Origin of the sequence: Vibrio sp. Vb1755, assembly GCF_033338635.1 — a bacterium.
GTDB classification, from domain to species: Bacteria; Pseudomonadota; Gammaproteobacteria; order Enterobacterales; family Vibrionaceae; genus Vibrio; species Vibrio alginolyticus.
Window position 1 is genome coordinate 1 of record NZ_JAWOTA010000026.1, and the last position, 56,856, is coordinate 56,856.

The window sequence follows — 56,856 nt, forward strand, 5'->3', positions numbered from 1 at the left end:
TTGCAATACGCGATTCAACCAAGTCCAGACGGCTTAGCTCAAGCCTTCATCATTGGTGAAGAATTCATTGGCGATGACTCAGTATGTTTGGTACTGGGTGACAACATCTTTTATGGGCAAGGGTTCACTCCTATTCTTCAGCAAGCTGCGATGAAGAGCCGTGGTGCGACGGTATTCGGTTATCAGGTTAAAGATCCAGAGCGATTTGGCGTTGTAGAATTTGATGCCAATATGCAGGCGATTTCGATTGAAGAAAAACCAGTAAAGCCTAAATCCAATTATGCTGTCACTGGGCTGTATTTTTATGATAACCGAGTCGTCGAATTGGCAAAAAAAGTCAAACCTTCATCTCGTGGTGAGTTAGAGATTTCGACGCTAAACCAAATGTACCTTGAGCAAGGTGACCTGAATGTTCAATTACTAGGGCGCGGCTTTGCTTGGTTAGATACTGGAACACATGAAAGCCTGCATGAAGCCTCTTCGTTTGTTCAAACCATTGAAAATGTTCAAGGTCTTAAAGTTGCCTGTTTAGAAGAGATTGCGTGGCGCAATGGGTGGTTATCTACTTCTCAAGTTATCCAATTTGCTCAACCAATGTTAAAAAATGACTATGGACAATACTTAAATAAAATTATTTGTGATGATTGCTCATCAAGCTAAATAGAGATTACCCAAAACGAGTCCAAGCTTCAGGTATTGTTATGTGTAAAAAAATAGTATTACATGCGATGACTAAAAAAGGGTATGAAGTTGCTACCCTTTTATTTGAAAAATATCGAGAAATTGTTGATTTCCTTGTTATAGGAAAAGATAAAAATATTAAAGATGATTATAGTGAAAATTTGAGACAATTAGCTATCAACAACGGTGTTCAGTATTATTATCATAATGACACTTACACAATACCTCAAGAATCCTATGTGTTAGCAGTGTCATGGCGCTGGATGATTAGAAGTATCGAAGATAGCAAGTTAATTGTTTTCCATGACTCTATTTTACCTCGATATAGAGGCTTTGCTCCGCTAGTGAATAGTTTAATTAATGGTGAGCATGAAATTGGTGTTACAGCTCTATTTGGTTCAGATGAGTATGATAAAGGTGATATTATTGCACAAGCTGCTTCATTTATTGACTATCCAATGAAATTATCTGATGCAATTGAAGTGAATAACCTCAATTATATAAAACTGGCAGATTTGATATTTAATAGTTTACATTCCGGAAGAGAAATAAAATCCTCACAACAAGATGAGTCATTAGCGACATATTCAATATGGCGAGACGAATCTGATTATGAGATCGATTGGAATCAAAGTTCTACATACATTAAACGATTTATTGATTCTGTAGGGTACCCATATTCTGGAGCTATTACTAATGTTGATGAGAATAAAGTGGTGGTCTTGGATGCTGAAGTAGTACAGGATGTGGTTTGTGAGCATAGGCATGTTGGTAAAGTGATATTTGTTGAAAATGGCTGCCCCGTTGTAATTTGTGGTAAAGGCTTGTTGAAAATCACCAAAGCAGTAGTGAAGGAAGAAAACCAAGCTCGAGATTTCTTGCCGATCAATAAATTTAGAATGAAATTCTATTGATTGTAACCCCAGAGAGATAGATTAATGATTCCATTTAATAAGCCCCCAGTTGTAGGTAAAGAGCTTAGCTTTATTGAGCAAGCTATCCAAGGAAGTAAACTCTCGGGAGATGGGCCACTTTCTGAACGATGCGAGAGTTGGTTTGAAAACAGAGCGAGCTGTATTAAGACTTTGTTAACGCCTTCATGTACCCATGCGCTTGAACTCGCCGCTTTACTGATCGATATTCAGCCTGGTGATGAAGTGATTATGCCAAGCTACACTTTTGTTAGCACTGCGAATGCATTTGTACTGCGTGGTGCAAAAGTGGTGTTTGTTGATATTCGTCCAGATACGATGAACATTGATGAAACCAAAATTGAGGCTGCAATCACTGAAAAAACGGTTGCTATTGTACCTGTACATTATGCTGGTGTTGCTTGTGAGATGGACACGATCATGAGTATTGCAGAGAAGTATAAACTCATTGTTATTGAAGATGCAGCTCAAGGTGTGATGTCTACTTACAAAGGAAAAGCGTTGGGGGCAATTGGCCATCTAGGTGCATATAGTTTTCATGAGACGAAAAATTATACGTCCGGTGGTGAAGGTGGACTACTTCTTATTAATGACCAATCTTTTGTTGAGCGTGCAGAAATTGTCAGAGAGAAGGGGACGAACCGAAGCTTGTTCTTCCGTGGCATGGTAGACAAATATACTTGGGTTGATCTTGGTAGTAGTTTGCTTCCAAGTGAGATACAAGCAGCATATCTTTGGGGACAGCTTGAAGAAGCTGAAGGGATTAACCAAAGACGGCTACAAATTTGGCGAAAATATCTAGATGAGCTTACGCCTCTTGCCGCAAAACACAATATAGAAGTGCCAACTGTTCCTTTTGAATGTCAGCACAATGCGCATATGTTCTACTTGAAACTGGAAAATCTGGAATTGAGAAGCCAGTTTATTGAAATGCTTCGTGAAGAGGGCGTAATTTCTGCGTTTCACTATATTCCATTGCATAGCTCACCAGCTGGCCAACAGTTTGGTCGGTTTGTCGGCAGTGATAGATATACGACACAAGAAAGTGAGCGCTTGGTAAGGCTACCACTGTACTTCAATATGAGTGATAGTGAGCAGTCGTATGTTATTAATGCTATAAAAAATGTGTTAGGGCGTATGGAATTGTAAAAATGCGAAGCAGCGAGATTAAACATATTTTTTTAGTGTCTAGCACAGACTACTTTTCCCCTCTGTTTATTGATGCCTTAATAGAGAAAGCTAGCGTTAATCACGAGACGTTAGGTGTCGTCGTTTTCGGGTGTGATGATATTGAATCTCAGTACCCTAAGAAAATTGATGGAGTCACTTACTTTTCTTACGAGAAGGCGAATAACTCCATTTTTTTGAACGCTTCAACGATAACTTATTTCTCTCTGAGTGCTCTTAACTCTGCTCAAATTCGAGAGGTTCTCGAGCTTAGTCCACAAATGAAAAGCAAGTGCTATATGTTTATCACGGATGATGAGGTTGACAGATGGCTTTGGTGCAAAGATAAACATGGACGCTTAGTTGAAGATGTTAAGCTTAATATTACAGAGAATGATCTTTGGGTTTTAAGTCAACAAGAGCAGTTTATTGCTTTAAATAGTGCATTCCGTGAGAAGTTGAACCAAGTATTAGAAAGGTGTGATTTTTGTCTTGTTGATTCTAGTGTTGTCTTCGACACATTACCCACTAAATCTGCTGAGACTCTGGCGATTTCTGTTTATGCAGACGAAAAAAATAAGAAAAAAAGTATCCTTTTAGGTACTAAACCTAATGCATTTAAATATCAAGACATTAAAGCGATGTTGCGTGCATTCATAGCAGCTGGAGCGCATAGAGAATACAAGTTTGTTGTGATGTGGCCTGTAAAGCAGTGGCGAAAACGTCTTCTTTTAGATCTTTATTTAACCTATTTGCAAAAGATAAAGAAGCAAATAGTCGATGTGTCTGTCATAACTTCACTTCCCCCACTAGCTTACACGGCTGTTGTGATGTCGTGCACCCATCTTGTGCTTCAACCCAGAGGTGGGGCTAGTACCGCCCGTCAACTGATGAAGTGGGGGCAAGGTAAGGTTTATGTGGCGAAAGGAAGTCACAATGAACTGTTTTTTAAAGATGCACAAAATGTTGAACTCTGTAGTTTTTCTACATTTGATGAACTAGCGAGCAGTTTAGGTAAATATATTGATATTAGCGCTAATGCCTCTAAAATAAATGCAGAAGAGCGGCGCTCGCTTAAAGAACTATCTAAACTGTATATTTAGAGCATCAATACAGCTAATTATACAGCTGAGATATGAGAGATATTGTTTGTCGGTAATTGGTATTATGAGGTCGTTCTACAAAGTAATCTCTAAGTTTTATTTTAGATGAGACTACTTTGGAGCGCTACATTCTTGATTCTCAAGAACTACGATAACACTCAAGTTTGTTATTTACTTATGTCATATAATGCCTTGTAACAACGCATTATATGACATAATATTTTTAATATTTTTTCTTTTTTTCTTTTTTCCACTGTGTAAGGAAATCGTGTAGATCCAGTGCAAGTAAATCAACCTGTATATTGTCATTGACTTCTTTTAGGTTTAGTACGGAGGTTGAGTTCAAAGTATAAAGGTGAACGTTCTTATCATTCGGGGAAATAATAACTTCAGCTGGTATGAACTTATCTATAACTAAACAAGAAAAGTGCTCAGTATAATCTGTACATTCACGAGGGTGTGGCTTTATTACTGTAATGTTATATTTCTCATAAATTTCTTTGTACAGCTCTATTTTTCCATCTTCCGTTACTAGATCGCTGATAGGTTGAGTAAATAAGATGTTTTTTCCACTAAGAGATTCGAAGTTATGTGTTAGTATCATTTTTAAACCAAAACTTCTTGTGTAGTCCAACATTTCAACTACATCGAATGCTTTTGCTTTGTTTTGTAATTGAGAGTCCACAAGCTCTGGCTTAGATAAGTAAACACTGGTTATTTTATTACTATAGCCTAAAGGAGAAATAACTCTGCCTTTTAAAGCGCGTTTTACTCTTTTTTTGAATGATATTGGGCCATTATAGTTTCCGGCGCCATCTTCTAGTACTGAACCGTGAGATAAATCAAATAGAAATGCATAAGTGAGATGGTCATGACCAAAGAATTTTTTATTTTTAACTAGAGTCGTGATGTCATATTTTAGAACTCCAAATTTGTAAAGCAATGAGTCCCAATTTTTATTAAGTTTAGTGTTTATAATAACTACATTGTCTAATTTACTATTCGCTAACAGGCCTTGGAAATCTACATGACTAATGAACAGTGTATTATGGCTGCCTTTATTAATATATAAGTATAAAAAAAGTGCAAAAATTGAGTTTACGTAACATACGTTCTCATAATTAGATTGAATCCTCTTATATGTAATAATGCTTTTCACTATTTTTTCTCAAAGATTACTGTTACTATTTTATTTACAATGTTTTTATAATTAGTGATAAATCTTTCACTGTCTGATTTTTTAGAATTTACACTAGATGAAAACTGTTTCTCTATCAATGTGTGAATTTCATTTTTTTCTTTAATGACATCACAGAACGAATGTTTTTTAAGAATATTAACGATTTCTGTAAAGTTGTAATAACTAGGTCCCGTGATTACAGGAACTCCCAGTGCTGCGGGTTCTAATACATTGTGCCCTCCAACCTTATCTCCAACTAGGCTACCGCCCATAAAGCAGATATCCGCTGCGCCTATCAAAGTTAGCATCTCACCCATAGTATCACCGAGATATACTTGAGTATTTATCTCGACTGCATGCGTTGAAGTACGACGCACAGTGTTAAAGCCTTGCTGTTGGCAAAGCGTAAACACATCATCAAATCGTTCTGGATGGCGAGGAACTAAAATAAGTAATGCATTTGGATGAGATTTTAAAACTTGCCTATGTGCATCTAATACCTGTTCGTCCTCGCCTTTGTGGGTGCTAGCTGCAATCCAAATCGGACGATCGTTTCCAAGTTGGGCTCGAAGCTGCTGTCCTTGCTGTTTCACTTGCTCTGATATTTGAATATCGAACTTAATCGAGCCAGTAACGGATAGTTTCTTTTTCTCAACGCCTAAGCGTTCGAAGCGCTCTGCATCTGAATCCGTTTGGCAGAGTACTTGAGTTAGGCATGGATGAAGCTGGTTAAAAAGCCGCTGTATTTTGGCGTAGTTCTGACACGATTTTTCAGATAGGCGCGCATTCACGACAGTTATAGGGATACCCGCTTTGTGAACATTGTGAAGCGTGTTTGGCCACAGCTCAGTCTCAATGATCAACATCTGTTTTGGCTGCACTGCTTTAAGAAAACCTTTGATAGCGAACCCAAAGTCAATTGGCATATAGCGGTGTTCAATTAAATCACCCAACTTAGCAATCTGTTCAGCTCCCGTACTTGTTGTTGTTGTAACTAGAATAGATTGTTCGGGGTTTTGTTCCTTAAGGGCTTTAATTAAAGGTGTTGCTGCTATGCTTTCACCAACAGATACGGCATGTATCCAAATAGGTTTGTCGTTGCTTTTTAGCTTGGGAGTGATACCAAAGTGCTCTTTCCAGCGAGAGCCGAACTTAGGCTTATTTGGTTTGCTCTTGTACAAACCAAATAAAAGTAGCGGTGACGCTAGGGCGAGTAGTAAGGTATAAACAATACGAACTAACATGAGCTTATCGTAATGGCGTCAAATTTTTGGATGCTATCTAGCACTTGCTTAGGCGAAAGTTCTGTCAAGCACTTGAGGTGTTTGTATTGACATTCACGCTGGAAACAAGGGCGACAATCAATATCGGTATGAACAATCTCCACTTTTTCTGCGAGTGGGGGGGTGTACTTCGGTGAAGTTGAGCCATACACGGCAACAACATTACAACCAACCGCAGCTGCCACATGCATTAAGCCTGAGTCATTCGCGACAACAGTCTTACATGCAGCAAGTAAGTCGACTGCTTCAATTAAGCTGGTTTGGCCTGCCAGAACATGAATGTGCTCATGGAATTGCGTCGGAACAAGTGCGCGAATATTGTTACAAGTCTCCAAGTCCTTTTGAGAACCAAACAACCAGATTTGATGCCCAGATCGAGCCATTTGCGTCGCAACTTCAGCGTAGTGTGTTTCGGGCCATTTTTTGGCGGGACCAAACTCTGCTCCTGGGCACAGTCCGATAATTGGTTGGTCTTGGGCTAAGTTGAACTTTTTGATCGTGGCTTGTTGCTCTGCCGCGTTGATTGCAAGGCGTGGGCGAGGCAAGGTTTCAAGCCCGCCGAGAGAGTTAGAATCCACCATTTCTGCTTTTGGATAAGCTAACGCTACATAGCGCTCTACCATGTACTGAAAAGACTTCATGTTAGGGCGTAAGTCGTTCAATAAACCATAGCGCATTTCTCCCTTCCAGCCAGTACGAAGAGGAATGTTGGCAAACCATGGGATCAGTGCTGATTTCGCTGACTTAGGCAATATATAGGCGTGGTCATATTGCTTTTCACGTATCGATTTACCAATTTCCCTGCGGCCTAATAAGTTAAACTCACCATGACCGATAGGCATTTCAATCGCTTGGTGGATTTCTGGCATACGCTCAAGAATCGGTTTACACCATCCTGGAGCGATAACGTCAATTTGGCTATCTGGATGGCGTTGCTTTAATACGATATATAACGATTGCGACATTACCATATCGCCGACCCACGCAGGGCCAATAATTAAAATCTTTTTCATTTATTTACTTGCCAATCAGTATCATATCTAGGCTTGAAGATATTGTAATAGTTATTGCCGTCTTCTTGAGAGTGCAGCAACTGTAGTACCCACATATATTGTTCGGGTTTATCACCGACAAAATATTCAATGGCTTCATTACAGGTACGAGCGTCTTGCTCTTCGCCTTTATCCAGCTCAAACGCTGGTAAAATCTCAATGTCAAACGTACCATCTTCAGTGTTCATCGACGCAAATAGAGGCAGTACTTTTGAGCGTGATAGTTTCGCAATTTTGCCTAAACCAGGTAGCGTTGCTTTACGTGTTGCAAAAAAATCTACAAACACACTATGCTCTGGGCCGTGATCTTGGTCGGGTAGATAATACCCTACATAGCCATCTCGAATAGACTTCAGAAAAGGCTTAATGCCACCTGAGCGTTCATAAACACGACCACCATATTGAACTCTTTGCTTGTGCATCAGCCAGTCAGCAACATCATTCTTTTGTTTCTTCGCCATTGCAGAAACCGGCATTCCCATTGAAGCGAGCAAGATAGCAGGCACATCAATAGCCCAAGAGTGGGGAACCATTAAAATTACATTTTCGTTGCTATCAATGTGCTGTCGTAAAATGTCTAGGCCGCGAATTTGGCAACGGTTCTGAAGCCATTTTGGTGAGCGTAAACTTAGTAACCCGAAGCGAAAAAAGAACATGGCCGCTGTGTAGAGTGTTTTTTCTATCAAAGCTTCACGTTCTTGGAATGATTTTTCCGGAAAACACAGCTCAAAGTTAACCCTCGCTCGATGAGCTGGACCTTTGTGGGATTTAGACAGTTTTTTGGCTATGGTTTTCGCCAACCACTTTTGTAAACCCAGTGGCATTAATGATAACGGTAAAAATAAGATAACACCTAACCACGTGCCCCAGTACTTAGGCGACAGAAAGTGGCGCTTAAACTCAGGGTTATATGCTTTAGGGTCGAAGTCATCACGTTTTATGGTCATGGCGTGTCTAGTTACCTATTCGTGTGCGGGCGAAGTGGTTTAAATGAGAAAAAGATAGTTAGGAATGATACAGGCTATTGCACTTGAGTAAAGGTGGCAGGTTATGGTTCTACCACCTTGTGGCGCTTAACTGTTTTGGATAGTCAAGTATTCGGCAACGCCTTCTGCAACTGTCTTGAATTCAACATCACAACCTGCGGTGCGCAGTTTGGTCAGATCCGCTTGTGTGAATTCTTGGTAAGCGCCTTTTAGGTGCTCAGGGAATGGGATGGTTTCAATTTGGCCTTTGCCATGATACTTGATAACTGCTTTTGCTACCTCTTCAAAAGATTCAGCACGGCCAGTACCACAGTTAAAAATACCTGATACGCCGTTTTCTAAGAACCACAGGTTTACTTTACATACATCACCAACGTAAACGAAGTCGCGTTTGAATGATTCGCTGCCCGCGAACAATTTAGGATTTTCACCTGCGTTAAGTTGGTTGTTTAGATGGAACGCAACTGATGCCATGCTACCTTTGTGGTCTTCACGTGGGCCATATACGTTGAAGTAGCGGAAGCCGGTGATTTGAGAAAGGGTCTCACCATGCTCTTCAGCGTCTTGCCATAGGCGACGAACGTAGTTATCAAACTGCTGTTTCGAGTAACCGTATACATTCAGTGCGCCTTCGTATTCGCGTTCTTCAACGAAAGTCTCTGTATCACCGTAAGTGGCTGCGGAAGAAGCGTATAGGAATGGAATCTCGCGATCTAAACAGTAATGCAGCAGCTCTTTAGAGTACTCGTAATTGTTTAGCATCATGTACTTACCATCCCACTCAGTCGTTGCAGAGCAAGCACCTTCGTGGAAAATTGCCTCAATCGGACCAAAATCATCGCCCGCCATAATTTGGGTCAGAAAGTCGTCACGATCCATGTAATCTGTGATGTCCAGATCAACTAAGTTCTTAAACTTTTTGCCATTTTTTAGGTTGTCGACAACCAGGATATCGTTAATACCAGCTTCGTTTAGTGCTTTAACAATGTTGCTGCCGATCATGCCAGCGCCACCAGTTACGATGATCATAGAACTTCCACCATAGATTAAAATTTTCTCAGGAATTCTAGCAAGAAACGAAAAGTAGCGCTATTGGAAGCAGGAAGATAGGTTTGAGTCTTCTATGACTCAGTATCTAGATATGAAAAAGGGAGCCGCAGCTCCCTTGATTACTTTATTATTCCACATCCGAACGGTTAGGCCTTTGATACCAAGGATTTCGCTCGTCGGTCAACTCAATCAAGCTGTATTTACGTCCGAGTTTCTGTCCTCCGTCACGAGTAAGAGGCTGCCAACTAAAGTTCGCACGATTGTTGCTTGGCTTAACGGTCATGATGTCAAATGGAATCGACAAGTAGAAACCTTTGGTAAAGCTACCTTCACCAAATTCATCCGCAGACAGGTCTGTAAATGACGCAAAGGCACCAGCAATTACGCCACTCTTGAACTGCTTAGAAACATTGATTTGTGTACCAACATCACCAGCTAGGAACTGACCAACATCGACTTGGATCATCAAATCTTGTAGGAATTCCCATTGAGGGTAGTAGTAACCAGATACAAAACCAGTGAAGCCTTTATCAATAACTTGGAACGGACGTCCATATTCTGGCACGTTTTGCCATTTCTCATCGTAAACACCGAAGTAACTTTGTGGATCACGTTGAGAAATTACGTTGACGTCAGCGCCAATCGCCCAGTTAGCTCCTTGTGGACGGTAAAGAAACTCGGTACCGACTCCAGCAAACATGCTCTCCAGATAACCCGCGTAGAATTGTTGATCCATGGTATCGGAATACTCTTGGAACCAAGTCAACTGTAGGTTTGACATGGTCACAGCGTGTTCATTTTGGTAAGCACGGAACATGGTGCGAACCCGGGGAACGGTAGTACCATCGGGTGGAGTGACATAATTAAACTTATCGTAGTTGTTATACCAATCCCAGTATAACGAACCGCCAATTTCAAGATTGTCCGTCAGCCAGTATGAGGCATTACCGCTTAGCCCTACACTAAAGAGATAGAAGTCTTCTGCGTTACCTAGAGTTTGAACAAGTTTAGGTGCAAAGCCCCAATCAAAACGCTCAAAACCATCATAGACAGATTCTCCACTTGGCTTATTGCTAGCTTTTTCGGTTGCGTCTTCTATTTTGGGATTGATGTAATTAACTTGGGCAAAGTCGCGATATTTCTCCTTGGAAATAATCGTTTGTTCGCCGACTAAGCCTCGGCTACGTTCGTTGATAGCATAGGTATCAATATCGTCAGGCATTTCATTATGAAGTACAGCCGCCGCTTTTTCATGTGCCTCTGTACGGTCACGATATTTCTTCTGTTCACCAACGACAGTTACGGTGTTGTCATCAACATAAATGCGTGTGTTTTGGTAACCCGCAATTTTGTCTAAATCTTCCGTTACACGTTCCCAGTCAACATCAGACAGTTCTTCTGGTTGGTTATCTTCGACTTCTGGTGTAGGCTCATCTCGCCAGAATGATGGCATGTCATTGAAGTTAGTGTTGAGCGTTAAACCTGCGACCAAAGTGTCTCCGCGTTCATAACTTAAACGAAAATCGGCCATTCCTAGACGGTAGAGCACACCAAAGTTCCATGGTGTGTGTGGTGTCATGTCGATACCGCCTTGAACAACAGGAAAGTCTTCGCTGTAGTCATTACTGTCATACTCTATTTTAAAGCGTAGCGGTGCATGTAAAGTCTGATATTCAATACCCCCAAAGAGGGCTGCCGGGCCTTTGAAAAAACGGTCAGTGTTTGTTGTGCCACCTGTTAGTTGATAATCACCTGGACGAGAACAAAATCGATCAGAGATTTTACATGCTGGATTGGTAATGTTTCCTCTAGTACCTAAAGAGCCCCAACCTATACCGATCGTAAAATCAAATGTCCCTAAACTTCTGTTGGCGTACTGTTTGGTTGCTGCAAAATACTCAGAGTCAAAAAGGCCAGTACCTGCAAAATCTCTAACACCAAAGGACACTTCAGGTACATATTGACTTTCTTCTAGAAGCCTAAATTTAAAATCAATACCTTTATCTGTGTATTCGTTATCCCCACAAAATCGTGGATCAGTACAGTATGGAAGTCCATCGACAATTGTATATCTAATAGTCGCTTCAGCCCAGGGCATTACCTGTACCGTAGCATTGTAAAAGAGGTACTCATCACTCCCTGTAACAGAAAAGTTGAATTCCCCTTCAGGGGCCATACGTCCGGTTGGCATTTGCATTAAACCAACGCCACCGAAGTCTGTTTGGGATGGTCGTAAAGGAGGAGCCTCAAACGGCATCTCTTGAGCCCAAACCAATGCTGGGCCCATTAAATAAAGGGTTAAGCTTTTTCTAATTGGCATCATTACGGTCTCTTTGTAGCATTTGGTATCAGTTGAGTGAGTAGGAGGATAATATCTTGATCCATTTCAGACCGTTCAAGATCACCAAAAGGTACATATACCAAGGTCAGAGGTGGTAAGTAATATTGTGTTGTTAACCAGGCTCCGTGATGCGGCTTAACTACATGACCATCTGGGTAGATCAACACTGGTGGTGTTGATAACGTACCAATGTTACTTTTCAAATTCTCTATTTGCCTCTGCAAAGGGATGCCTGCCTGCTCCGTAATGGAATACACGCTATTTACGTTTCCCAGGAAGTACACTTTTTCTTCGCGCAGAGGGCTTGCGAGCACGTAATTGCCGCGCAACAGTGGGTTGTCGAATTTATTTAGTCGAACTTTATCAACATCGATCGCAGACAGTAAGCGTGGTGCAAAGCTTTGCTTCTGAATGAATTTGTAGAATGGATGTGCAACCAAGTTGTGTTGAATCATTTGATTGAGTACTGAGTTCTTTAAAGCGGTAGCGTTTTTTTCGGCGCGTTCCGATTTATCAAACAAAGTTGTACCAAGAGAATATTGCAGTGAGACGCTTTGCTCTTTAGCAAGTGTTAAGACGCTTTCTAAACGAGCAGGCCCCTGGAATTGTAGCTGTTTGCCTACTTCCAGTAACTCAACATTTAATTGCTGTATAGTAGAGGTTTCTGTTTGAGCGAAGCTATGTATGCTCAAAAGTGGCATGACCAAACCTAGTAACGTTAGTAGTCGCTTGCTCATGATTTGCTATATCCCTTCAAAATGGTTAACTCAACCGGAATCATATTCGGACCTAAGTATTGTAAGGTTTTGATAACCTGACCTTGCTCATCTATCCAATAATAGTTTTCGACCGATTGAGAAAGGCTACTAAAATCAACGGCTTCTTTATATACGTTGGTCATGGTACTGGAAATAGGAGTTGTTAACGTTTCTTGGCCTGAGTAAGAACGCGTTATATTTGCTGGGAAACCATAACGGTATTGTGTTGCCCAATCGTATGAGAGTGCGTAGTTGACAGAGGTTGAATCTAAAGAAAAATCTGGCACATCACCGTAAACACCGGCTAAGTCCCCACTCTGTAGACCTATCGTTTTGACTATATGGCCATTCTCCGTAACGATCATAGCTTTGTCAGCACTTACCCATTTCAGTTGTATTTTTCCATTGAGAGGATTTCGCTCTGCAAAAGCTAAAACAACAAATACCTGTTTTTGATTCCCAAGTTTTAAATAGGCACTGGCATAAGGAACGGCATTTATTTCTTCTGGGGTCATCTCTACATCGATGTAGTTACCGTACGCTTCTTGGACTGTGGCTGATACATCATTGAACTTTTGTGTACAACCAAAGAGTAAGGCGAATAGCGGAAGAGTGAGAAGTGGGCGTATCCATTTAGACGTTCGGAAGATATTCATTATTCCCTCTTACAAATAAAATCGCCCTGAGTCATTCAGGGCGATTATCTTCTATCTACAAAACGAAATTAGTTTGTAGAAGTAGAAGTAGAAGTAGATGTTGAAGTAGATGTTGAGTCGCTATCTGAAGCTGCAACTGCTACTACAGTTACTGCTGCCGCTGCACCTACTGCTACAGCTGTTGTGCCTGTTGCAGATGCAGAAGCTGCACTTGTCGAACCTGCTTCTTCTGCTGCAAATGCAGTTGATGCGCTTAGAGCCATAAGAATAGCTAGAGCTGTATTCTTCATTATTAATCCTTGTATATCCGGTATAAAAACATCGATGTTTGGTAGCATAAAAAACGCTCCAAACTACATTTTAGATAAAAAAGCCTTAGCATGTAAATAGTTTCTTATCTTGCCTTGGTTTTCTATCTCATTTCTAACACCAGCGTGACATTGCGCCGTTATCTTGTTCGCTTGCTTGCTGATAAACTATCAAAAGTGCATAATTTGTCGGCCTATTTTCTCCAGTATTAGGGGTTTGGAGTGATAGACCGCTTTTACTCATATCTTATAGAAAGCGATACAGCGGCTTACGCTAAATGCCTCAGGGCGGTAGCGTGGCAATTCTTCAGTGTTTAATCACCTGCATAGCAAACTTAACGTTGCTTTGACAGGCCATATTACTACCAGTACTAGGAACTTTTACGTGATAAGAAAGCAGCATTGTTTAGGAATACTTAGTGTACTGGGCTTAAGCCTGAGTTCTTTTTCAGCGTCAGCCGATTTTTATGCTGGTGCGTTAGTGAGCTACTCAAATGCAGAATTGAAAAGCTCGTCTTCTGAGTCCGTAAAAGAGGGGAGTCCTTTCCTTCTTAGTGCGCAAGCTGGGTACTTTTTTAATGACTACATTGGTCTCGAAGGACGTTATGGGACATCAGTTCAACGTGACAGTGGGCTTGCTGTTGATAGTGCGATAAGTGGATTTTTTAAGCTAAACATGCCTGTTTCAGAGCGAGTTGCACTTTACGGTTTAGCAGGGTACTCGAGCGTTCAACTTGACCTACAAAATGTAGGCTCTTACAAAGAGCAAGGATTCAGTTTTGGGTTAGGTATGCATTACGCTTTGAACAAGCAGAGCGCAGTTGTGTTTGAGTTCGTTGATAACGTTTCAGAAGATCAAGTTCGGCTTAACTCGATTACACTGGGTTTCCAGCACAGATTCTAATTTAAATACCTAAAGCTCAAATTTGAGCTTTAGGGCCTTTTATTCAATTATTATAGTGGCATATCATGTTTAAAGGATATCTCTCCATTGCCGTTTGTGTCTTGGCAAGCATGTTTGCGTCTTACTCGACTGCGCAAACACCTACTCCAGAACAAATAAAAATGTTTCAGAACTTACCGGCAGACCAGCAGCAAGCACTGGCGAGTAAGTATGGCTTTAGTATCCCTTCTGGTTCATCCTCCCAGTCTACGTCATACTCAAATCCGCAAGTCATGCAACCTCGGCCTCAATCAAGTGGGGCGAGTTCTACTGAACTAGAAAAAATGTGGGATGCCAAGAAAGAGGATGATGAATTACAACGCTTTGGTCTTGAACTCTTTGCCGGCTCTCCAAGCACCTTTGCTCCGATCAGTGATGTTCCAGTTCCAGCGAATTACACTGTCGGTGCAGGTGATGAAATCATCGTGCAGTTGTTTGGTAAGGAGAACGAAACACATCGCTTACGTGTAAATCGTGCAGGAACAATCAACTTTCCTTCTCTTGGTCCTTTAAATGTTGCCGGTATGCACTTTTCCGATGTTAGAGACTCTCTAACACAACGTGTAAAAGAGCAAATGATAGGTGTTCGTAGTGATATCTCATTAGGTGAATTACGCACCATGCAAGTATTTATCATGGGTGATGCATATAAGCCAGGCGCGTACACGGTTAGCGCATTAACGACAATATCACAGGCTATCTACTACAGCGGTGGCTTTGGTGAAAGTGGGGCACTACGTGATATTCAACTAAAGCGTGACGGAAAAATTATTCGTAAGTTGGACATGTATGACCTGTTACTAAAAGGTGATGCGAGTGATGATGTGCGCTTACTTCCAGATGATGTTGTTCTAATCGGCTCTGTTAAAGATACTGTGTCTATAGAAGGCGAGATTAACCGCCCTGCAATCTACGAGGTTAAGCCGGGTGAAACTTACCAACAACTTATTCAAATAGCAGGTGGTTTTACTGCCAATGCGTATAAAGAACAGTTAGAAATCAAACGTTATGCAACGCATGGGACTCGTGAAGCGGTCACTCTCGACTTTAGTAAGAGTCAAGATAAGCAAAGCAAAGTAAGAAATGGCGATGCTATTAAAGTCTTGAAAAAAAGCGAAGAGCTTACTCGATATGTTCAAATTGAAGGTGATGTCAGACACCCTGGTTATGTAGAGTGGCATCAAAGTCTACGTATTGCTGATTTGTTTAAATCTGTTGACTCCGCATTCAATGCGACTGCTGATGTTAACTACGCCGTTGTTGTTCGAGAAGTTAATACTCAACGTGATATCGAAGTATTTCAGATAAACCTCGCGAATGCGATTTTATCTCCTAACAGCAAAGACAATATGTCTCTGCGTTCTCGTGACCGAGTTCTAGTCTTCAACCGTTTCAATAACGAAGATTTAGATACACTCGCTAACGATGAAGAGATTACAAAAGCGAAAACACTCGAGCAAGCCCAAAAACAGGCGGAGATGGAGCAGCAGAAAGAACAGCAACAGATGAGCTCGTCTGTTGCAATGGTTAATAACCCAGCAGGTTCGGTAATCGCAGGCAACAATGCGATGACTAGCAATAATCAGCAACAAACTAATTTCAATAACCAACAGAATCATGTTGGCTGGAACCAGCAAGAAAAAGAAGAAAGAAAAATCATTTTCCGCGGTAAAGAGATTACAGAGGAAGACTTTGAAAAGCTGAAGCAGAATACTCGTCGCACTTTACTTGCACCCGTATTGCTGCAGCTCCAACAACAGTCTCGTTTAGGTTTAGCCCCTCAAATTGCTGAAGTCTTTGGTGAAGTGAAGCACCCAGGTCGCTACCCAATTACACCAAGAATGACGGTATCAACGCTGATTGAAGCTGCTGGTGGTTTGACTTACAACGCATTCACAATCAATGCAGAATTAGCACGAACCGCGATTAATAGTGCGGATGAGCGTGCGTATATTGATGTTGAGCGTATTGATTTGCGTAAAGCAATCCAAGGCAGTGTTTCGGACAATGCAATTATCGTAGGCCGAGATCGTTTGAACATCCTAGAAAAGCCAAATGTGAAGCTACAAAGCACAGTCACTTTACAGGGTGAAGTTCGTTTCCCTGGAACCTATACCGTGCGTCAAGGTGAAACTTTAAGTGAGCTATTGGATCGAGCGGGTGGTCTCACAGAGTTCGCTCACCCTCAAGGAGCGATATTTACGCGTGAAGCATTGCGTTTACAAGAGCAGAAGCTTTTAAACCAATACGCCGCAGATATGCGAAAAGAAACAGCGAAGAAGACGTTCCGAGCCGATAGTAATATAGGTTCTGTAATTTCAGATCCAGAAAAAACACTAGCATTTGTTGAGGAAGCAAGTCGCAGCAAAGCTCTTGGTCGTATGGTTGTGCAGTTAAATCGTATCTTGAAGGGGGAGCGCTCAGCAGACTTTATGCTCGAGGACGGTGACTTCCTCTTTGTTCCGACTTTCCGAAACACTGTATCAATAATGGGTGAAGTTCAGGTTCCAATTACCTACTTGTTAGACAACAAACTTGACGTCGATGATTATCTGAACAAAGCCGGAGGCGCTAAAAAGCAAGCGGATGAAGATCGCATTTTTGTAGTACGTGCGGATGGTTCTGTTTACAAGCCTTCATCAGGCTATTGGTTCGGAAACAATAAAGAAGGGTTAAAAGCCGGTGATACAATTGTAGTTCCAATCGATACCGATTACCGTGATGCCTTGAGTACATGGACTGCAGCAACGCAGATCCTATATCAAACTGGTGTGGCAATTAACGCATTGCAATAACAACATACGCGAGTCTAGGGTAACCTTGGCTCGCGTATATAGTTTGTATAAATCTGTATTTAATCAATAAGCAAGAAGCTAATTGACTGGGATAAAGTGAAATGAAATCTGAGCAATACCCAAACCTGTCCCCATATCCTTATACACATGTTCCTGCCGAAGATGAAATAGATCTACGTGAACTACTTTCTGCATTTTGGCGAGGGAAGTGGGTCATTATTCTTACTACGGTCATTTTTGCCTCTGTTGCTGTGGCATTTGCGTTGTCAAAGCCGAACATCTACAGGGCTGATGCTCTTCTATCCCCAGCTCAAAACTCTAATGCTAGTGGATTAGCGGCAGTTTCTGGCCAGCTAGGTGGATTGGCATCACTTGCGGGAGTTAGTTTACCAAGCCAGAGCAACCAAACTGATTTAGCTATTCAAGTCATAAAGTCTCGTCAATTTATTGAATCCTTTGTACAGAAGCATGACATTCTAGTGCCTCTCATGGGTAGTAAAGGTTGGGATATTGGGGGAAACAAATTGATATTAGACGATGAACTTTACGATAAAGATAAGCAAGTTTGGTTGAGAAAGCCTCAAGGCCTAAGAGGTGCAGAGCCTACAGCTCAAGAAGCCTACCGCTTATTCGTCACAGATGTTTTGAGTATTGAGCCTGATAAAGAATCTGGACTATTTAGGCTATCTGTGAGCCACTATTCACCGTATGTAGCTCAGCAGTGGGTGAATTGGCTGATTGAAGATATTAATCAAGTAATGCGTGAGCGTACAATTCAAGATACTAATAAAAACCTAACTTATTTGAGTAAACAGCTTCAGAAAACAGCGGTTGCTGATATGCAGTCAGCCTTTTATAAGCTAATTGAAGAGCAAACGAAGAACTTAATGCTTGCAGAAGCTCAAGAAGAATTCGTATTTAAAGTAATCGATCCTGCGGTGGTTCCAGAAGAAAAAGCTTCGCCTAAGAGAGCTCTTATCTGTATTGCAGGGACGCTGCTTGGCGCTGTTTTTGGTATTATGATTGTACTAATCCGCTTCGTTTTAAAAAAAAGAGACCGATTGGAGTCTAGTGAAACATCGCTGAGTTAAGCGCAGAAAAATACAACTTAAAGGGGACGTGAACAATATTCACGTGCCCATGAAAATTATTATTTAAGTTTTACATTAGGTCAGTAATGATGACAAAGAAAAGAGTACTTACGGTATTTGGTACCCGACCAGAAGCAATAAAGATGGCCCCTTTGGTTCACGCTTTATCTTCTGATGAACGATTTGAAGCAAAATGCTGTGTAACAGCTCAACATCGAGAGATGCTAGACCAGGTGCTTGAACTATTTGAAATTAAGCCAGATTATGACCTAAATTTGATGAAAGCAGGGCAATCTTTAAATGATGTGACCGCACGAATCTTGTTAGAGCTCAAATCAGTATTACAAGAGTTTAAACCTGATGTAGTTTTAGTACATGGCGATACAGCAACAACGTTTGCTGCTAGTCTAGCAGCGTACTACGAGCAAGTTCCTGTTGGTCATGTAGAGGCAGGTTTAAGAACTGGAAATATCTACTCACCATGGCCAGAAGAAGCAAATAGAAAGTTAACGGGGGCGCTTACGCAATATCACTTTGCGCCTACAGAGACCTCACAAAACAACTTGTTGAAAGAAAACTTTAAGAAAGAGAGTATCTCGGTGACGGGTAACACTGTTATTGATGCTCTTTTGTTGATCAAAGAAAAAATCGATCATGATGAGACTCTTCAACATAGCCTGTCTGAACAATTCCCATTTCTCCGTGAAGATAAAAAGTTAGTACTCGTTACAGGACACAGAAGAGAAAGCTTTGGTGGTGGTTTTGAGCGTATTTGTGAGGCGCTAGCCTACACTGCGCAAAAGCACCCAGAAGCTCAAATCGTTTATCCAATGCACTTGAATCCTAATGTACGTGAACCTGTAAACCGAATTCTTGCGGGAATAAGCAATATACATCTGATTGAGCCTCAACAGTACTTACCATTCATTTACTTAATGAATAGATCTCATATTATTCTAACCGACTCGGGCGGTATTCAAGAAGAAGCGCCTTCTTTAGGTAAGCCCGTATTAGTGATGAGAGATACAACAGAGCGCCCAGAAGCTGTAGAGGCAGGCACGGTCAAATTGGTTGGTACCAATGTAGATCGAATCGTTACGGGTTTAACAACTTTGCTTCAAGACGAGCAAGCGTATAAGGAAATGAGCTTCGCACATAACCCTTACGGTGATGGAAAAGCATGTCAACGAATTCTAGATGTTTTAGCAAAATAATTTAATTTAACGAGAAGTATATATGTCTTTTGAAACAGTATCAGTTGTGGGGTTGGGCTACATTGGTCTGCCAACAGCAGCAATGTTCGCATCACGCAAGAAAAAGGTTGTTGGTGTTGATGTTAACCAACATGCTGTAGACACTATCAATCAAGGTAAAATTCATATCGTTGAGCCTGAGCTCGATATGATCGTAAATGCCGCTGTCAAAGAAGGCTACCTAAAAGCAGTAACAACTCCAGAAGCTGCAGATGCATTTCTTATTGCTGTTCCAACTCCCTTCTTACCTTGTAAAGAGGGTGACGTTCCAGCACCTGACCTTTCTTACATTGAAGCAGCGAGTAAAGCAATTGCGCCTGTCCTAAAGAAAGGAGATCTAGTTATATTAGAATCGACTTCACCAGTGGGAGCTACGGAACAGATGGCTGATTGGTTATCTCAAGCACGTTCAGACCTTACTTTTCCTCAAACTCATGGCGAAAACGCTGACATTAACATTGCGCATTGTCCAGAGCGTGTGTTGCCAGGTCATGTCGTTCGAGAATTGGTTGAAAATGACCGTGTAATTGGCGGCCTAACACCCAAATGTTCGCAGCGATCTGTTGAGTTGTACCAAACATTTGTTCAAGGTGAATGTGTTATCACTAATGCGCGCACTGCTGAAATGGCAAAGTTGACCGAAAACAGCTCTCGTGACGTTCAAATTGCATTTGCAAATGAGCTTTCTGTTATCTGTGATAAGTTAGATATCAATGTTTGGGAGCTAATTGCATTAGCAAACCGTCACCCACGCGTGAACATACTTCAACCTGGCCCGGGGGTGGGGGGACATTGTATCGCCGTTGACCCTTGGTTTATCGTTTCAAAAACTCCGGAAGAAGCTCAGATTATTCATACCGCACGTAAAGTTAACGACAGCAAGCCTAGTTGGGTTGTCGGTAAAACTAAAATGGCTCTTGCAGACTTTCTGCAAGAGCATGCTGATAAAACAGCCAAAGAGGTTACAATCGCTTGCTACGGCTTAGCTTTTAAGCCTGACATCGATGACTTACGTGAAAGCCCTGCAATGCAGATTGTAAAAGAAATTGCTTCTTTCCATGCGGGGAATGTAATTGCAGTTGAACCTAATATTCATCAGTTACCAAGTTCATTGGAGCAAGTTGAACTTCAGGGCTTTGACGCTGCAAAGTCGACGGCAGATATTCATGTAATGCTTGTTGACCATAAAGAATTTAAAGTTGAGTCAATAGACTCACCATACTTAGTAGACACCAAGGGGATTTGGTAATGAACGCTATTTTGCCTTTAATCGGTCGTACCGAAGCCTTATTCACAAAAGATATTGAAAACCATGAAGTAGAACTGTCACGCATTGTTTCCGAGTCAAGTTTCCTTGTTTTGGGTGGTGCAGGCTCAATTGGACAAGCTGTAACTAAAGAAATCTTCAAACGTAATCCTAAGAAGCTACATGTTGTTGATATTAGCGAAAACAATATGGTGGAGCTTGTTCGAGATATCCGTAGCTCATTTGGTTATATTGATGGTGACTTCCAAACATTTGCTCTGGACATTGGTTCTTTAGAGTACGATGCATTCATTGAAGCCGATGGTAAGTTTGATTATGTGTTGAACCTATCTGCGCTTAAGCATGTTAGAAGTGAAAAAGATCCTTATACATTGATGCGTATGATTGATGTAAACGTTTTTAATACCGATAAAACGATCCAACAGTCTATTAATGCGGGTGCGAAAAAGTACTTCTGTGTTTCAACTGACAAAGCTGCAAACCCTGTCAATATGATGGGTGCGTCAAAACGTATTATGGAAATGTTCCTAATGCGTAAAAGTGAGCAAATGGCAATCTCAACAGCTCGCTTTGCAAATGTTGCATTCTCTGATGGTTCGCTGCTACACGGATTTAACCAACGTATCCAAAAGCGCCAACCTATCGTGGCACCAAACGACATCAAGCGTTATTTTGTTACTCCTCAAGAGTCGGGTGAACTATGTTTAATGTCTTGTGTCTTTGGTGAAAATCGTGACATTTTCTTCCCGAAACTGAGTGAAGCTCTGCACCTTATTTCGTTTGCAGATATTGCGGTGAAATACCTAGAGCAACTTGGTTTTGAACCCCACCTATGTGAAACAGAAGAAGAAGCTCGCCAACTTGCACATACGCTTCCAGAGCAAGGGAAATGGCCATGCTTGTTCACGACGAGTGATACTACTGGCGAGAAAGATTTTGAAGAGTTTTTCACAGATAAAGAAGAGCTAGATATGTCTCGATTCGAAAATCTGGGCATCATCAAAAATGAACCTCTTTATGAGCAAGAGCTTCTTACTTTGTTTGAAAACAGTATTTCTGAGATGAAAGGTGAGCGAGCTTGGACTAAAGAGCAGATTGTGAAACTGTTCTTTACCATGATCCCTGATTTTGGGCACAAAGAAACGGGTAAATACCTCGATAGCAAGATGTAAGTGGAGTATTCAATGAAAGCGACAACTATTGTTGAATTTGTGAGAGACACTTACAAAACAGACGAATTTATTCCCTTACATGCACCAACGTTTGATGGCAACGAAAAAGCGTACGTAATAGAAACGATTGAAAGTACATTTGTTTCTAGCGTCGGTAAGTTTGTTGATGATTTTGAGAGAAAAATTGAAGCTTACACCGGTACGACTAAAGCTGTAGCGACTGTGAATGGAACAGCAGCATTGCATGCGGCATTGTACATGGCTGATGTTCAAAGAGGCGATCTGGTCATCACGCAAGCACTGACGTTCGTTGCGACCTGTAATGCTCTTTATCATATGGGAGCTGAGCCGGTTTTTGTTGATGTTTCACCGGTGAGTTTGGGGCTCTGTCCTAAGGCTGTGGATGCATTTTTAGAAGAGAATGCTGAAGTCACAGACACGGGGTGTATTCATAAAAAAACAGGTAGAAGAATCAAAGCCGTTGTACCAATGCACACGTTTGGTCACCCTGTAGAGCTTGATGAACTGGTTGCCGTTTGCTTGAAATGGAACATCACGTTGGTTGAAGATGCCGCAGAAAGCCTAGGCTCGTTCTATAAGGGCAAACACACCGGTACTATTGGTGATTTTGGTGCTGTCAGCTTCAATGGCAACAAGATCATCACCACAGGCGGTGGTGGCATGGTGTTATGTAAGACTCAAGGATTAGGTGCGCGTACTAAGCATGTCACGACGACAGCAAAAGTTCCTCATCCGTATGAGTTCTTCCATGATGAACCTGGCTTTAACTACCGCATGCCTAACCTGAATGCTGCTCTGGGATGTGCACAGATGGAAGTTATCGAGCAGTATTTGAAGCAAAAGAGATTGCTTGCAGAACGCTATAAAAACTTCTTCAAAGGTACAGATTTTAACTTTGTCACTGAGCCTGGGTATGCGAAGTCAAACTATTGGTTAAATGCAATCATTTGTCCGGATAAAGAAAGTCGCGAAGAGGTACTTAAAGGCACAAATGGTTCAGGCGTGATGACTCGACCGATTTGGCAGCTCATGCACAGATTACCCATGTTTGAGAATGCAATACGTGGTGATCTAACTTACTCAGAGTTTATTGAGGCGCACCTAATCAATCTTCCAAGTACCCCAGTGGAAATCAAAGGCTAAGTAGGTTTAATACATACATGACGCAGACACATAAAAAGGTTGCGGTCTTTACTGGTACAAGAGCAGAGTATGGTCTGCTCTTTTGGCTTTTAAAGGACATACAAAGCGATCCTGACCTAACACTTCAATTGCTTGTTTCTGGTATGCACCTATCACCGGAATTCGGTGATACTTACAAACAAATTGAAAAAGATGGCTTCAATATCGATGAGAAAATAGAGATTTTGTTGTCTTCTGATTCCGCTGTAGGTACAGCGAAAAGTATGGGGTTGGGTGTCTTAGGGTTTGCCGATGCCTTGTCGCGACTAGCGCCAGATGTTCTTGTCATTCTTGGGGATCGCTTTGAGGCGCTCGCTGCTGCGCAAACGGCTATGATACTTCGTATTCCGATCATTCATCTTCATGGTGGTGAAATAACAGAAGGTGCTTATGACGATGCAATTCGTCATGCGATTACCAAGTTGAGTTACCTACATGGTACATCGACAGACGAATACCGAAACCGAGTGATTCAACTTGGTGAATCACCAGCCCGTGTAAGAAATATTGGTGCAATTGGCTTAGACCACCTAAACCGAGCGTCTTTTATGACGGTTTCTGAGTTGAGTGAATCACTAAGTTTTGAGCTCACAAAACCTTATTTTGTTGTTACTTATCATCCTGTTACTCTGGGTGATGAATCTCCAGAGGAAAGCTTTCAATCGCTTTTAGACGCATTGGATGAATACCCTGATCATCAAGTTATATTAACTTACCCTAACGCAGATGACGGTGGTCGACGCATTATCCCAATGCTAGAAGATTATGCGGCAAGTCAACCAAAACGTGTCTTGGCAATCCCATCACTAGGGCAAGTGCGTTATTTGAGCTCGGTAAAGCATGCGGCTGCAGTTATTGGTAATTCGTCGAGTGGTATTATTGAAGTACCAGCTTTTGATGTCCCTACAGTGAATATAGGGGCTAGACAAAAAGGACGCTTGGCCGCAAAAAGTGTTTTAAACACCACTGCTATGAAAGAATCCATCAGTAACGCGATTGGCCTCGCTGTGAGCCGAAAGTATAAAGCTGAAGATGAAAATATTGCTAACCCCTACGGGCAAGGTGATAGTAGCAAACAAGTCATAGAGATGATTAAAGGACTGGATTTTGATCCTTGTAAGTCTTTTTATGATGTAAACATTGAACCTGACTTAAACAAGAAAGTAGAGTGAGACAATAATGACTTTGATTATTGCCGAAGCGGGTGTAAACCATAACGGTCAAGAAGAACTAGCATTTTCGTTGGTCGATGCTGCTCACAAAGCTGGAGCGGATATAGTAAAGTTCCAAACTTTTAAAGCAAAAAACCTAGTTACCGAAGAGGCTAAGCAAGCTGAATATCAAGTAACAAATACTCAAAAGCAAGAGTCTCAGTTAGCGATGTTAAGCCGTTTAGAACTGTCGTACGAGACCCACCATGATCTCGTCAAATACTGTGGTTCGCTTGGTATTGAGTTTCTATCAACAGCTTTCGATTTAGAAAGTTTAGATTTCTTAGTCAATGATCTTGGTTTAACGCGCTTGAAGTTGCCTTCCGGTGAGTTAACGAACGCTCCTCTTGTATTGGCTCATGCTCGTACTGGTTGTGATCTTATTGTATCAACAGGTATGGCAACACTTTCCGAAATTGAGACAGCTCTTGGAGTGATTGCTTTCGGTTATACAACAGATGAAAAAGCAGAACCTTCGATGCTAGGTTTCCAAGAAGCTTATGCATCAGAAGCTGGTCAAAAAGCGCTAAAAGAGAAAGTAACAATTCTTCATTGTACGACGGAATATCCCGCTCCAATGGAAGAAATCAACCTAAGAGCAATGGATACGCTAGGGCGAGCATTTGACTTGGCGGCAGGCTATTCGGACCATAGTGAAGGAATTACGATTCCAATTGCGGCTGTTGCTCGCGGTGCTGTTCTTATAGAGAAGCATTTTACGTTAGATAAAAACATGGAAGGTCCAGATCACAAAGCCTCTCTAGAGCCACAAGAGCTAGAGGCAATGGTAAAAGCCATCCGTCAGATTGAGATTGCATTAGGCTCTAGAGTAAAAACTCCTACAGTTTCTGAAGTGAAAAACAAATCCGTAGCACGCAAAAGCTTAGTAGCAGCAAAGGATATTGAAAAGGGCGAAGCGTTAACAGAATCTAACCTCACAATTAAGCGTCCAGGCATTGGTTTGTCCCCTTATCGCTATTGGGAACTTCTTGGCACTAAAGCAACCAAAGGATACAAAGCAGGAGAGTTGATCATTGAGTGATGAGGTGAATCTTCCTATTGTAATGATTGGTGGAGGTGGTCATGCCTCCGTTCTTGCTGAAATACTGCTTACGCAGGGAAGAGACATACTTGCCGTGATAAGCCCTGAAGATGTCAGTCAACGTTCTGTATTTAAAGGAATTTCCATCCTTGAAAAGGACAAAGATATTCTGAGGTTTGACAAAGACAAGATTCTTTTGGTCAACGGTATTGGAATGATGCCCAAATCCGGCTTTAAGAAAAAAATTAATGAATACTTTCTCTCATTAGGTTATCAGTTTGAGACGGTCATCGCTGACAGTGCATTCGTTTCACCTTTTTCTAAAATTGAAATTGGTGCTCAGATTTTACCTATGGCGATGATTCAGACTGGGGCTACAGTGGGGAGCCATAGTATAATCAACACGGGTGCCTTGGTTGAGCACGATTGTAAAATAGGTGCTTATAACCATATTGCTCCTAAAGCAACGTTGTGTGGTCAAGTCGAGACAAAAGAAAGTGTCTATGTTGGAGCTGGTTCAACGGTTACCCAAGGGATATCTATTGGCAGTGGCGCTATCGTGGGGGCTGGTGCTAGTCTCACTAAGTCTTTAGAAGAAAATACCATTGCATATCCTGCTAGAGCAGTAATTAAAACAAATTCTTAGAAAACAAAGGTAGAATATGAGTCATTGTTGGCAAAAAACGCTGATATCAGAATCAAGCACAATCAAGCAGGCATTAGAAATCATCAACAGCGAAGCATTGCGTGTCGCTGTGGTTGTTGATCAAGATAAAAAGCTTCTAGGCATGATTACTGATGGTGATATTCGACGTGGCTTATTAAATGATCTGGTGTTAACCGACTCGGTTGCCAAGGTAATGAATTCTGAGCCAATTACCGCAGAGCAAGGCGCATCAAAAGAGCATCTTGTAGAGTTAATGGAAAAAAAGCAAATTCTATCGGTTCCGTTACTTGACCAAGACAACAAAGTCGTAGGTTTGGAAACTCTTCACAGTGCGCTGAGTAAAGATAAATATCAGAACCCAGTATTCATTATGGCTGGTGGTTTTGGTACTCGCTTACGACCGCTGACGGACAACTGCCCTAAACCAATGTTAAAAGTTGGTGATAAACCTATTCTAGAAACTGTAATCAAGAGTTTTATCAAAGCTGGTTTTAGCAACTTTTACATCTCAACGCACTACATGCCAGAACAAATTCACCAACACTTTGGTGATGGTACTGATTTGGGGGTTAGCATCTCATATGTACACGAAGAGACTCCTTTGGGTACCGGTGGTGCTCTCGGCTTACTACCTGAAGATATGCCAAGAGATCTACCTTTAATTATGATCAATGGCGATGTGTTGACCAAAGTAGACTTCCAGCGCTTGTTAAATTTCCATATGGAAAATGATGCAGATGCAACAATGTGTGTTCGAGAGTACGACTACCAAATTCCTTATGGTGTTATTAATGGGGACGGTAATCAAATTACCAGCATGGTTGAAAAACCAGTTCAACGCTTTTTTGTTAACGCTGGTATCTATGTTTTGTCTCCTCGAGTGATTCAATCAGTAGAAAAGAATCAGAAAATCGACATGCCTACGTTGCTCGAGCAACACATGGAAGAGAGACAAAAAGTATTGATGTTCCCAATTCACGAATATTGGCTTGATATTGGCCGTATGGATGACTTTAACCGTGCGCAGATGGATATACTGTCTCTGGGGCTAGAGTAATGTTAGATGGTAAAAAAGTAATTGCTGTAATCCCTGCCAGGGGGGGCAGCAAGCGACTACCGGGAAAAAATATAAAACAGTTAGGTGGCAAACCATTAATAGCATGGTCAATTGAAGCGGCAAAAAAATCAAGGTACATAGACCGAGTTATTATTAGCACGGATTGTGAAGATATTGCGGAAGTTGCACGAAGATATGATGGAGAAGTGCCTTTTTTAAGACCGCAAGAGCTTGCAGGTGACACTGCTAGTACCAATGGTGTGATCTTACATGTACTTGAGCAAATCGACGAAAGCTTCGGCTATATTGTACTACTACAGCCAACTTCTCCTCTGAGAAGCACAGAGGATATTGATCAATTACTTGCGTCATTTGACGAGAAGACGGAAGGTGTTGTGTCTGTCTGTCCATGTGAACATAGCCCTCTATGGGCAAACACCTTACCTGAGGACAAGACAATGGGGCACTTTTTCCCAGAATCTGTCGTAGGAAAACGTTCGCAAGACTTGCCTGAATATTATCGCCTAAACGGATCCATTTATGCTTTCAAGGTAGATAGTTTTGTTGAAAATAAAGGGATCTTCTACTCTGATAAAGTAAAAGCGCATAGGATGCCCATTGAAAGATCAGTTGATATAGATACTATTGTGGATTTTCATATCGCAGAGGTTATGCTCGAGAATATGGATAAATTAAATTAAATATTTTTGAATTAATACATGGGAATAGAATCAACTATAAAGTTATTCGTAGTTGATTAGTTGGAAATTTAAATGCTAATAAAAATAAACAAAACTTCGCAGACTGGTCTGAACAAAGACATTCAGTTTGATAATAAATTATTTTATTATCACGTATTTGGTAGCTTATACTTAGAAAATGAAAATGAAGTCATTAAGGCTATACTTGATAACAATAGAAGTTATTTGGCGAAATTAATTGGCAACTTTACTATTGTTGTTCTAGACCCTACCACCGGACAAATAAGAATTGTCTCTGATCGTCCGGGTAAACAAAATATATTTTACCATATAAGTAAAGGTTTACTTACAATTTCAGATGATTTCTGGGAGATAAAAGAAGTCTTATCGTTTGGCGTAGATGATCTTGATGTCACAGCAATTAAACAACAAGTCGTGTTTTTTACTGGTTTGAATGAGCGTACTATTATCAAGGGTGTAAAGACCGTACCTGCAGCTACTATCCTAAAAATAGAATTGGAAAAGGAATCTGTATTATCGGAACGATACTGGCGGTTTAGTTATCTTGATAACCAACTGTCATATGATGACAAGCTTGATTTAATTGATGAAACTTTTACCAACGCACTTGGTACAGTTAAAGCACTTAATCCTAATGAAGCGAGTTTTGCTGTAGGTATTAGTGGTGGACTTGATTCTCGTATAATTCCTTATTACGCCCAAAAAAATGAAATGCAGATAGAAGGCTTTACTATCGGTTTGGAAAGACCAAGAAAGTTGTTTCTATCTAATGATTTTAACAGCGCAAATAAAATTGCAGAACATTTTGGATTGGAGCGACGTACATTAGAATATAACTCGATACCTCTTAAAACACAGCTAGATATGGAATCAAACCTTGCTCCTGAAGTTGGTTCTCAAATTTTTAAGATTGTTGATGTTCGCGAGTTAAAATCAAATGTTTTAATTACTGGTGCTAGCGGCTTTGTCATTGGTGCATCTCCACTTTACAGTTCAATTAAACACAGCACGCTTCTTGACCACACATTATTGTACCAATCTTTGCTAAGTACAAAGCCAAAAGCAGCCAAAGTAAAGAAAGCAATTAACTCGTTTACAGGTTTGTCTTTAAACTTTAAACCAAAACTGAATATGTCTGGGTTTGGTGATTTCTTTACAAAGAGTGAGTTAGACGAGTGTGTTGCTGATATAGAAGCATTTTATGCTAAACTTGATACTCTCTCTAACTCAGAGAAGTTGATGAACTATGCGATTTTTGGCCTTGGAAGAAATAATGCCAAAGGTGCTTTTGAAAGCTTTTTAGGCCAAAAAGACTCTTACAGTATTTATACTCCATTCTTCTTAGATACTGTCCAGCAATTTAATGAAGACGAATTGCTCAATAGACAACTATTCCAAGAGTTTATTGCTAAAAGATTACCAGAGTTGTCTGCAATTCAAGGTCAAGACTTCAAGCCTACTCTATCTGGTAAACCGAACCCAATAACGACGGTTTCAAGAAAACTATTAGCGATGGGTAACTTCGTTATTAGGGGAAGCGGTGTAATGAATTATGAAAATTGGGTTAAATCTAATGAGTTTAAACAATTGAAGACTCGGTTGGATAGTGATACTAAATCGATTCAAACTGAATTAGGTTTGAGTTTCGATTATGGAGATCATAGGGTTCATCCTGCACTTCAACAAAATATCTTAAAAATGCAAAATATTTTGTCAAAGATATAATGTTATGAATTTTAATAGTATTAAATTACTATTGTTGAAGCCAGTAGTAATCTATCTATTGGCTGATATTTTAGTAAAAGGCATGCAGTTTTTGTTAATGCCCTCTGCATCTCATTTGTTGAGTATTCAAGAGTATGGTAAATTAACACTTTTCTTAGCTTTACTTACCGCTTTAGTACCTATGGTAAGCCTATCAAGCGAATCTGCTTATTCTATTTTCTACAATCAAGAATTAGGAAAAAATAAAAAAAGATTGTTTATAAATAGTATTCATGTTGCGGGTACGGGATTTGTTTTATTTACTTTAGTTACTATATTATTATCATTCATTGATGATTATCTCTTATTCAATATAGTTTCTTTAAAGTATCAAATGACAAAAATGTTCTGGATAGTATTCTTAGAATATTTTGTTAACTTGTATTTATTATCTTGTCGCTTAAGTTTTGATAAGACCAAATATTTCTTCTGGTTTATCTTTTACTTTGCAATGAAGTTTATTGTTGGTCTTACATCGATATATGTTTTTAAAAGTTCTGATTCATATTTAAACTCTATACTAGTTCTAAATATAGTGTTTGTATTTATTATTGTTTCTAGGTTTTTTAAGTTAACTGAATTCTTTAAAGAAGTACTTTCCTTTGATAAAAAGTCTTATTTTAGAATAGTAAAGTACTCTGCAATAATTTTACCTGTGAGTGTTTTTTCTGTTGTTAACTCCATGGTGGATAAAGCATATATTACTTCCTTATTAGCAGTAAAAGAGTTGGCAAATTATACGTCTATATTTTTACTAGCGGGTGCAATTCAAATTGTGATACTTGCGATGAACAAAGCATATATGCCTAAGTTATTAAAATTATACTCACAATATGGATACCTTTCTTTAGAAAAAATGAGTAAAAATACAAAGAGTCTCTTGATAACTAACTATTTGGTTTTTTTGTCTTGTATTTTTTTATTGCCGTTTATTTTTAAAATTATATATAGTGATAAAATAGAATTTAGTTATGATGTATTTGTAGTTCTTAGCTTAAGCTTTTTGTTTAATACATTGTATATACTTTATACTAATGTTCTTTCTCTGGAAGAAAAAACTGCAAAATACAAAATGTTTGGTTTTCTATTTGCTACGTTAGTAAATATTCCATTAAGTTATTTTTTAACACTAAGATATGGTATTTTAGGTTCCGCATCGTCGACAATGTTAAGCTGTATTTTTGCCGCGTTTATACTTTATGCTCTGGTTAATACTAAAGTAAAACAGCACTACCTTTTAAAAGAAAGCATTGCTTTTCTTCTTAGTGCATGCATGACGGCTGCGATTGTGGTGTACCTAAACACGCATCTAGCAATATTTTAGTAAGGAAGAAGGTAAATAATAGTGGCTGAGCCCTACCTATTAATTGATTTAGAATCGATTAAACATAACGCGAAAGTTCTAAGTGCAAAAACAGATGCTAAATGTGAGCTTATTGGTGTAATAAAAGCAGATGCTTATGGACATGGTGCATTAGAAGTTTGTCAAGCTATTGACTCTATTAGCACTTTTGCTGTCGCTCGCCTATCTGAGGGGCTAGCTTTAAAGAGCTCAGGTGTAAAAAAAAATATTTTAGTTTTCTCTGGTGTTAATACATACGATGATCTAATGCAGGCTATTGAGCATGAGCTTATAGTTGTAGTCCACTCCGAGAGTCAACTTGATATTTTGAGAACGCTTTCTACAGAAACCGAGTTGCAATGTTGGATTAAGTTTGACAGCGGTATGCATCGTTTGGGGCTACATGCTGATGAGCTTGATCGTACTCTTGAAGCTCTAAAATCTATGCCAAATATCACGGTAAAAGGGATCTTGAGTCATTACTCTTCTGCTGACAATGATTCTGAGCGAAGTCTTTTCCAGTTAGACAGTTTTGAAAGTACTACGTCTAACCTAAATGTGAGAACCTCAATTACAAACTCTGCAGGGCTTTTACAAGGTTACTTCAATGGTCAAAGCTATGCTAGAGTCGGTCTTTCACTATATGGCCTATCCCCTTTGTGCGATAAAATAGGTCCAGACTTAGGGCTGCGCACATCTCAATCTTTAAAGGCCTATGTTACCTCGGTGCGTCGCCATTCTAAAGGTGAACCTGTAGGTTATGATGGTGTTTGGGTTTCTGAGCGAGACACCAATTTAGCGGTGATTGGGGTTGGGTATGCGGATGGTTACCCTAGAAGTGCAAAAAATGGAACGCCAGTGCTGATCAATGGGGTTGAATACCCCCTTGTTGGGCGGGTTTCTATGGACTTAATCAGTGTCGATATTGGGAATAATTCTGCCGTCAAAGTGGGAGATGAAGTGACCCTATGGGGTGACTCTCTACCAATAGAACACATTGCGAAATGTGCTGGAGTTATTCCTTATGAGCTTCTAACGGGTGTTTCTAAGCGTGTAAGTCGTCGTTATTCTAGTAACTAAATGGTCAAGCTTTGGTAGTAATATTACGTCCAGAGATAGTCAGGTTTTATATTTGGTATCAATATGATATTTACATCTAAAGGTTATCTATACCTATTATTGGCGACGATAATTTTGTTTTTTATATCTCGACAAAATATATTAAACTTAGGAGCTTTAGCATACTTTAATCATATATACATACTGATTTGTATTGTCGCATTCTTTATCTGTATTATATATAAACCAGTTAAGAAGAGCTTTCTTTTTCTCTCATTTATACTTTTTACGTATTCGGCTTTCATGGTTTTTAGAAGTGGCATTCCTGTAATAAATATTTTACAAACGTTCTTGACTTTGAAGTTTGTATTTGTTTTCTTTGTTATGGCTTATGCTTTAAATACAGATAGACCAATGTTATTGGCTAAGTTTACGAAAGCACTTACGTATATTTTATTGTTCTCTTCTTTGTTTGTTGTTTCTGATTATTTAGTTCCTAATATATTATATACATTGGCAAAAGATGGTCGTGGGATTATGGGGATTACACCGGGATCTTTTTTCGGATCTCGTGTTTTATACTCTGGGTTTCTTCTCTTATACAGTATTTTGTTATTGTCATTTAAATACAATGATGATTCAAAAAGATATTTTATTTATAAACCTAAGCTTTACTGGTCTCTACTCTTTTTTTCCTTTTTTTTATTATTTCTAACATTTTCTAGGAAAGAGCTTTTAATCCTCTTAGTTGCATATGGCATTACCGTAATGTACAAAAATAAGGGGATAATAAGATTGATAGGTTCGATATTTCTCGTTCTTTCTACTCCAATAATCTTAGGAGGACTTTGGGTATTAATTGGTGACTCTGTTCTTGAGAACTTCAACGAAAACTATGTCCGTTATAAGATCTTTTATTATGCGATGGAGATATTCGAGTATAACTTCCCATTTGGTGCTGGCCCGGGGACATATGGAACCGTCATGTCCAAGATGTACACAGATGTGTATACCTTTTTTAACGTAGATAGGGCAATTATTGGTTATGGAAGTCAGATCGAAGGGCCGATTTTTGATCTGTTCTTTGTTTCACTGATTGCTGAGTATGGCCTTGGAATAATATTTGTTATGTGGTTTATCTTTCAGCCTTTTTTTGCTGAAAAAGATGGCTATGTTGACCAGGTTGTCCATGTTAGGTTGATTCGTATTAATGGATTTTTGATGCTTGTTGGGATTGGCTCGATGGTACCCATTATGGGGAATATGATAGGATTATTGCTTTTCTTTTTACTAGGGATATTGACGTCGAACAACGCTATCTTTGTTCATAGTCGGAAGCGAACAAATGCATAAAGTCGTAGAAACACATATTCTTGAAAACAACCTTAGCAACGAAGCTGAGGTTTGGCCTCTACTCAAATACCAAATGACTCGCCATATCACTCTGTCTAAAGGGGTGGAGGATATGGAGTTTAAATCAAAGTCATATATCTCATTGCTGCTTTCTCTGATTTTTAGCTTCTGCAACTTATTTAGGGCGAGATTCAATAAAAAGGCCACGGCTTACTTTGGTGCATTCTCCCGAGTTTCAATAAATGAGGGCGTGATTTATGATGAATTTGTTTCACCTGAAAAGCAGAAAAAACTTTGTACTTTGTATCATTGCTCAAATTTTGAAGGTGTAAAGCTCCTGACGTGCTTCAAGCGTGGTGTCATCTTTGAAAACCTGATCATAAAACTGCTAGTCGTGTTCATTAAACGTTTTGGTGGGCGTGCACGAACTCCTGAGCTCTCAGAGGAATTCTTCGCCTTATTGAATCAAGAATATGGCGTTTCCAAACAGACAGTAGAAGCCTTTTTACTAGATTACGAAAGTAAGAAAGCTGCGTATACGAAGCTCTTAAAATGGTTAGGCGTTCAAAACGTAGAAATCGTCTCTGCATATACAAAACCAGCCATTGTGAGTGCAGCAAACGGACTCGGCATTAAGACCCTAGAATACCAACACGGCTTACTAGCGCCTTACCACCCTTCGTATCACTATGTTGGTGAAGAACTTTGGCGCAGTAGCATGTTGCCAACCCGTCTGAAGCTTTATTCAAGTTATTGGCAAATGAAAATGCGCCAAGCTAACTTCGTTCCTGAACATGGAATAGAAGTCGAGGGGGCGTTACCCCAAGCTTGTGACGAAGTGAAGAAAGAGGTGTTCAACCAAGTAGGGAATGACAAGTTCTTCATTTTTACAGGACAAGGCATTTGCTATACGGAAGTTGCTGACTTTGTTGCAAGTTTAATCGAACAATTCCCAAACTATACCGTAGTTTATCGACCTCATCCGCGTGAGCATCAAAACCATACTCAACTCTCTGCGCTAGTACAAAACGAAAAATTCAAAGTAATCGACCGAGATGCCTACCAAGATACGCTTACTTTAATTGGTGCATCTAAAGCTCACTTCTCAATATTCTCCTCTTGTCACTTTGAAGCTTTAGAGCTTCTTGGGAGAACTTACGTACTTGATGTCGTGGAAAACAACTTAATGAAAGAAGGTGGTGAGGACGAAAATATAATCTTCATTACTAAAGCATCCCAAATTATGGACATATAGTGCCAAAGTACTTCTATGAAAAAGTTAAAGCTCGTAATTTATTATTTATTTTTCTACAACTTACCTAACTCAAGATACTTGCCACTGTTTAGTAAACTTCGTTGCTGGTACTTGACTCGAGTATTAAAAGTTGTAACGGCACATCCAAAAAACCGATTAGAGAATAGAATTTACATCTCCAACGCTTCTGAGTTAAAAATCGGTCATAACGTCCGCATCAACGAGAATGTCTTCATTCAAAGTGCCACAATAGGCAACAATGTAATGATTGCGCCAAACGTAGCAATTCTTTCCAGCACGCATAGTTATGAAAGATTAGATATTCCGATGGTTGATCAAGAAGATGTGTTTGGCCTTCCGCCAGTTATTGAGGATGATGTTTGGATCGGTAGAAATGTTGTTATAAAGCATGGCATTACTATTGGGAAGGGTGCAATTGTTGGTGCGTGCTCGCTGGTGACAAAAGACGTCCCAAGTTATGCAATTGTTGGTGGTGTACCAGCAAAAGTAATTAAATATAGAAGTGCCCAAGAAACAGAAAAGAAGTGCGAAAATGAATAAAACATGCAAAATTGGTGGGCTAGATATCTCTGCATTCGACAGTATGGATCACGCTGTTGACTCTATCTTACATCAGGGAAATGTTGTTAGTGGCTTTGCTGTTGCCGTGAATGCTGAAAAAATCGTATCAAGCTATGAACAGGCTGATGTAAAGAGAATCCTAGAGTCTGCGAGCATTCGTTATCCAGATGGGGCTGGGGTTTCTTTGGTCATGTCCAGGCGCGGCTGCCCAAGTGCGAGAATTCCTGGTTGTGACTTATGGTTGGAGCTAATGAAAGGGTCTGCACCGCTGAGTGTGCCAGTATTTATCGTTGGCGCTAAACCAGAGGTTAACCAACAGACCGTTGATAAGTTAAAACAAGAACTTAATGTTAACGTCGTTGATGCTTGCGATGGCTATTTTAAAGATGAAGCGGAGCTTATAAACAGAATTAAGGAAAGCAAAGCGAAAGTCATAACGGTGGCACTTGGCTCTCCTAGACAAGAGAATTTTATTAACAAATGTCGTGAAGTTTATCCAGATGCCTTCTACATGGGGGTAGGCGGTACTTACGATGTGTTCACGGATCGAGTGAAACGTGCTCCTCAATGGGCTCAGAAGTACAACCTTGAGTGGTTTTACCGTTTAATATGCCAACCGACAAGAATTACACGTCAAATTAAGCTTGTTAAATACTTGTCTCTAGTGGTGACAAAGAAAGCTTAATTTTACTTTCTTGTATAAATAGAAAAATGCCCACGGTGTTGCGGGCATTTTTTTGATTTCAAATTATATTACAAAGAGTTAGCTATTTGAAATCGTAACTGTTTCAGGCTTTCCCAGCTTGCTACGCACATAACTGGTGATGCGCCAAACGTAAGACAGAATAAAGCAATAAGCCACAAAACAGGCGATGAAGGTATAGAACATGATAGCTTCAGATAGACCGGTCAATTCACCATAGATACCAAATGCCGCATATGCAGATGCAATCAGGCAAATCACAACAAGAGTTTGTTTCGAGCTTAAACCCATACGTTGGAAAATATGATGCAAGTGTTCTCTGTCAGGTTTGAATGGCGAATCCCCGCGGCGAACGCGGCGAATCATGATGGCCGCCATGTCCATCAACGGAACCGCAATTAACCACAATGCTGTTACTGGACGCATCAAAGGTTTGCTTTCTGCTTGGCTGACACCGAGCAACAGCCAAATAACTGTAAAGCCAATCATCATGCTGCCTGCGTCACCCATAAATACTTTTCGAGCGCGCCCTAAAATACCCAAGTTCATGAAAATATACGGCAGCATGGCAACAATAATTACCACACAGAGGTAAGCTAAGCCGTGTTGGGCGTCTACCCTCAATAAATAGGCAAGAGCGCCAAAGGTTACAATAGAAAGCCCACCCAAAAGACCATCAATGCCGTCTACCATATTAAAAGCATTGATTGCACCTATCACCGCTAACACTGTAATCACAATGCCAGTCCAACCTAAGTTGATTTCACCAAAACCGAACATGTTTCCTAAACTGTGCAGTTCAATACCAGCAATATGAATCATCACTAAAGACAAGCCAGCCTGAACCCCCATGCGTATCTTGAAACTCAAGTCGACCTTATCGTCTATGGCTCCGATAAGCGTTAAGAGTGCGATAGAACATACATACAGCCAACTGTATTCGATAACTTGTGGTTTAAAGGTGAGAAACTGGATAAGAACAATGCAGATAGAGATCCCACCGATAAGTGGAACAGCACCTTCATGTAACTTCCTTTCGTTTGGTTTATCGACTAAGCCAACCGACTTAGCAACCTTACGCATGAGAAACAAAGTGGCAAACGAAGAAAAGAAGATAAATAGAAGTTCCAGAAACATAATAGTGCCAACTGCCATTGTAATTATTCGACGGCTATTTTAACCGACAAGGTAACTATCTCAAGGAGAAAATAAGCAACGAAATGGTAGCAAAACGTTACTTTTACACTATTTCTCCTGATTTACTTATCAGTAAATTAAAGCACAATGTTCGTTTTTTTCCTGGCAAAATGTTGATACAGCTCCGCTTTTGCCATTCTTTCACCATGAATCAAATGCACTTCTTTTGGCGGCGGATTAATTCCTTCTACAAATCGAATTAGATCAGATTGATCTGCATGAGCAGAATAGCCAGACATCGTATGTATTTGAGCTTTCACTTTAATTTTCTTTCCTTCGATATCAACCTTACTCGCCCCTTCTTGAATTTCTCTCCCTAGCGTTCCCTCTGCTTGATAGCCAGCAAACAGCACATCATTACGACTATCTGGTAACAACGCATTAAGATAATTTACCACTCGACCACCTTCGCACATCCCAGAAGCCGCAACCACAATAGCTGGCTCAGACGTGCTCGCCAGACGATTCACCAATCTCATATGTTCAGCATGAGTCTCAATCGTAATACATTGTTCAAACGCTAAAGGGTGACGTTGCTGCTCCAAACGCTGCTTCGCTTCTTTACCCCAAAGCTTTTTAAAGCGCCGATAAGTTTTTGTCACCTTCCGTGCTAAAGGCGAATCAAGAATAATCGGTAGGGCTCCATGTAAAGACTCCTGGTACAAAAGCTGTTCAATATCGAATAACAGTTCTTGTGTTCTACCTACACTAAAAGCAGGAATAACAATCACACCACCATCTTCCAGTGCATGTTCGACAATAGAAAGCAGCCGAGCACTTCTACTTTTCACACTTTCATGATGCTTATCACCATAGGTCGATTCGATAAACAAATAGTCCGCTTTTTCTGGTGGCTTAGGATCAGGAAGTAAAGGCGTATCACTTGGGCCGAGATCGCCGGAGAATACAATTACGTCATTATTTGAGAGTTTAAATTCCAAATAAGCAGAGCCTAAAATATGGCCCGCAGGTTGAAAGCGTAAATAAGCCAACCCCTTAAGAGGAAGCCATGTGTTGTACTGGCACGGCACCAATCGCTGCTTAATTAGATTTAAGATGTGCTGTCTTTGATGCTTGCCTAAACCCAGTTGTAGCTTTAATCCATCCTCTAGCATAAGAGGGACCAACTCAGCAGTAGCTTGTGTGCAGTAAATTTTTCCTTTAAAACCCGCCGCGAGTAACCACGGTAATCGGCCTATGTGGTCAATATGAGCATGAGTCAGCACCAGTGCTTTTACCTTGGCTAAGGAAAATTCTATCGCCATCGAACGGTCATGACGGCCTACCAATGCATCCTTACCCTGAAATAACCCGCAGTCGATCAAAATGCTCCCGTGCTCGAGTTGCAGTTCGTGACAAGAGCCTGTCACCGTATTCTTCCCACCATGATGAAGTACTTTCATAACGATCTCCTTTTCATGAGCATCAATGTAATGAATTCAAGAAAGAAGAGGGAGAGGCAACCAGCCAGATAAACACAAAAGTAGGAGTCAAAATGCTAGGAGAGTGTCAAATGGTATTTTTAGTTGCACTAAATTGTGATGCATATTCCACATAGTCAACTTTTTGCATTTTGTAATAAATAAAAATGAATAAATGCGTATTATAAAACGCGTTTTAGGTAGGCAGAATTTACGATTTTCTGGTTAAACTGACAGTTTGCATTTTGTCCAGTTGTCATAAAAAAGCCATTTTTTTGTCAGTGTTGCGCTTTTCGTTGCAACCTGTTTGCTATACAATCCTTTGCCTTGAGCACAAATGATAAAAAAACAAATGCATTGCCTTTAGGAGCCAGACCTAAGGGCGGTAGCGTGCCAAAAAGCAAAAAAAGTTCTCCGAGTGACATAAAAATGTCGCCAGACAATAAATATAATTAAGCACACTGTTGCATTCCTGGCAAGGCTCTATAAGTAAAATAGAGACTTCAAACAAACACTTAAAGCACCTCCTATTACGTCAGAGGAGGACAAAACAGTAATGAATACTGTTTTAAAAAGATAATGGCTAGGCATCAGGTTTATCAACCAATACCTATCAACCACAGTCTTCACAAGAGTTTCTTCTTTGCGAAAATGACTGACTTGCCTAAATTGTCTACCTAGATTTCTGCTCCTCAAAGGTATGGCGCGTTCGTTTGCGTATTTTCCTCTGGGGTTATTGTGCTGTCCGGAAACAATGCTTTGTTGCTTTTTAATGTAAGAAGAAGTGTTGTGTCCACCACTCGCGATTATTCACATCAACGTCCTATTCTTTGGCCTAGGTTATTTACAATGTCTAAAAAGAAAATTCTCACCGTATTCGGTACACGTCCAGAAGCCATAAAAATGGCTCCTCTAGTTCATGCGCTTGCAAATGATGAGCGATTTGACGCTAAGTGCTGCGTTACCGCTCAACATCGAGAAATGCTGGATCAGGTTTTAGAGTTATTTGAAATTAAGCCTGATTACGATCTTAACCTGATGAAGGCTGGTCAATCACTGAACGATGTAACGGCCCGTATCTTACTGGAACTTAAACCAGTACTTCAGGAGTTTAAGCCAGATGTAGTGCTTGTACACGGTGATACTGCAACTACCTTTGCTGCAAGCCTTGCAGCTTACTATGAGCAAATTGCTGTGGGCCATGTAGAGGCAGGTCTGCGCACTGGCAATATTTACTCGCCATGGCCAGAAGAGGCAAACCGAAAACTAACCGGTGCGTTAACTACTTATCACTTTGCTCCTACAGAAACCTCGCAACACAATCTGCTACAAGAAAATATCAATTCAGACAATATCAGCATCACAGGTAATACCGTTATCGATGCTCTATTGATGGTTAAAGACAAAATTGATAACGACAGCGCGCTTAACCAACAATTGGCAAGCCAGTTTCCAATGCTTGATGAAAACAAAAAACTGATTTTGGTTACTGGTCACCGTCGCGAAAGTTTTGGTGGCGGTTTTGAACGCATTTGTGAAGCTTTAGCTAAAACTGCGCAAGACCACCCTGAAGCACAAATCTTATACCCAGTACACCTAAACCCGAATGTAAGAGAGCCAGTAAATCGCATTCTGTCAAACGTCGATAATGTGCACCTCATTGAACCTCAACAATATCTGCCATTTATCTATCTAATGAGTCGGGCACATATCATTCTTACCGACTCTGGCGGCATCCAAGAAGAAGCGCCTTCCCTAGGCAAACCTGTATTAGTTATGCGTGACACAACAGAAAGACCAGAAGCCGTTGCCGCGGGCACAGTAAAGCTAGTGGGTACAGATGTAGATAAGATTGTCACTGGTTTAGATGTATTACTGAATGACAAAGAGGCTTACCAAGCGATGAGCTTTGCACACAACCCTTATGGTGATGGTCTAGCATGTCAGCGTATTTTAGAAGAATTAGCAAAATAATCATTTAGTTAGGAAATAATTATGTCTTTTGAAACAATCTCAGTTATTGGCTTAGGTTACATCGGCTTGCCAACTGCAGCCATGTTTGCATCACGTAAGAAAAAGGTAGTAGGTGTTGATGTAAACCAGCAAGCAGTTGATACCATCAACCAAGGAAAAATCCATATTGTTGAGCCGGATCTCGATATGATCGTAAGTGCAGCAGTGTCTGAAGGTTACTTGAAAGCAACCACAGCGCCAGAGCCGGCAGATGCATTTCTTATTGCGGTTCCAACGCCATTTTTGCCATGTAAAGAAGGTGAAGTACCAGCGCCTGATTTGTCTTACATTGAAGCGGCAAGTAAAGCCATAGCCCCCGTTCTTAAAAAAGGTGACCTCGTTATTCTTGAATCCACGTCACCTGTGGGTGCCACAGAGCAAATGGCCTCTTGGTTAGCTGAAGCTCGTGGTGATCTGACTTTCCCACAAACGCATGGTGCACAAGCGGATGTTAATATCGCTCACTGTCCGGAGCGTGTATTGCCTGGTCACGTTGTTCGTGAATTGGTAGAAAATGACCGCGTTATTGGTGGTATGTCTACTCGCTGCTCTGAGCGCTCAGTGGAGTTGTACCGTACTTTTGTGCAAGGTGATTGTGTCGTAACAAATGCGCGCACAGCGGAAATGGCAAAACTGACAGAAAACAGCTCGCGTGATGTTCAAATCGCTTTTGCTAACGAACTTTCAATCATTTGCGACAAGTTAGACATCAATGTATGGGAATTGATTGCACTCGCGAACCGTCACCCTCGCGTAAACATCCTTCAGCCTGGCCCTGGTGTTGGTGGCCACTGTATTGCGGTTGACCCTTGGTTCATTGTGTCAAAAACACCAGAAGAAGCACAAATTATCCACACGGCACGTAAAGTGAACGACGGCAAGCCGGATTGGGTTATTAATAAAGTAAAACTGGCCATTGCCGAGTTTTTACAAGCAAACCCAGATAAAACAGCTCGTGACGTCACGGTTGCTTGTTACGGTTTGGCCTTTAAACCTGATATTGATGATTTGCGTGAAAGCCCAGCAATGGCAATTACACAAAAAATTGCCGAAATGCATGCAGGTCGTGTTATTGCAGTAGAACCAAACATTGAGGCAGTTCCGGAAAAACTTAAACATGTTGAACTAATGGATTTTGAAGTCGCACCGAAAGAAGCGGATATTCAAGTTCTATTGGTTGATCATAAAGAGTTTAAAAACTGTGCTATTAAAACAGGGTTAGTAATAGACACTAAAGGTATTTGGTAATCAACAAAATGAAGTTGATATCATCTGCAATTAAAATTGGATTGGGCATTATTATTGCCCAATCAATAACTGCGTTGTCTATTCCAATCTTGACAAGGTTGTACAGTGCTGAAGATTTTGCTTTGTTTGGCTATTTATTTTCAACGAGCTCCCTGTTAGGAGCTGTAGCCTTTTTAAGATTTGAATCATTCGCTGCAAAGGAGAAAACTAAAGATATAGTGAGAAGGTATATACCTGCATTATCGTATTTGGCTCTTTTTACTTTACCACTAATGCTTTTTCTTATACTTTTCGGTTTTTATATTTTTCCATATCAAACATTCGATGAACCGATTGACTTTATAGTCGCTGGATTAATTACCGTGGTGGCGACATATAGTTGGGGAGGGTTTACATTACTATCACTAGTGTCTTCTAGGTTAGGAGTATATAAAAACCTAGCTACAGCTAGAATCGGAAAAAGTATTGTTACAGTTTCTTTTCAATTTTTGCTGGTCCTTACGAACTATAAATTTTCCCTTTTCATTGGTGAAGTCATGGGGAGAATATTTGCAATTTTATTCATGTTGAATAAAATAAAGTGCAAATTATTTCCATCAAAGATTTTGTTTTTTGTTTTTTATAGGAAGAATAAACATGAAGTAAAATATAACTTTGTTGCATCTTTAATGAATTCAATGAGTCTGAACTTTTTCCCTTTGTTTATTGTGTACTTTTATTCTCCTACATTGTCCGGTGGTTTTTTCTTGTTGTATAAAATGATCGGTTCTCCGCTAAATATTCTAACTCAGTCATTAGCAATGTCTTATTTAGGAAACATATCCAATTATATAGTGGATGAAAAATTTAAAGAAATAAAAGAAGCGATGGTTAAAACGTCATTATATATGTTTTTATTATGTGTTTTAATTCTAACATTTCTATACTTCTTGTTAAAACACTACGCTGGATTACTTGTAGGGGATGGGTGGTTAGGGCTGAGTTCTATGTTGCTATTAATATCTCCAATGTTACTTGGACAAGTTGTATTCTCTCCCTTTTCAAAATTATTAGTAGTGCTTAATCATGCAAGATGGCAATTATATTGGGATTCATCACGACTTATTTTAGTTCTTGCGGCATTTTTTATTCCATTTATTCTGAAAATTGATAATGAAACTTTAGCATTTAACCTTAGCCTTAGTTTTTTCTCATGTTTAATGCTTTTTATGTATATTGTCCATTTTCTTATGTCTATTTTCGTAATAAAGAGAAAAATTAATGAATGATGTAATTTTATTTATAAAAACAAAAAGTTTCTTAAATGATCGAAGAACACATAAAGAAATTTCCTTACTAAAGGAAATAGGAAAGAATGTTGAAGTGATCCTATCATGTGACGATGATATTGAGTTGAGAAACTATGATTATAAAATAAGAAGAATAAATATTCCTGGTGGTGCTGCTAACTCAAATTTTATAATTAGAATGTTTGGTGCAATATATTTCTCGATATTGTCCGTTATCTTGTCAAATAAAGGTAAAGGGAAAACTTATTGGGTGGCAGATCCAATAATGTTTATCCTTGTTATAATGCTAAGTTTTTTTAAAGGTCGTATTGTTTGGGATCATCATGAGTTACCACCTAGTTGGATATTTAATAATAAACTTTTAAAGTTATTATTTAGGACTGCTTATAAAAGATGCTTTTTAATTGTTCATACAAATAGAGAGCGACAAAAAAAATTAGAAGAATGGTTAGGAAATAGTTTTATTGCACGTTCTGTTGTTATGAAAAACTTACCAGATAGATCTGGAGTTAACAGTGTTGAAGAAGTTGAAGGGGTAGAAGAGTGGATTCGGGGGAGGGAGTTTATCTATCTGCAAAACTCGTTCGTGAGTGCTAGGTGTGGAGCAAATATATATAAAGCTGCTTTAGAGAATGATTTATTAATTGTTCATGCAGGTAATAGTTTAGATTATGACTATCTTTTTAAAGAAGGTATTGATGAAGATGAGTTTAAAAAAAATGTTTTTTTATGTGGTAATTTGGAATTAAAACAAATCAACTATTTATTGCAGCGTTGTAAGATGACGGTTGTTTTTTATAAAGAGACCTCTCTAAATCAAGTATACTGTGAGCCTAATAGAGTTTATCAGGCAATGGCCAATAATAGTTATATTCTTTCAGGATGTAATCCTACTTTAGTTGATATACTTTCTATCTACCCAAATTGTCATATTCTAGATTCTGATGGTAGCATTCTTAATGACGTTTCTACAGCAATGAAGTGTAAGTTCAATAAAAAGAAATACAATTATGAAGAGTTTTGGTGTAAGTATAAAGCCACATTAAAAAATGAACTAATATGAATAAACATTGTATTACACTTAACTCTGTTATATTTGCACTAACCGTTATTGTCGGTACTCTTGCTTATTCAATAACCACTCCATCACATCAAGTATTAGTCTCTTGGTTGCGTATTATTTCTATCATTCTCGTGTCTATATTATTGATGTGGAAGGGAGGGAGTCTCGTTAACCGGATTCGAATGAATAAACTGATTTTTTTTGGCGGAGCTTTTTATACCTTTTTTGTAATATATGGTTTGTTGCTTAGTCTATTCTACGATGGGTTTACGCAATTTTCCGGGAACTCGCAAATTTATTTCTATATTCCATTCTCATTCTTATGCTTTGTTTCTTTGACCTTGCTGAGTAAAGAGGATGAATATCCCGCAGCCATGTTTCTTTTCTTTTATTTTTCAATATCAACCGCTTTGATAATATTTCTTGGCGGGATGGAAACAAATTTCCCTCCGCACTTCATTTTCTCTTATAGTGATAGCTTGTACTCTCAAGGAATAACTAAATTCTATATGATTGGAGCATTAGTCAGCCTATTTTTAGCTATGAAGAGCAAAAAGATATTTTTAATTATTAATCTTTTAGCTTTTGTTGTATTTATATCTCTTTCATTTCTAGGAAGTGCAAGAGGTGATTTCTTATTTGGTATTTTTGTTATATTGGTATATTTGTCTTTTAGATATAAATCTAGCTTTATAATGGCTTTTTTATTCTCTTTAATTTTGTTGATTAATTTTGTTACTATGCCTAGCTACTCTGAAGAATTCTTAATGCTTCAAAGACTACAGTCAGTGGCGGACGGTAATTTAGGTACAAGAGATTTGTTGATATCTAATGCTATTGAGCTTGTTTATGAAAATCCAGTCTGCTTACTTACTGGATGTGGATTTAACTACTTTCAGGTTTATCATAGCTATGAATTTGGTTTATATCCTCACAATATATTAATAGAATATTTGATAACCTTTGGCTTGATAATTACTTTTTTAATTTTTCTTTTGTTTTATTTTGGTTTTTCTAAAGCTCAGAAAGATAAAGAGATGACTTTTACTCCTGTTTTGTCATGTTATTTGTTATTACTATCACTCAAAAGTGGTTCTATATTTGAATTTTTAACTTTAGCTATTGTTTCATATTATTTTTCGTTTGGTATGTGTGCTATTAGTGATAGATTGAATATAAGTAAAATTAAAAAGTCATAGTAGTAATCGATAGTTTAATATATGGCGTTTGTAAGGGCTAGGTAATGCGTGTTTTATATTTTCATCAACATTTTTCTACTCCCAAGGGGAGAGGTAGTATTCGTTCATATGAAATGGCTCAAGGCTTAATTCGTAATGGACATCAGGTGACTCTAGTTTGTGGGAGTCGAAATGGGGGAATTACAGGTCTAACGTCAGAGTTTGTGAAAGGGCGTAGACAAGGTAATGTAGATGGTATCGATATCATAGAGTTTGATTTGTCTTACTCTAATTCTGATGGTTTTCTAAAAAGAAGCTTTACATTCTTAAAGTTTGCTCTTCGAAGTGTTGGAGTCGCACTTAAGCATGACTACGATATTGTATTTGCTACAACAACTCCGTTAACAGCGGGTATTCCTGGAATATTTGCTAGGTGGTTGCGGAAAAAAACATTTGTTTTTGAAGTTAGAGACTTATGGCCTGAGTTACCTAAAGCTATGGGTGTAATTCGAAATCCATTGGTTCTAGGTTTGATGTCAATGCTAGAGTGGTGTTCGTATCGTTCTGCGCATCGTTGTATCGGGTTGTCTCCTGGGATTGTTGAAGGAATTGAAAGAAGAGGTGTCAGTCGCAATAAGATTGAGCTTATTCCAAATGGGTGTGATCTCGAACTATTTTCTCAATCTAACAGTCTTGATCGTTTGCTCAAAGTACCAGAAGGGAATCTAGTTGCTTTGTTCGCAGGAACTCACGGTATAGCAAATGGTTTGGATTCCATCATTGATGTTGCAGAAGAATTAAAAAAAGTAGGTCGCGAGGATATAACAATCGTTCTTGTTGGAGATGGGAAGATGAAGCCTCAACTGATAAAAAATGCTCAATCAAAGTCATTAGACAATATCGTATTCTTGGACCCAGTAAATAAAATGGAAATTGCCTCATTGATGAAGTCTTCTGATATTGGATTGCAGATTCTCTCAAATATTCCAGAGTTTTATTATGGAACGTCACCTAATAAATTTTTTGATTATATTTCTTCAGGAATCCCTGTGTTAAATAATTACCCAGGTTGGTTGAGTGATATGATTGTCGAAAATCAGTGTGGTTACTCAGTTGAACCTGATAATCCCCAAGCCTTTTGTTCTGCATTAATTCATGCCGCAGACCATCGAAATGAATTAGATGATATGGGAAAAAACGCATTTGATCTTGCAAATAAAAATTTTAATCGTAAAGACTTAGCTCAAAAGTGGAATAATTGGGTTGTGGAGGGAAAAAGGTGAAAAGAATTATTGATGTGTTAACCTCACTAGTTGCAATGGTTATATTATCACCTGTTTTTTGTTTGTTGTATTTTTTGATTAAAATAAAGCTTGGCAGCCCAGTGCTTTTTTCGCAACTAAGGCCAGGAAAAGATGAAAAAATATTTCGGATGTATAAATTTAGGACCATGACTGATTGTAGGGATGAAAATGGACATCTTTTACCTGATTCAGAAAGAATTACTCAGTTTGGTGCGTTTCTTAGAAAATCTAGCCTTGATGAATTGCCAAGTCTCTGGAATATATTAAAAGGAGATATGAGTTTGGTCGGGCCAAGACCACTATTAGTAGAGTATTTGGACTACTATACTGATGAAGAAAAACGTCGGCATAAAGTTCGTCCCGGATTGACTGGGTTAGCTCAAGTTTCAGGGAGAAATAACCTAGGATGGGATGAAAGGCTTAATATAGATATTCAATATGTAAATAATCCTTCGTTGTTACTTGATATTAAGATATTGCTTAAAACTTTTTATAAGGTTATTAAAAAGGATGATGTTGTTATTGTGCCTTCTACAAAGTTTGGGAAATTAAGCGAAGAAAGAAATGAATGTAAATAGATTTTCTCCAACATATAAACTTTTCAGAAATTCTAAAGGAATAGACTTTTATGTCAAAAGAGATGACCTTATTCCAGAATACTTTGGTGGTAATAAAGTTAGAAAAAATGCATGTATTATAAACTCCATGAACGTACTGCCCGATGTTATAATCACTAATGGTGGTTCCGAGTCTAACCATGCAAGAGTATGTGCGCTAATGGCAAGTAGCTTAGGTATACAATGTCACCTAGTTCTTCATGGAAACAAGCCGTGTTCTGATTTCTATAACGGAAATGATTTTTTAATTTCTAGTGCAAAAGCTAACGTTAGTTACGTAGAGCCTTCTGAAATATCAAAAGAGATCGATAAACAAAGAGATTATTATCAGTCTCTTGGTAAAAGCGTAGAGGTGATCCCGGGAGGCGCTCATTCTTTAGAAGGTGCGGAAGCATATATGTATGCTATAGACGAACTTGATTTTGAGCCTGACTATATATTCTTCGCTAGTGGAACGGGAGCTACACAAGCCGGGATTGTTGCAGGGGTAAAGCGCAGAGGTTGGGATACAAAAGTTATAGGTGTCTCTGTAGCTAGAGATACTCAAAGAGGATCAAAGGCCATATATGAAATATATAACCCTCTGTGTGAAAAGCATTTCATTCCTTGTGACTTCTCTGATATTGAATTGTTAGATGGATATCGTTTTGGTGGATATAGTAATTATAATAACGCTTTAGTTCAATTCATAAAAGATACAATAAAAAGCTTCGCTATCCCTCTGGACCCTGTTTATACAGGCAAAGCATTTCTAGGGATGATTTCTGAAGCAGATAAAAGAGAGATTGAAGAAAATAGTAAAGTTCTCTTTTGGCACACCGGTGGTTTGTTAAACCTGCAAGCATCTAAAGGTGTTAGTGATGATTAAAATTGATGATACGTTATATTACAGATATCTAAAAAGAGAAGACTTGGCAAAGAGAGTTTCTTGGATTAATAACCCAGATATCAATGATACCTTAACTTTTAGAACACCAGTAACGTTAGAATCAACAGAACGTTGGTTTGATAATATAAAATCTGATCCTACAAAAGTTAACTTATTTTTTTTTGTTAAAGAGAATGACAAGTATATACCTATAGGTTTTGGTGGGTTCGTAAATATAGATACGATTAACAAGAGAGCAGAACTTTTTATTACAATCGGAGAGGCAAGTTATCAAGGTTGTGGTTATGGTTATAAGATTGTGAAATTTTTGACTGAGTTCGGTTTTAATAATCTTGATTTAAATCGTATATTTTTAACTACTTTGGCTCATAATTTAAAAGCTAGATCACTATATATAAAATGTGGTTACCAGGAAGAAGGTTATCTTAAAAAACATTTTTTCCACAAGGGCGAGTATAAAGACTGTTTTTATATGGCTAGTGTTAAGGAGCAATAATAATGAATTTACTATTTACATGTGTTGGTCGAAGGAAATATCTGATCGACTATTTTAAAAATGAAACCGAGTTGATAAATAATATTGTCGGTGCGGATATGTCCTACTCAGCACCAGCATTAGACTCATGTGATAAGTGGTATATTGTTCCTAACGTTTATGATGAAAGCTATATAGATAAACTTATTGACATATGCAAAATAGAAGATATTAATGCTTTGATTTCATTAAATGATATGGAGCTTCCTATTCTAATTGAGCACGAAAATAAGTTTTTAGAAATTGGTGTGAAGCTAATAATTTCAAATAAAAGTGTAATAGATATATGCTCTGATAAATATAAGACTTATGAGTTTGGTCTGAAACATAACATACCCGTTCCTAAAACGTATATCAACCTTGACTCTGCCCTTTCAGATATTGATGAAGATATACTGAAATTTCCTTTAATCGTTAAGCCTAGGTGGGGATCTGCTTCATTTGGTTTATATGTGGTTAACTCCATTCTTGAGCTTAAAGAATCATTTGAACAATGTCATTCCAATTTAGTTGATTCGTACCTTTCTAAGTTCCAGCAATCTACAGAAGATGTCATTATACAAGAATTTATTCAAGGTATTGAGTATGGTGTGGATATTTTTAACGGTTTAGATACTACTTATTATGGCTTTGTCGCCAAACAAAAACTATCAATGAGAGCTGGGGAGACTGATAAAGCTACAACCGTGGATCCGGTTAGATTTTCTAAGTCAGTCGGTACCATTGGACGCAAGCTTGGTCATATTGGAAACCTAGATTGTGATTTCATGGAAAAAGAAGGAGAACTACTTATGTTAGAGCTTAATCCGCGCTTCGGTGGTGGATATCCATTCTCTCATGAGGCAGGGGCAAACCTTGTAAAATGTTTGCTACTTTCACTATTGGGACGTAATGATGAAATCAATATTTCTTACGATAGCGGACTAACGTTTTCTAAGTGCGACACGATAGTACCTGCCAAACAATGATCGGTAAAAATCACAATGCTTAATACTCCATTTTCTCCATGGCCTTCTTTTACTCAAGAAGAAGCCGATGCAGTTAGTCGTGTACTACTGTCAAACAAAGTAAACTACTGGACGGGTAGTGAGTGCCGTGAGTTCGAAAAAGAATTCGCAGCTTGGGTTGGATGTGATCATGCTGTTGCACTAAGCAACGGTACCCTTGCACTTGATGTTGCGCTTAAAGCGTTAGCGATTGGTGAAGGGGACGAGGTTATTACGACGCCTAGAACGTTTCTTGCTTCTGCGTCTTCTATTGTTACGGCTGGCGCCAACCCTGTGTTCGCGGATGTGGATCTCAATAGCCAAGCCATTACGGCAGCGTCGATTGAAGCGGTCCTAACTCCTAAGACTAAAGCGGTCATCGTTGTTCATTTGGCTGGTATGCCGGCAGAAATGGACGCCATCATGGCGCTTGCAGAAAAACATGGTTTTTATGTTATTGAAGATTGTGCTCAAGCACATGGCGCAAAATACAAAGGGCGCAGTGTAGGCACAATCGGTCACATTGGTGCTTGGTCATTCTGTCAAGATAAGATCATGACGACAGGCGGTGAAGGCGGCATGGTGACCACGAATGATAAAGATTTGTGGTCAAAAATGTGGTCTTACAAAGATCATGGTAAAAACTATGACGCGATTTATAACCGTCAGCATCCACCAGGCTTTCGCTGGTTGCACGACAGCTTTGGAACCAACTGGCGTATGACTGAGCTACAAGCTGTGGTTGGTCGTATTCAATTGACTCGCATGTCAGAGTGGACGGCAAAACGCCAAGCCAATGCGGCACAAATCGATGAGGCTGTTGCAGATCTCAATATCGTTCGACGCGTTCACGTGCCTGAGCATTCGCAGCACGCTGAATACAAACATTACCTTTTTGTTGAGCCTAAACATTTGGCAGAGGGCTGGACGAGAGATCGCATTGTTGAAACCATTGTGGAACGTGGTGTTCCGGCTTATCAAGGTAGCTGCTCTGAGGTGTATTTAGAAAAAGCATTTGATAATACGCCATGGCGACCAGAAAAACGTTTGCTGAATGCAGTGCAGTTAGGTGAAACCAGTTTAATGTTTTTGGTTCATCCAACATTATCGTCAGAAGAAGTCGCTAAAACGTGCGGTGTGATCCGTGAAGTGTTGTTAGAAGCGCAGAAGTAAACCAGTTCAGTCTAAGTGGGACGCATAAATAATAGTGCTTTAATATGTCGTTATTTATGTTTTCCTGTAACAGCGTCCCACCACTTGATGAAAATGTAAAATGTCTGCTACGCAGATTGCTTAAAAGATGCGATGCAGTGAGAGAATATGCAATTAATGGTTCTATACATAATCATCAGGTTGTATAATCTTTGCTCAGGCTATCTCATAATATTAACTAGCATTACCACCAAACTCTAAAAATAAACTTGGGGTAATGAGGCTTACATACTGTCATGATTGAAAATAATTCCAAACTTAACGTCATTTGGTCTTTACCGAGATATCAAAAGCGCCTTATTAGTATCGGAGTGGATCTCTTTATTATCTCTGCTGCTTTTATGTTTGCTTATTGGTCTCGCATTGGTGAATTCCGCCCACTTCCAGATATAAGCAGTAACTATGTATTGTTGGCAACCATTGTCTGTACGCTTGCTGTTTTTGTCTCGTTTGGCCTCTACCGAGCGGTGCTACGCTATTTAGGCTTTCATGTTCTGGCAGTCGTCGGGTTGGGTACGATTCTATCTGCGCTTTGTTTGGCCAGCTTTGCTTTCGCATTTGATGCCCAACTACCACGCTCGATTCCTTTTATTTATGCCGCTTTTCTTGCGATCGGTGTAGGGACTAGCCGTCTGCTGGTAAGGAGTTTGGTTGCTCAATCGGTACACAAAGCTGGAGCGCCAGTTCTTATTTATGGTGCGGGTAGTGCCGGTCGTGAGCTTGCGTTTGCGCTGCGACAATCAGAAACCTACCGAGTTATTGGCTTTGTCGACGAAGACAAAACGCTTCAAAACACAATGCTAATGGGTTACCGAGTCTATACAGCGGATAACGCGATGAAGGCGATTAGAAAGTATGAAGTAAAAAAAATCTTACTTGCTATTCCTAGCGCTTCAAACAAACGCCGTAAGGAAGTATTAGATAGAATTTCTAAACTGCCTGTTGAAATCCAAACCGTTCCAGATATGAAAGATATCCTTACGGGTAAGGCGAAAATTGATGAACTGAAAGAGGTTCCGATTGGTGATTTGTTAGGTCGAGACCCTGTTCAGCCGCAACAAGTATTAATGGAAGCGAACATCAAGAATCAAGTAGTGATGGTGACGGGAGCTGGTGGTTCAATTGGCTCTGAGTTATGTCGTCAGATTTTGAACTACTCGCCAAAATCATTGATTTTATTTGAACTGTCTGAATTTGCGTTGTATCAGGTGCACAGTGAATTGAGTCAAATCATTAAAGCTAACAATCTGAGCATTGTCGTCGTTCCATTGGTTGGCTCTGTGCAGAGACAAAATCGCTTAGAAACTACCATGAAAGCCTTTGAAGTGGACACGGTTTACCATGCTGCGGCGTACAAACATGTTCCGCTGGTGGAGTACAACGTTGTTGAAGGTGTAAGAAACAATGTGTTTGGCACTTACTATACAGCGCAAGCGGCGATTGATGCAGGTGTGAAGAATTTTGTTCTTATTTCTACTGATAAGGCTGTTAGACCAACGAACGTGATGGGTGCGACTAAACGTATGGCTGAGTTAGGCCTACAGGCGTTGGCGGAGCAACAAAACCGAATTCGTGAGAGCAACCCTAATCTGGGTACGCGTTTCTGCATGGTGCGCTTTGGTAATGTTTTGGGTTCGTCTGGCTCGGTAATTCCTGTATTCAAAAAACAGATTGAGAAGCGAGAACCTATTACGGTCACCCACAAAGACATTACTCGATACTTTATGACAATTCCAGAGGCTGCCCAGTTGGTTATTCAAGCTGGGGCGATGGGTAAAGGTGGCGATGTATTTGTTCTCGATATGGGGGAGCCCGTTAAGATTGTCGATCTAGCGAAGAACTTGGTTTACCTGTCAGGGCTTGAAGTTAAAGATGAAAACAATCCTCATGGCGATATAGAGATTCTCTTCACAGGTTTGAGACCGGGAGAGAAGTTATATGAAGAGCTGTTGATTGGAGATGACAATGTTTCCGAAACGGCACACGCACGTATTATGACAGCGCAAGAAAGTTACCTGCCATTAAAAGAGTATGAAATCTTAATCGATAAGCTCGATGTCGCCTGTCACAACTTCCAACACGAAGTGATTCGTCGCTTGTTACTCGATGCTCCTACAGGCTTTAATCCGGTGGACGGCATTGAAGATCTCGTATGGAAGCAAAATACTCGCACTGCGGAGTTATATACTTTTGAACCAAAGCAAAGTAATGCAAGTGAAACTTGATGCTTTTGTCTGATTGGTAAATAATAGAAAAATTAATAAGATATGTTGTCTTGGTACTCGCAGTGGTGGTTTGTTTACTACGAGCGTAACGTGAACATGTCGTAATCTCAAAAAGGCACTTCTGAGTGCCTTTTTCTGTATTCAATACATTAACAGTGGCTAAAACTGATGGCACAGAAAACGATAAAAACAGGGATAGCAGCATTATCGCTTCCGCTACTGGTAAGTACTTCTCTTACCGCTCAGGAGTTGGCGACGCTGCCTTCGAACCAAAGCTTTACCGGATTGACTTTTACTCCTAATGCGCAGTCTTTGAACTACGGTGACTTTTCTTTTACGTATGCGCAAGGTTTACCTTTAAATCACAAAATTGATGAGTTAGATGCTCTTAATTTGTCGTTTGGTCTATTTGATGGTTTTGAGGCGTATGGAAGGATTGTTACCAAAACTTATAGTTGTAACTCATTTGTAAAAAGTGGGTGTGGTATAAGAGATCTATCGATGTCTTTCAAATACCAGGTCCCTAACTTTTGGGGAGCGGAGAATTTCGACTTTGCTCTAGGTATTCAGGACTTAGGTGGCTCAGCCAATCAGTTCAGTACGAAATATGCGGTTGCAGATTACTCGTTCGACTTTGCTCCGGTTCGCGTTTCTGCTGGTTATGGGCTTTCTGATATTGAATTAGGTGTGATGGATGGCCCATTCGGTGGTATTGAATATCAACCATTGAGCTTTTTGCAGGTTAGCGGAGAATACGACGCAGTGGAGTTTAATTCTTCGGTCAAGCTTTTTACCCCACAAGGCACATTGCCTTATGATGTGACAGCCTCGCTCAGTTATCAGCTCTACTCTGGCCACAATACTGATGAACAAAATATTTGGAACGCGGCACTTTCAGTACCTCTAGTTACTGGATATACACGTTCTCGCGATTACTCGCGCAATAATCTCACGTTAATGGAAAAGTTGTCTTTGGAGCAGAATAAAGCTAAAGAGGCTTCTATCTCTGCTTTAGTGAGCGCGCTTCGTAATGAAGGGTTTGTGAATATTCAAATCGGTTTGCTGAATCAAACAACCGTAGTGGCGCTAGAAAACCGTCGTTATAACCATAACCAAGTAGATGGTTTAGGTGTTGCTATGGGGATCATCTCTAGCCACCTAGGTCAAAACGCGGTATCAGAAGTGGGTGGTGATTCAGAGCGTATTGAGCTATTTATGCTCGCAAACCAAAAGCCCGTTGTGAGCGTGCAAGCGAATTCAACGTGCTATCAGAGTTTTATCAATGGTTCTGCTGCGTGCGAGGATATTAAGTTCACGACACGAGATTTAGCCGAAAAACTTGAGTTGGTTAACTGGAAAACAGAGCGCGTAAGTAGCGGCGCACTAGACTCTCAACTTGTCTTTTCACCAATGGTTCGCCATGCCGTTGCGACCGAGTTTGGTGTTTATGACTACTCTTTTGCGATGTCGAGCAACTTATATACCTACCTTTGGTCTGGCGCGGCTGTCGATGTTCGCCATATTTTGCCGTTAGCGGAAACTGACGATTATGAAAAATGGGGATACTTTGAGGATAGTGCTTACGAAAATGATATCGAACGCGCAATGCTGCACCAATTCTTCCGTTTACCTTATGTCGATATTGCGAACCAAGTATCCATCGGTTTGGCGAAAACAGATTATATTGGCGCGAGAAGTGAGTCTACATGGTTTTCTCAGTCTGGTGCGCACGCTTTGAGTTTGGAAATGAGCTACTTCCAGCACGTCGATGAGAAAGATGAAAATGGCTATGAAACTCTCGAACGTCAAACTTCGCTAGCTCGCTATACTTTTTCAATGCCCGAATGGGATTGGCAGTTTAACGCGACAGCGGGTGAGTTTTGGCGGGGCGATGTTGGTGCTAAGCTAACAACATCGCATTGGTTTGAGGATATTGAGGTTTCTGCTACTTATCAGGTTACTAAGTACAAAGATACTGATGAAGAGCAGTTTGTCGCTGTGTCAGTCAAGCTACCACTAACACCTTGGCGTGATATGTCTCCTGGCTTATTGCAGGTTCGAGGTAACGAAGCTTATGACTTTAATGTGATGACGCGAGTAGGCAATGACGTCAATTTCTTAAGTGATGGACAAGGTGATGAGCTTATCATGGACAACAGCATGCTACGTCGTTACTTCAACCGTGGTCGTTATGGTAGCGATTACTTTGAAGAGAATAAGATTCGCTTACGTAACGCCTACCTGCGTTACTTATCAACTCAGTTAGACTAAACCCATAGAACAGTACGATGTATAAAAGCGGCCAATGTGCCGCTTTTTTATTTTCTAATGTATGAAGCTTAGGTTGCACAATATTGTTTCACTATCCAAAAATTAAAACTATTGATATTCTGATATAAGAACTAAAGATTAGGGTATTGGAATGAAAATAGCGGTTGCCGGTACGGGGTATGTCGGGCTCTCTAATGCGATGTTGTTAGCCCAAAACCACCAAGTTGTTGCACTTGATATTGTAGAAAAAAAAGTTGAGTTGCTTAACAACAAGTGTTCACCCATTGTAGATAAAGAAATTGAAGATTTTCTGTCTAATCGAGAACTAGACTTTACTGCTACCACGGACAAAGAGCTCGCCTACAAAGGTGCTGATTTTGTTGTTATAGCAACGCCAACGGATTATGACCCACAAACCAATTACTTTAATACGGCTTCCGTCGAAGCGGTGATAAAAGATGTAATGGCGATTAATCCAAATGCTGTAATGGTAATTAAGTCTACAGTGCCTGTGGGTTATACTGCACGCATTAAGCAAGAGTTAGGTTGTGAAAATATTATTTTCTCGCCAGAGTTTCTTCGCGAAGGCAAAGCACTTTACGATAACCTCCACCCATCTCGCATCATTGTTGGTGAGCGCAGTGCACGTGCTGAGACATTCGCCAATCTTCTAGTTGAAGGGGCGGTAAAAGAAGACATCCCAGTTTTGTTTACTGATTCTACAGAAGCTGAAGCGGTTAAGTTGTTCTCAAATACTTACCTTGCAATGCGCGTAGCTTATTTCAATGAGTTAGATTCTTACGCTGAGGCGCATAATCTTGATTCTCGCCAAATTATCGAAGGTGTTGGTTTGGACCCCCGTATTGGTAACCACTACAACAATCCTTCATTTGGATATGGTGGTTATTGTTTACCAAAAGATACCAAGCAACTTCGTGCAAACTATCAAGATGTCCCAAACAGTATTATTGGGGCCATAGTGGAAGCCAATCGAACTCGTAAAGACTTTATTGCTGAGTCTATTCTCAAACGAGAACCTAAAGTGGTTGGGATATACCGTTTGATAATGAAAGCTGGCTCAGATAATTTCCGCGCTTCGTCTATTCAAGGTATTATGAAGCGTATCAAGGCAAAGGGTATTGAAGTGGTGGTGTATGAACCAGTACTTCAGGAAGACGAGTTCTTTAACTCACGTGTAATCAACGACCTGAATGAGTTTAAACAAAGCGCCGATGTGATTGTCTCTAACCGTATGGTTGAAGAACTTACTGATGTGGCTGATAAGGTGTACACGCGAGACCTATTTGGTAGTGATTAGACTTTAGTTACGATGATCGTGTGTAATCTAATACACAAACAAAAAGGGATGCATGATGCATCCCTTTGTTATTTTTACTCTCAGTAAAAACGAGATTAAGCTTTTGCTTTAG

General features: G+C 39.8%; 47 protein-coding genes and 1 pseudogene. 37 read left to right on the forward strand and 11 right to left on the reverse strand.

Features of this window, described 5'->3' with window-relative positions:
* The 4 genes from rfbA to R7E00_RS18375 form a co-directional block, all read left to right on the forward strand.
* A partial coding sequence (gene rfbA / locus R7E00_RS18360) for a glucose-1-phosphate thymidylyltransferase RfbA (protein ID WP_318124457.1) occupies window positions 1-660 on the forward strand: 660 nt, incomplete at its 5' end.
* A gap of 41 nt (window positions 661-701) precedes the next feature.
* Window positions 702-1,595 carry a formyltransferase family protein gene (locus R7E00_RS18365; RefSeq protein WP_053349738.1) on the forward strand — a complete coding sequence of 298 codons (894 nt, stop codon included), beginning with the start codon at window positions 702-704 and terminating at the stop codon, window positions 1,593-1,595.
* Window positions 1,596-1,619: 24 nt separating this feature from the next.
* Window positions 1,620-2,762: a dTDP-4-amino-4,6-dideoxygalactose transaminase gene (rffA, locus tag R7E00_RS18370; protein ID WP_213961937.1), complete on the forward strand. Its 1,143-nt coding sequence runs from the start codon at window positions 1,620-1,622 to the stop codon at window positions 2,760-2,762.
* Window positions 2,763-2,764: 2 nt separating this feature from the next.
* Entirely contained in the window at window positions 2,765-3,883 is a 1,119-nt protein-coding gene (locus R7E00_RS18375; protein ID WP_262606304.1) for a hypothetical protein, read from the forward strand.
* Window positions 3,884-4,106: 223 nt separating this feature from the next.
* Here R7E00_RS18375 and R7E00_RS18380 read toward each other — a convergent pair whose 3' ends face one another.
* The 9 genes from R7E00_RS18380 to R7E00_RS18420 form a co-directional block, all read right to left on the reverse strand.
* Window positions 4,107-5,042 (reverse strand): glycosyltransferase family 52, encoded by a 936-nt coding sequence (locus tag R7E00_RS18380; protein ID WP_053349735.1) that lies wholly within the window; start codon window positions 5,040-5,042, stop codon window positions 4,107-4,109.
* On the reverse strand, window positions 5,042-6,307 hold the full coding sequence (gene waaA, locus R7E00_RS18385) for a lipid IV(A) 3-deoxy-D-manno-octulosonic acid transferase (protein WP_054574197.1): 1,266 nt from the start codon (window positions 6,305-6,307) through the stop codon (window positions 5,042-5,044). The genes R7E00_RS18380 and waaA overlap by 1 nt, the downstream gene beginning before the upstream one ends.
* Window positions 6,301-7,359, reverse strand: a complete 1,059-nt coding sequence (gene waaF, locus R7E00_RS18390; protein WP_054574198.1) for a lipopolysaccharide heptosyltransferase II — start codon at window positions 7,357-7,359, stop codon at window positions 6,301-6,303. The genes waaA and waaF overlap by 7 nt, the downstream gene beginning before the upstream one ends.
* The gene (gene lpxM / locus R7E00_RS18395) at window positions 7,356-8,345 is read right to left on the reverse strand and encodes a lauroyl-Kdo(2)-lipid IV(A) myristoyltransferase (protein WP_005384797.1); all 990 of its coding nucleotides are present in this window, start codon (window positions 8,343-8,345) and stop codon (window positions 7,356-7,358) included. The genes waaF and lpxM overlap by 4 nt, the downstream gene beginning before the upstream one ends.
* 126 nt (window positions 8,346-8,471) lie before the next feature.
* Complete coding sequence (rfaD, locus tag R7E00_RS18400) at window positions 8,472-9,413, reverse strand: ADP-glyceromanno-heptose 6-epimerase (protein WP_054574199.1); 942 nt, start codon at window positions 9,411-9,413, stop codon at window positions 8,472-8,474.
* Between the two features lie 148 nt (window positions 9,414-9,561).
* Window positions 9,562-11,757, reverse strand: coding sequence for a YjbH domain-containing protein (locus R7E00_RS18405; RefSeq protein WP_085569714.1), 2,196 nt, complete (start codon window positions 11,755-11,757; stop codon window positions 9,562-9,564).
* Window positions 11,757-12,512 carry a capsule biosynthesis GfcC family protein gene (locus R7E00_RS18410; RefSeq protein WP_054574201.1) on the reverse strand — a complete coding sequence of 252 codons (756 nt, stop codon included), beginning with the start codon at window positions 12,510-12,512 and terminating at the stop codon, window positions 11,757-11,759. Before R7E00_RS18410 ends, R7E00_RS18405 begins: the two co-directional genes overlap by 1 nt.
* On the reverse strand, window positions 12,509-13,189 hold the full coding sequence (locus tag R7E00_RS18415; RefSeq protein WP_213885624.1) for a YjbF family lipoprotein: 681 nt from the start codon (window positions 13,187-13,189) through the stop codon (window positions 12,509-12,511). Before R7E00_RS18415 ends, R7E00_RS18410 begins: the two co-directional genes overlap by 4 nt.
* A 68-nt stretch (window positions 13,190-13,257) precedes the next feature.
* Window positions 13,258-13,479 (reverse strand): hypothetical protein, encoded by a 222-nt coding sequence (locus R7E00_RS18420; protein WP_054574203.1) that lies wholly within the window; start codon window positions 13,477-13,479, stop codon window positions 13,258-13,260.
* Window positions 13,480-13,882: 403 nt separating this feature from the next.
* On the opposite strand from R7E00_RS18420, the gene R7E00_RS18425 reads away from it, so the two are divergent.
* From R7E00_RS18425 to R7E00_RS18515, 19 genes and pseudogenes are all read left to right on the forward strand, one after another.
* The gene (locus R7E00_RS18425; RefSeq protein WP_054574204.1) at window positions 13,883-14,401 is read left to right on the forward strand and encodes an outer membrane beta-barrel protein; all 519 of its coding nucleotides are present in this window, start codon (window positions 13,883-13,885) and stop codon (window positions 14,399-14,401) included.
* Between the two features lie 353 nt (window positions 14,402-14,754).
* Window positions 14,755-17,235 (forward strand): annotated as a pseudogene (locus R7E00_RS18430) (SLBB domain-containing protein); the annotation flags it as partial.
* 101 nt (window positions 17,236-17,336) lie between these two features.
* Window positions 17,337-18,326, forward strand: a complete 990-nt coding sequence (locus tag R7E00_RS18435; protein ID WP_213885622.1) for a Wzz/FepE/Etk N-terminal domain-containing protein — start codon at window positions 17,337-17,339, stop codon at window positions 18,324-18,326.
* Window positions 18,327-18,415: 89 nt separating this feature from the next.
* Complete coding sequence (gene wecB / locus R7E00_RS18440; protein ID WP_054574207.1) at window positions 18,416-19,540, forward strand: non-hydrolyzing UDP-N-acetylglucosamine 2-epimerase; 1,125 nt, start codon at window positions 18,416-18,418, stop codon at window positions 19,538-19,540.
* 22 nt (window positions 19,541-19,562) lie between these two features.
* On the forward strand, window positions 19,563-20,828 hold the full coding sequence (gene wecC / locus R7E00_RS18445) for a UDP-N-acetyl-D-mannosamine dehydrogenase (protein WP_213885621.1): 1,266 nt from the start codon (window positions 19,563-19,565) through the stop codon (window positions 20,826-20,828).
* Window positions 20,828-22,018: a UDP-N-acetylglucosamine 4,6-dehydratase gene (locus tag R7E00_RS18450; RefSeq protein WP_213877163.1), complete on the forward strand. Its 1,191-nt coding sequence runs from the start codon at window positions 20,828-20,830 to the stop codon at window positions 22,016-22,018. The genes wecC (R7E00_RS18445) and R7E00_RS18450 overlap by 1 nt, the downstream gene beginning before the upstream one ends.
* Before the next feature lie 12 nt (window positions 22,019-22,030).
* On the forward strand, window positions 22,031-23,182 hold the full coding sequence (locus R7E00_RS18455; RefSeq protein WP_213885620.1) for a LegC family aminotransferase: 1,152 nt from the start codon (window positions 22,031-22,033) through the stop codon (window positions 23,180-23,182).
* Window positions 23,183-23,199: 17 nt separating this feature from the next.
* Window positions 23,200-24,393 (forward strand): UDP-N-acetylglucosamine 2-epimerase, encoded by a 1,194-nt coding sequence (neuC, locus tag R7E00_RS18460; RefSeq protein ID WP_054574211.1) that lies wholly within the window; start codon window positions 23,200-23,202, stop codon window positions 24,391-24,393.
* A 7-nt stretch (window positions 24,394-24,400) separates the two neighbouring features.
* The gene (gene neuB, locus R7E00_RS18465) at window positions 24,401-25,474 is read left to right on the forward strand and encodes an N-acetylneuraminate synthase (RefSeq protein ID WP_054574212.1); all 1,074 of its coding nucleotides are present in this window, start codon (window positions 24,401-24,403) and stop codon (window positions 25,472-25,474) included.
* Window positions 25,467-26,120, forward strand: coding sequence for an acetyltransferase (locus R7E00_RS18470; protein WP_213885619.1), 654 nt, complete (start codon window positions 25,467-25,469; stop codon window positions 26,118-26,120). Before neuB ends, R7E00_RS18470 begins: the two co-directional genes overlap by 8 nt.
* A 16-nt stretch (window positions 26,121-26,136) precedes the next feature.
* Window positions 26,137-27,198 (forward strand): nucleotidyltransferase family protein, encoded by a 1,062-nt coding sequence (locus tag R7E00_RS18475; protein ID WP_054574214.1) that lies wholly within the window; start codon window positions 26,137-26,139, stop codon window positions 27,196-27,198.
* Window positions 27,198-27,899, forward strand: a complete 702-nt coding sequence (locus R7E00_RS18480) for a cytidylyltransferase domain-containing protein (RefSeq protein WP_085569709.1) — start codon at window positions 27,198-27,200, stop codon at window positions 27,897-27,899. The genes R7E00_RS18475 and R7E00_RS18480 overlap by 1 nt, the downstream gene beginning before the upstream one ends.
* A 72-nt stretch (window positions 27,900-27,971) precedes the next feature.
* Window positions 27,972-29,645: an asparagine synthase-related protein gene (locus R7E00_RS18485; RefSeq protein ID WP_262606302.1), complete on the forward strand. Its 1,674-nt coding sequence runs from the start codon at window positions 27,972-27,974 to the stop codon at window positions 29,643-29,645.
* A 4-nt stretch (window positions 29,646-29,649) separates the two neighbouring features.
* Window positions 29,650-31,008, forward strand: a complete 1,359-nt coding sequence (locus R7E00_RS18490; RefSeq protein ID WP_213885618.1) for a polysaccharide biosynthesis C-terminal domain-containing protein — start codon at window positions 29,650-29,652, stop codon at window positions 31,006-31,008.
* A gap of 21 nt (window positions 31,009-31,029) precedes the next feature.
* Complete coding sequence (gene alr, locus R7E00_RS18495) at window positions 31,030-32,106, forward strand: alanine racemase (RefSeq protein WP_085569706.1); 1,077 nt, start codon at window positions 31,030-31,032, stop codon at window positions 32,104-32,106.
* A 282-nt stretch (window positions 32,107-32,388) separates the two neighbouring features.
* Window positions 32,389-33,438 (forward strand): hypothetical protein, encoded by a 1,050-nt coding sequence (locus R7E00_RS18500; protein WP_238842876.1) that lies wholly within the window; start codon window positions 32,389-32,391, stop codon window positions 33,436-33,438.
* Window positions 33,431-34,693, forward strand: a complete 1,263-nt coding sequence (locus tag R7E00_RS18505; RefSeq protein ID WP_085569704.1) for a hypothetical protein — start codon at window positions 33,431-33,433, stop codon at window positions 34,691-34,693. Before R7E00_RS18500 ends, R7E00_RS18505 begins: the two co-directional genes overlap by 8 nt.
* Before the next feature lie 15 nt (window positions 34,694-34,708).
* Window positions 34,709-35,254, forward strand: coding sequence for an acyltransferase (locus tag R7E00_RS18510; protein WP_054574219.1), 546 nt, complete (start codon window positions 34,709-34,711; stop codon window positions 35,252-35,254).
* Window positions 35,247-35,960 carry a WecB/TagA/CpsF family glycosyltransferase gene (locus R7E00_RS18515; protein WP_054574220.1) on the forward strand — a complete coding sequence of 238 codons (714 nt, stop codon included), beginning with the start codon at window positions 35,247-35,249 and terminating at the stop codon, window positions 35,958-35,960. The genes R7E00_RS18510 and R7E00_RS18515 overlap by 8 nt, the downstream gene beginning before the upstream one ends.
* 78 nt (window positions 35,961-36,038) lie before the next feature.
* Here R7E00_RS18515 and wecA read toward each other — a convergent pair whose 3' ends face one another.
* Together wecA and R7E00_RS18525 are read right to left on the reverse strand one after the other, a co-directional pair.
* Entirely contained in the window at window positions 36,039-37,115 is a 1,077-nt protein-coding gene (gene wecA / locus R7E00_RS18520; protein WP_054574221.1) for a UDP-N-acetylglucosamine--undecaprenyl-phosphate N-acetylglucosaminephosphotransferase, read from the reverse strand.
* Window positions 37,116-37,252: 137 nt separating this feature from the next.
* The gene (locus tag R7E00_RS18525) at window positions 37,253-38,578 is read right to left on the reverse strand and encodes an MBL fold metallo-hydrolase (RefSeq protein ID WP_262606301.1); all 1,326 of its coding nucleotides are present in this window, start codon (window positions 38,576-38,578) and stop codon (window positions 37,253-37,255) included.
* A gap of 867 nt (window positions 38,579-39,445) precedes the next feature.
* Here R7E00_RS18525 and wecB (R7E00_RS18530) point away from each other — a divergent pair.
* The 14 genes from wecB (R7E00_RS18530) to R7E00_RS18595 all read left to right on the forward strand — a co-directional run bounded on the left by wecB (R7E00_RS18530) (window position 39,446) and on the right by R7E00_RS18595 (window position 56,744).
* A complete protein-coding gene (gene wecB, locus R7E00_RS18530) occupies window positions 39,446-40,570 on the forward strand; it encodes a non-hydrolyzing UDP-N-acetylglucosamine 2-epimerase (protein WP_256900465.1) in 1,125 nt (374 codons plus the stop codon).
* Window positions 40,571-40,591: 21 nt separating this feature from the next.
* The gene (gene wecC, locus R7E00_RS18535) at window positions 40,592-41,857 is read left to right on the forward strand and encodes a UDP-N-acetyl-D-mannosamine dehydrogenase (protein ID WP_262606300.1); all 1,266 of its coding nucleotides are present in this window, start codon (window positions 40,592-40,594) and stop codon (window positions 41,855-41,857) included.
* Window positions 41,858-41,865: 8 nt separating this feature from the next.
* On the forward strand, window positions 41,866-43,125 hold the full coding sequence (locus R7E00_RS18540) for a lipopolysaccharide biosynthesis protein (RefSeq protein WP_262606299.1): 1,260 nt from the start codon (window positions 41,866-41,868) through the stop codon (window positions 43,123-43,125).
* The gene (locus R7E00_RS18545; protein WP_262606298.1) at window positions 43,118-44,209 is read left to right on the forward strand and encodes a hypothetical protein; all 1,092 of its coding nucleotides are present in this window, start codon (window positions 43,118-43,120) and stop codon (window positions 44,207-44,209) included. The genes R7E00_RS18540 and R7E00_RS18545 overlap by 8 nt, the downstream gene beginning before the upstream one ends.
* 182 nt (window positions 44,210-44,391) lie before the next feature.
* Window positions 44,392-45,408 carry an O-antigen ligase family protein gene (locus R7E00_RS18550; RefSeq protein WP_262606297.1) on the forward strand — a complete coding sequence of 339 codons (1,017 nt, stop codon included), beginning with the start codon at window positions 44,392-44,394 and terminating at the stop codon, window positions 45,406-45,408.
* Window positions 45,409-45,452: 44 nt separating this feature from the next.
* Entirely contained in the window at window positions 45,453-46,670 is a 1,218-nt protein-coding gene (locus R7E00_RS18555) for a glycosyltransferase family 4 protein (RefSeq protein WP_262606296.1), read from the forward strand.
* Entirely contained in the window at window positions 46,667-47,269 is a 603-nt protein-coding gene (locus tag R7E00_RS18560) for a sugar transferase (protein WP_262606295.1), read from the forward strand. The genes R7E00_RS18555 and R7E00_RS18560 overlap by 4 nt, the downstream gene beginning before the upstream one ends.
* Window positions 47,256-48,176, forward strand: coding sequence for a 1-aminocyclopropane-1-carboxylate deaminase/D-cysteine desulfhydrase (locus R7E00_RS18565; protein ID WP_262606294.1), 921 nt, complete (start codon window positions 47,256-47,258; stop codon window positions 48,174-48,176). The genes R7E00_RS18560 and R7E00_RS18565 overlap by 14 nt, the downstream gene beginning before the upstream one ends.
* Window positions 48,169-48,693 (forward strand): GNAT family N-acetyltransferase, encoded by a 525-nt coding sequence (locus tag R7E00_RS18570; RefSeq protein WP_262606293.1) that lies wholly within the window; start codon window positions 48,169-48,171, stop codon window positions 48,691-48,693. The genes R7E00_RS18565 and R7E00_RS18570 overlap by 8 nt, the downstream gene beginning before the upstream one ends.
* A gap of 2 nt (window positions 48,694-48,695) precedes the next feature.
* Window positions 48,696-49,700: an ATP-grasp domain-containing protein gene (locus R7E00_RS18575; protein ID WP_262606292.1), complete on the forward strand. Its 1,005-nt coding sequence runs from the start codon at window positions 48,696-48,698 to the stop codon at window positions 49,698-49,700.
* Window positions 49,701-49,715: 15 nt separating this feature from the next.
* The gene (locus R7E00_RS18580) at window positions 49,716-50,891 is read left to right on the forward strand and encodes a DegT/DnrJ/EryC1/StrS family aminotransferase (RefSeq protein ID WP_262606291.1); all 1,176 of its coding nucleotides are present in this window, start codon (window positions 49,716-49,718) and stop codon (window positions 50,889-50,891) included.
* Between the two features lie 275 nt (window positions 50,892-51,166).
* Entirely contained in the window at window positions 51,167-53,155 is a 1,989-nt protein-coding gene (locus R7E00_RS18585) for a polysaccharide biosynthesis protein (protein WP_262606290.1), read from the forward strand.
* Window positions 53,156-53,323: 168 nt separating this feature from the next.
* Entirely contained in the window at window positions 53,324-55,426 is a 2,103-nt protein-coding gene (locus tag R7E00_RS18590) for a YjbH domain-containing protein (protein WP_262606289.1), read from the forward strand.
* 151 nt (window positions 55,427-55,577) lie between these two features.
* Entirely contained in the window at window positions 55,578-56,744 is a 1,167-nt protein-coding gene (locus R7E00_RS18595; RefSeq protein WP_047101868.1) for a nucleotide sugar dehydrogenase, read from the forward strand.
* Window positions 56,745-56,856 lie beyond the last annotated feature (112 nt).

What these genes read in the sequence shown, in the direction of transcription:
- R7E00_RS18365 (WP_053349738.1), top strand. Translation starts at nt 702, where the DNA reads ATGTGTAAAAAAATAGTATTACATGCGATGACTAAAAAAGGGTATGAA.
- rffA (WP_213961937.1), top strand. Translation starts at nt 1,620, where the DNA reads ATGATTCCATTTAATAAGCCCCCAGTTGTAGGTAAAGAGCTTAGCTTT.
- R7E00_RS18375 (WP_262606304.1), top strand. Translation starts at nt 2,765, where the DNA reads ATGCGAAGCAGCGAGATTAAACATATTTTTTTAGTGTCTAGCACAGAC.
- waaA (WP_054574197.1), bottom strand. Translation starts at nt 6,307, where the DNA reads ATGTTAGTTCGTATTGTTTATACCTTACTACTCGCCCTAGCGTCACCG.
- waaF (WP_054574198.1), bottom strand. Translation starts at nt 7,359, where the DNA reads ATGAAAAAGATTTTAATTATTGGCCCTGCGTGGGTCGGCGATATGGTA.
- lpxM (WP_005384797.1), bottom strand. Translation starts at nt 8,345, where the DNA reads ATGACCATAAAACGTGATGACTTCGACCCTAAAGCATATAACCCTGAG.
- rfaD (WP_054574199.1), bottom strand. Translation starts at nt 9,413, where the DNA reads ATGATCATCGTAACTGGTGGCGCTGGCATGATCGGCAGCAACATTGTT.
- R7E00_RS18405 (WP_085569714.1), bottom strand. Translation starts at nt 11,757, where the DNA reads ATGATGCCAATTAGAAAAAGCTTAACCCTTTATTTAATGGGCCCAGCA.
- R7E00_RS18410 (WP_054574201.1), bottom strand. Translation starts at nt 12,512, where the DNA reads ATGAGCAAGCGACTACTAACGTTACTAGGTTTGGTCATGCCACTTTTG.
- R7E00_RS18415 (WP_213885624.1), bottom strand. Translation starts at nt 13,189, where the DNA reads ATGAATATCTTCCGAACGTCTAAATGGATACGCCCACTTCTCACTCTT.
- R7E00_RS18420 (WP_054574203.1), bottom strand. Translation starts at nt 13,479, where the DNA reads ATGAAGAATACAGCTCTAGCTATTCTTATGGCTCTAAGCGCATCAACT.
- R7E00_RS18435 (WP_213885622.1), top strand. Translation starts at nt 17,337, where the DNA reads ATGAAATCTGAGCAATACCCAAACCTGTCCCCATATCCTTATACACAT.
- wecB (WP_054574207.1), top strand. Translation starts at nt 18,416, where the DNA reads ATGACAAAGAAAAGAGTACTTACGGTATTTGGTACCCGACCAGAAGCA.
- wecC (WP_213885621.1), top strand. Translation starts at nt 19,563, where the DNA reads ATGTCTTTTGAAACAGTATCAGTTGTGGGGTTGGGCTACATTGGTCTG.
- R7E00_RS18450 (WP_213877163.1), top strand. Translation starts at nt 20,828, where the DNA reads ATGAACGCTATTTTGCCTTTAATCGGTCGTACCGAAGCCTTATTCACA.
- R7E00_RS18455 (WP_213885620.1), top strand. Translation starts at nt 22,031, where the DNA reads ATGAAAGCGACAACTATTGTTGAATTTGTGAGAGACACTTACAAAACA.
- neuC (WP_054574211.1), top strand. Translation starts at nt 23,200, where the DNA reads ATGACGCAGACACATAAAAAGGTTGCGGTCTTTACTGGTACAAGAGCA.
- neuB (WP_054574212.1), top strand. Translation starts at nt 24,401, where the DNA reads ATGACTTTGATTATTGCCGAAGCGGGTGTAAACCATAACGGTCAAGAA.
- R7E00_RS18475 (WP_054574214.1), top strand. Translation starts at nt 26,137, where the DNA reads ATGAGTCATTGTTGGCAAAAAACGCTGATATCAGAATCAAGCACAATC.
- R7E00_RS18480 (WP_085569709.1), top strand. Translation starts at nt 27,198, where the DNA reads ATGTTAGATGGTAAAAAAGTAATTGCTGTAATCCCTGCCAGGGGGGGC.
- R7E00_RS18485 (WP_262606302.1), top strand. Translation starts at nt 27,972, where the DNA reads ATGCTAATAAAAATAAACAAAACTTCGCAGACTGGTCTGAACAAAGAC.
- R7E00_RS18490 (WP_213885618.1), top strand. Translation starts at nt 29,650, where the DNA reads ATGAATTTTAATAGTATTAAATTACTATTGTTGAAGCCAGTAGTAATC.
- R7E00_RS18500 (WP_238842876.1), top strand. Translation starts at nt 32,389, where the DNA reads ATGGTTTTTAGAAGTGGCATTCCTGTAATAAATATTTTACAAACGTTC.
- R7E00_RS18505 (WP_085569704.1), top strand. Translation starts at nt 33,431, where the DNA reads ATGCATAAAGTCGTAGAAACACATATTCTTGAAAACAACCTTAGCAAC.
- R7E00_RS18510 (WP_054574219.1), top strand. Translation starts at nt 34,709, where the DNA reads ATGAAAAAGTTAAAGCTCGTAATTTATTATTTATTTTTCTACAACTTA.
- R7E00_RS18515 (WP_054574220.1), top strand. Translation starts at nt 35,247, where the DNA reads ATGAATAAAACATGCAAAATTGGTGGGCTAGATATCTCTGCATTCGAC.
- wecA (WP_054574221.1), bottom strand. Translation starts at nt 37,115, where the DNA reads ATGTTTCTGGAACTTCTATTTATCTTCTTTTCTTCGTTTGCCACTTTG.
- R7E00_RS18525 (WP_262606301.1), bottom strand. Translation starts at nt 38,578, where the DNA reads ATGAAAGTACTTCATCATGGTGGGAAGAATACGGTGACAGGCTCTTGT.
- wecB (WP_256900465.1), top strand. Translation starts at nt 39,446, where the DNA reads ATGTCTAAAAAGAAAATTCTCACCGTATTCGGTACACGTCCAGAAGCC.
- wecC (WP_262606300.1), top strand. Translation starts at nt 40,592, where the DNA reads ATGTCTTTTGAAACAATCTCAGTTATTGGCTTAGGTTACATCGGCTTG.
- R7E00_RS18540 (WP_262606299.1), top strand. Translation starts at nt 41,866, where the DNA reads ATGAAGTTGATATCATCTGCAATTAAAATTGGATTGGGCATTATTATT.
- R7E00_RS18545 (WP_262606298.1), top strand. Translation starts at nt 43,118, where the DNA reads ATGAATGATGTAATTTTATTTATAAAAACAAAAAGTTTCTTAAATGAT.
- R7E00_RS18550 (WP_262606297.1), top strand. Translation starts at nt 44,392, where the DNA reads ATGAATAAACTGATTTTTTTTGGCGGAGCTTTTTATACCTTTTTTGTA.
- R7E00_RS18555 (WP_262606296.1), top strand. Translation starts at nt 45,453, where the DNA reads ATGCGTGTTTTATATTTTCATCAACATTTTTCTACTCCCAAGGGGAGA.
- R7E00_RS18565 (WP_262606294.1), top strand. Translation starts at nt 47,256, where the DNA reads ATGAATGTAAATAGATTTTCTCCAACATATAAACTTTTCAGAAATTCT.
- R7E00_RS18570 (WP_262606293.1), top strand. Translation starts at nt 48,169, where the DNA reads ATGATTAAAATTGATGATACGTTATATTACAGATATCTAAAAAGAGAA.
- R7E00_RS18575 (WP_262606292.1), top strand. Translation starts at nt 48,696, where the DNA reads ATGAATTTACTATTTACATGTGTTGGTCGAAGGAAATATCTGATCGAC.
- R7E00_RS18580 (WP_262606291.1), top strand. Translation starts at nt 49,716, where the DNA reads ATGCTTAATACTCCATTTTCTCCATGGCCTTCTTTTACTCAAGAAGAA.
- R7E00_RS18585 (WP_262606290.1), top strand. Translation starts at nt 51,167, where the DNA reads ATGATTGAAAATAATTCCAAACTTAACGTCATTTGGTCTTTACCGAGA.
- R7E00_RS18590 (WP_262606289.1), top strand. Translation starts at nt 53,324, where the DNA reads ATGGCACAGAAAACGATAAAAACAGGGATAGCAGCATTATCGCTTCCG.
- R7E00_RS18595 (WP_047101868.1), top strand. Translation starts at nt 55,578, where the DNA reads ATGAAAATAGCGGTTGCCGGTACGGGGTATGTCGGGCTCTCTAATGCG.